Raw genomic sequence first — 57671 nt, forward strand, 5'->3', positions numbered from 1 at the left:
TTATTTCCTGAATATCTTTAGAAGACACAAGTGTTTCTATCTTGCTTAACGTCTTATAATCATAGATATCTACCATTGTGGCTGGGATAGTCCTATCAAAATTGAAAACCGAATAATGCTGTCCGTCTTTCATCGAGTGCAACACATCCATACTCTCGGTTCTAAACGCCCCGCTCCAAATTTCTTCTAGGCTTATTTTTTTTGTTTGGGCGATAAGGGAAAGTGAAATAAAAAGACAAACAAAAAGGGAGAATTTCAAGTAATTCATACGTGTATCGCTAACTTAATTAAAAGTAGGTTTTAACTTTCACATCTTTCAATTTTAGTAAAATAAAATTACACATTATAGATGTTTAACCAAAAAAACTACTTATTTTATAAAGAGTTGTCAAGTTTACTAAAAATTATGTAATTAAACGAAATTATTAACAGATAAATCGCCTCTTTTCCAAAGCCATTCCATATTCATATCAAGAGTGGTATCTTTGCACTTTAACACAAAGGGTGATGGGTAAAACGATATCTGGCTTTTCAAGACTGTCTAAATCCGAAAAAATTGATTGGATAGTCAATTCCTATTTTTCAAATGCTTCATATGCCATAGGTATTTTGAAACAGTATTGGAACACGGACGAACAACTGCAACAGCTTCATGATGAGTTTATTGAAAACACCATTACCAACTATTATTTACCGCTTGGGGTAGCCCCTAATTTTCTGATTAATGAGAAAATGTACACTATTCCGATGGCTATTGAAGAGAGTTCGGTGGTGGCGGCGGCAAGTAAAGCGGCTAAATTTTGGTTGGACAGAGGAGGCTTTAAGGCTGAAGTGATTTCGACCAAAAAAATTGGGCAGGTACATTTTATGTTTTATGGTGAATTTGAAGCACTGAAGCGTTTTTTTGAGATTGTAAAACCCAAACTTATTACTGATGCCAGACATATTACCGCCAATATGGAAAAACGTGGCGGAGGCATTTTGGATATTGAACTTCGCGATAAAACCGAAGATATCACAGGGTATTACCAACTGCACGCTTCTTTTGAAACCCTAGATGCCATGGGCGCCAATTTCATCAATTCCTGTTTGGAACAATTTGCTCAAACCTTTAAAAGTGAAGCATTGAGTTTTGAGGGTTTCAATCCTGAAGAACGCCAAATAGACGTAGTAATGAGTATTCTGTCTAATTATGTGCCGGATTGTGTAGTGAGGGCAGAAGTGAGTTGTCCAGTGGAAAATTTGAGCGAGAACGCATCCATTTCTGGCGAAGCTTTTGCCAAAAAGTTTGTACAGGCCGTCAATATTGCCGAAGTTGAACCTTATCGTGCCGTGACCCACAACAAAGGCATTATGAACGGCATTGACGCTGTGGTTTTAGCCACAGGAAATGATTTTAGGGCCATTGAGGCAGGCGTTCATGCTTATGCCTCCAGAAATGGGAAATACAGCAGTTTGTCCCATGCCGAAATCAAGGATGGTATTTTTAGATTTTGGATGGATATTCCTCTGGCTTTGGGCACCGTTGGTGGGCTTACAGGATTGCATCCACTGGTGAAATTGTCGTTAGAATTATTGCACCAACCTTCGGCAAAAGAATTGATGCAAATTGTTGCCGTAGCAGGATTGGCTCAAAATTTTGCGGCGTTACGCTCTTTGACTACTACAGGAATCCAACAAGGTCACATGAAAATGCATTTAATGAATATTTTGAATCAATTCGGCGCCAACGATAAAGAAAAACAAACTTTGACAGAGTATTTTAAAACTAATACGGTTACCCATGGAGCAGTGATGGAGGCTCTTAATAAGTTAAGGACGTAGATGGTTACGATTCCGCCAAACCAACAGCTAAATCTTAACCTGCCATCAAAAAAGAAACACGGTGTCTGTGGTTCTCGAAGACACCTTAAAATGAATTAATTTGGCTAAAGCCTTTGTTTACATATTAGAATGCTCTGACGGAAGCTATTACACAGGTAGCACTATTGATTTAGAAAAGCGCATCACCGAACACCAAAATGGTTATGGAGCAAATCATACTAAAAAAAGGCTTCCGGTCAAATTGGTCTATTTTGAAGAATTTCAAAGAATAGATGAGGCATTTCAAAAAGAAAAACAAATCCAAGGATGGAGCAGGAAAAAGAAAGAGGCTTTAATTGCTAGGAATTTTGATGAGTTACCCGGGCTTTCGTTGGCTTATAGGGATATTGTGTCTTCGAGAACCTCAGACACCGCAAGAACCTCAGACACCGCGAGAACCTTAGACACAAAAAAAACTGCCAGAATGGTGCCTGAGGCATTCAAAGGCACCACACCAAAAAAACAAATTTTTAAGAGCAATGGCAAGCTTTTGATCACAGGCGAGTATATAGTACTTGATGGTGCCAAAAGCCTAGCAGTACCAACAAAATATGGACAATCATTAACCGTTGAAAGCCATGAAGAACCCCTACTCTTTTGGAAAAGTTTTGACGAAAAGGGAAATGTCTGGTTTCGGGGTACTTTCGAAATAATGAAAGATGGCAAATTAATGGCCCTTCAAAATGACGAGACCTCTGAACGACTGCTTCAGATTTTAAATGCCGTTAAAACTTTAAATCCTCGATTTTTTGACGACCGCAACGGTTTTAATGTCGAAACACATTTGGATTTCCCAAGGCATTGGGGATTGGGAACCTCTTCAACGTTAATCAATAATATTGCGCAATGGACAAACATAGATGCCTATAAACTCTTAGAATTGACCTTTGGCGGTAGTGGTTATGATATTGCCTGTGCGCAGCACAATTCATCCATTACCTATCAATTAGTTGATGGAAAACCAGAAGTTCAATTAGCTGATTTCAATCCTCCATTTAAAGAATATCTTTATTTTGTTTACCTAAATAAAAAACAAAATAGCCGAGAGGGTATTGCGCATTACAAATCCTTAAACACAGATTTAAAGCCCGTTATTTCTGAAATAAATGACATCACTTCAAGAATGATTACCTGCAACGATTTGAATGCATTTCAACACTTGATTTCGAGTCACGAAGCTATTATTTCAAACTTAAATAAAATGGAAACCGTAAAGTCTATTTACTTCAATGACTTTAATGGAGCCATTAAGAGCCTCGGAGCTTGGGGCGGGGATTTTATTTTGGTCTGTTCTGAAAATGACCCTACGTCATATTTCAGGAAAAAAGGCTTTGAAACCATAATACCCTACAGCGATATGGTGAAGCCCCTCCCGTCCTCCCCATAGGGGAGGTGTTCCACTCAAACGTGTGCAACTAAAAAACCATATGGCTCTGGAATTTCCAGAGCCATATGGTTTTTCTTTTTATCTGAGTAAGGTTTCCTCCCCTTTAGGGAGGCTAGGTGGGGCACTATTGAATCTGCAACTTCGCTCGATTATCCTCAATATCTGCGGCATCTTTTAGTGCATTGTAGAGCTTCGAGTTTACAGCTCCAGATTTTTGTTGCTCAATCCTATTGGCTGCCGCTTGATAGTTATCCAACTCTACAGCCGATGTTTTCTTGGTCACCTCAACCATATACACACCCTTTTCGCCTTCAATGAGTCCAGAAGTCTCCCCTTCATCCAATGCAAAGGCGGCTCCAACAACTACTGGTTCTCTTCCAGCCCCTGAAATGGTTGGGTTTTTCATGTTTATTGCAGATGCAGTTCTAACCGATGTGTTTTCTGCAGAAGCCACATCATCTAAAGTAGAGGCTGACACGCGCTCTTTAATTAAAGCTGCCTTTCTCTCTTTTCTTATTTTTGGTAATACCGTTGCCGAAGCATCTTCAACAGACATTAAGCCTTCCTCGTTTACAGCCACCAATTGCGCAATAGCATAACCGTTTGAAGTCGTGAAACGCTTTACATCACCAACCTTAGTATCTTCTTCAAATGCCCAACGCACTATTGGTCTTTGAGTACCGATTCCTGGAATATTCTCATCCAAAGCCTTTACACCGTTTACTGGGCGAATGGTGTAATTATTTTCTTTAGCCACAGCTTCAAAATCACCCTCGCCAGCTTTGATTTCAAAATTGGAAGCATCCCTAAAAATGGCATTAATGGTTGTCTCCGATGGCTCAATTTTTCTGGCAATAGTACCAACTTTAACGGCCTTCTTCTTGTCGCTTTGGCCTTCAACCTCAATTACATGGAATCCAAAAATAGTCTTCACCACTCCAATATCACCAACCTTGCCTTCGAACTCAAAAGCGTTGAATTCCGGAACCATCTGTCCGTAAGGGTGCCAATCATAACGGCCTTCATTAGCAACACTTCCTTGGTCCGAAGAAAACTCAGTAACCAATTCTGGAAACTTGGATTTATCTCGCTTAATAACCGATAGTAAACTATCCGCCAACGCTTTTGCTTGGTCTTCAGTTCTCTTAACATCCGGGCCAGCACTTTGTGCTCCAATAAAAGGGACCAAAATATGTCTCACTTTAGCCGAATCTGGAAGATTTTTGGTTTCAATAAGCTTGGTTAACTTAAACATACCATTGTCCTTGTAAGGCCCAAAAACATCACCTTGTTTCAAATTGTAAATACTATCTGCCACTGAAGCTGGTAAACTTGATTTAAACACGAAACCATCATTGAATTTCTCATCCGAATCACCAATCAAATTAACATAACTTTCGTGCTCGGTAACCTCGGCAAAAGGCTTTATGGAATCCGTTCTTCCGTTATTGTATTCAACAGTTCCGTTTTTATATTTCTCCAAAATGGCTTTAATTGCATTTTCATCCTCAATTGTAGCCTCTTCCTTAAATTCAACATATTTGATATCGCGGGAAGCCTCTACTTCAAACTCACTTGAGTGCTCATTAATGTATGCCTTGATATCAGATTTACTAACACTGATAGTGCTGTCCACAATTGAAGAATATGGGATTTGAACATATTTGATGTCCACCAAATTACCCTCCATTTTATGGTCCAATTCACCTTCAGCAAGAGTACCAACTAAACCAGCTTTTACCAAGTTGAAATAGTTTTGCTCTAAAGCTCTATTAGCCAATTGCTTTTCATAGGTTACCCAATCGGAATAGGTAATTGGACGACCACCCAAAAAACCTGGTTGTGGTGCGATTTCCTTTAAGTTGGCAATGAATTCATTCATCTTATTTTCGTCAAACAAACCTGCCTCATTTTGAAATTCCGGATTGGCGGAGAGTGGCGTTTTCAACAAATCGCGCATTTGATCTTGCTCTACAGTTATGCCCAATTTTTCATATTGCGTTTTAAAAACAGCCTCGCGCAGTTCTTGGTTCCATACCCGGTTCATTACTTGTGTATTGGTAGCGTTTGGTCCCATTTGGCGTTGCAAAATTTCCACTTTTTGCAAAAAGTCATCGCGCTTTACTTCTATATCGTTAATGGTAGCCACTGTATCCTGAGATCTTGCGGAAAGAGCATCACTATTACGGAACAAATCCGCCAATACGAATGAAAATAAGGCCAATGCAATGACCAAAATCAGAATTAATGAACGCTGTCTAATTTTATTTAAAACTGCCATGGGGTTGTCTTTAAATTTTAACCTTTTATTGTTGGTTTTTTGTTATGCAAATTTGCCTTGACACCGGTAAAACAAAATCCCTAAAGGACTTTAACTTTGGGGGGTTGACAAAAATATCGTGCGCGAAAATACCATTTTCTGTTTAATAATAAAAGGGGAAATCAGGTTTAATTAGACTAAAAAGCGATGCTGGGGGTATTCGTTAATCCGACTCCATAATTTTGAGCTCCACTAGATCGATTTTGGTATTTGATACTTCCAAAACTGTAAACTGCAAAGATTCAATGTCAATTACCGCACCTTGCTCGGGGATTTCTTCGGTATGGTTCACGATAAAGCCCCCCAAAGTTTCGTATGCTTCGTCCTCAGGAAGATTGATTTTATAGGTTTCATTGAGGTAGTCCACTTCCAAACGGGCAGAAAACACATAGGTTTGCTCATCCACCTGATCTTCTTTCAGCACAGCTGTGTCGTGTTCGTCCTCAATTTCGCCAAACAATTCTTCCACAATATCCTCAACAGTCATAATGCCTGACGTGCCACCATATTCATCCAAAACCACAGCGATACTTTTGCGCTTTTTAATCAAAATATTCAGCACATCGCTAATTAGAACAGTGCCTGGCACAAACTCCACTGGCATCAAAATAGACTTGATGGTTTTAGGTTTTTTGAAGAGTTCAAAAGAATGGACATAGCCCAAAATATCATCAATGGAATCTTTGTACACCAAAATTTTAGAACAGCCTGTTTCAGTAAACAAAGCACTCAGAGATTTAATAGTATCGTTGATGTCTACTGCAATAATCTCAGTACGGGGCACCATCACCTCGCGGGCCTTTACCTCAGCAAACTCCAAAGCATTTTGAAATATCTGGATTTCGGAATCTACCTCGTCGTGTTCCTCCACCGACTCCATCTGCTCGCTTATATAATTGCCTAATTCTACTTTGCTAAATGCGATCTGGATATTATCGCCTTCGGTCTTAAAGAAATACTTTAGCACCATATCCGAAATCCAAATCACAAAATCTGAAACCCATGTGAACAATGCATAAAATATAAAAGCCGGAATAGCCAGTATTTTCACTAATGAATTGGCATAAATCTGGAAAAACACTTTGGGCAAAAACTCCGCAGTTATCAAGATGACAAAGGTTGAAATTATCGTTTGCGAAAGCAGGCTTAAATCCGTAAACATATAGTTAACAAAGGCCGAATCCGACGGCAACATGGATTGAAACCAATTGACCAAGACATCACCCATAAAAAACCCGTAAACCACCAATGCTATATTGTTCCCGATAAGCATTGTGGTAATGAATTTTGAAGGCTTGGCAGTCAATCTAGTTAGCACATTTGCCAAAATGCCTTCTTGTTTCTTTTCAATTTCAATATGGATTTTATTGGAGGACACATAAGCGATTTCCATACCCGAAAAAAACGCAGAAAGAATTAGTGATAATACAATAATAACAGCGGACAGCGTCATTTATTGATCTTTGTTATCGAACTTTTTATTGAATCTTCTTCGGAAAAAGAACATGAATATTGCCGTAGCCGCCAACAAAATAGAAGCATAGGCAATTTCGCCGTTATCCGAATATTTCGAAATGGCATCGTATAAAAACAGGATGGCAAATATCAAATAAGCGTATTGAAAAAACTTGGTGTATTTCATCATTTGGACATAAAATGTATGCAAAGATAGTCAAAATTGAAGTGTTTAACTGAATGAAAACCGGACGATTGTTTACTCATCCAAAGTGATAATCCCCGTGATTTCCAGCACCTCTGCATTTGTAAAATCTCTGTTAGAATCAAAACCATTACCGTGAATCAAATCCTGACCCGTTCGAAATGTAACGGGTTTGTTTGTGAACAGCCATTCCTTACCTTGATCAAAATACAGTTGTTGGGCAAAAAGCGTATCCTTACTATGCATAGCAATTTTAACGTTGCCCTGTAAATCTATCAAATCTGTTTTTAAGTACAATACAGCATAGTCTGAAATTATAACATTCCTTTCACCCCCCTCACCGAATAGCTCCAAAAATATTCCTTCCGTAAATTCCCTGTAAGGAAAATTGCGATTTGTAAAATCCAACATTTTATCGCTTTTCAGTATAACTTTTACCTTTCCAGAATCTGTATATTTCAAGTGAATATTTTCAGCCTCGCCAATAGGCTCGTTTTCCGAAATACCGATTTTCTGAACTTCTTTGAAGTTGTTTTTACATGAAAAAACCATAGTCATGGAAATTGCCATGACTATGGTTAAAATATTATTTATATTAAGTTTTCGCACTAAAGATTAGGCACTTGTACTGAAGCCCCTATCCAACAACCAATTTTAATAGTTTGTCCTGCATTACCAGCTGTAAAAATTTCAGCTCTTTGAGGTGCTTTTGCTTCATAATTTGCCGCAGACTGCGCCGCCGCTTTCTTTAAAGTTGGGTCTACACGAGAAGCTTTTCTAGCTTCTTGAGCTGCTAACCAGTACACTGCTCTTTTATTAAAGTTAGTATCCCCACAGTTTTTAGCACTAGAGGCGTACATTGTTGCAATAGATAAATGTGGACGACCATTAGATGGGTTCAACTTTAAGGCCTCTCTGAAGAAACCCCTAGCAGCTCCGTAATTCCCTTTTGATTTCAATTTCAAACCAATTCTGTAGTTCAATTTTGACTTCTTAAAGTCGTCTGTTTCCAAACTAATAGCTTGCTTGTAAAAGTCGATAGCTCCTCTTGTATCCCCATCTTTATCCTTCAATATTCCCAGGTAGAATGCAGAATTTGCAGATGGGCTGATTTCATGATAAGCATTTACCAACTTGAAGAATAGCGGATCATCGGTACACTCTTTTTCGGACATTTTTCCAGCAGCACGTTTTAACCAAACTGCATCAGCCCTATGGGCTTCAAAGTCTTTTGTGTAAAGAGGTATCAAATTTTCACAATTTGCTCTGTCTCCAAGCTTTCCATCAATACTACCAGAAATTTGGTCATACGCCTTTAAATAGCTTTCAAAATATCTCTTATAGCTTTTCTCTTTTTTGGATAGGGCAACTCCTTCTTGCCCATCTACACCTTCTTCTTTAGCTACTAGTTTGTTCAATTTTTCAGAGTAGTTCTGAACTTCGCCTTCCACTTTTTCAACTACGTCATCATATTTATTAAACAAATCCTTTGGTGGCTTCTTTCCAGCATCGTATAAATCTACCATCAAAGAAAAATAGGTGTATAAGCTTTTAGGGTTTGTAAAGGTGCTTTTATCCATATGGTAGGCATTATCAAAACACTCATAAAGCTCCTCGTCTGTTTTGCCTAAAATATCTCTATTATCATACATTAGCTGACATGCCTTGGCCATATATTCCCCTTTCGGCGTTTTGCTTGTGAAGTGCTCAGCTCGTTGTTCCCATAGCAAAAGCAAGTCTTCCATAAAGGCCTTTTTTTCTGCCCCAGAAGAATTTTCAATTTTATGGTCTAGAATTTTTTCACCATCAATATAAATGGCATTATTAAACTTAGGGCATTTATTTCTTACCGCCATCCAAGGCTCATATGCCTCATTGAAGTTTTTTGCCTTTGTATATTCGTGGAATACAGAAAGCTTAGTCATACACTCTTCATCCTGCGCAAATCCTAAGCCTAAGCCTGCAAATAAAAGTGTGAAAAATAATGTAATTCTTGTTTTCATGATAATTAAATTATGCTGTTAGTCATATTTTCGCTTTTGAAACCATCTATCGTTCAAAGATAAGCTAATCTGAAAATTTATAAAATTCTCTTGTATTAAATTACTGTTAGTCGTTCCTCGCCTACCAATTTCAAATCCTAGATTGGCGTTGGAGCCAAATTCCCCAACCGGAACACCTACTCCAAAAGATATGCCAAACTCGTTTATAGACTCTTTTCCCAAGTTATTTTCGATAACCAAGCCCGTTCTTTCAGTTCTGAAACCAGCCCTGTACACTATTCGCTTGAGATAACTAGAAAACGAATTGTACTTGGGAATATAAAACCCTCCAAACGAGAACGTAGATCCATCCTCGTAACTAGTTTCGGTTGCCACATCGTCGTATAAGGGGTTGGCAAAGTTACTGGTTTTCTGGAAAGCATACTCAGCACCCACAAACCACTTTAAGGGTTTTCCGATCCCTGCACCTATAGAAAATTTAGAGGGCAATACTAAATCTGTCTCCTGCAAACCGCTATCTTCCAGATCCACATCAACGGTAGCAGTAGTAAATTCTCTTCCGGCAGTACCTATACTTACCGTTGAAAACGAACGTAGGTTTTGGGACGTTAGTTTACTTTCGGGCGTATATGTAGCACCCGTTACCAGCTCCAAATTGTTTTTGAGCATCTTTTTATATGACAGCCCCAGATTTACATTTAAACCGCTTAAGTCCGAACGGTTGTTTTCGCGAGACTGCAGGTTCAATGGCACCCCATCACTATCGAAACGAAATTCGATAGCGCTATTTCTAATGTTTCCAAAGTTATAGTTAAGGTCGACACCGATGCTTAACTCATCCGTAACCGAGTAAGCCAAGCCTGCAAACACTTTATTTAAACCTCCTTCTCCATTTAAACGATTTTTGGTTTGGCCTTCATCGTTCAAGGTTTCCAGCTTATAGCCCACGGCTGTGTAAGGCAGAAGCCCAAAGCCAAAACCAAATTTCCCGATAGGTACGGCCATTGCCAAGTAATCTACCGATGCTGAGGATACATTGGCTTCGCCCGAGCTACTTTTTAAGGTTGACGAAGCATAGCTTCCTCCAATGGTATATTTAACAGGGCGGTTTTCATTATTAAAACTGGCCAAATTCGGTCCAGTGAAGGACGCAGGGTTTCTAAGATTCACATGGATACTATCGGTATAAATACTCAAACCTCCCATACTGCGGTTTTCCACCGTGCCCTTAAATTTTAAACTACCAATGCCATAAAACGAATAAGGTGAGGCAATGCCTTCTTGCGCAAAAGATGAAATACTAAATACAGCAATAAAAACTACTAAAAGTTTTTTTATCATTAGTTTGAATTGAATTCCAAAATATAATTTAAACCCTCCAACAGAAAATTTGAGTTGGCAAATATGCTACTTTTTAATTGTTCTGACAAGAAATTAGCATCCCCTCCTGTTAAAATAACTGTTAAATCCGAATATTTTTCGAGATACGCTTTTATAAAGCCATCTATTTCATTTACAACACCGTTTACCACTCCTGAATGTATTGAACTGCTGGTGGAAGTCCCAATAATATTGGATGAAGCTTCTGTCTCTAAAAACGGTAAATTTGCGGTAAAATTATTTAGTGATTTATAGCGCATTCTGATACCGGGTGAAATGGCGCCACCGAGATATTCATTTTTATCCATGATAAAATCATAAGTGATACACGTACCGGCATCTATAATCAGCACGTTACTATCCGGGTAATGTAATACGGATGCACTGACTAGAGCAATTCTATCGATACCCAAGGTTTTGGGGGTATCATATTTATTTTTGAAAGGCACTTTGGTGGTATGGGAAAGCTCTAAAAGATCTATAGTCTTTTTGATGGACTTAACTTGGGTCTTACTTAACCTGCCAACCGAGGAAACGATACCTTTTTTTAACTTCGAATACCTGCTGTTCAAAGCCATCACTTCGTCTACAACCTCTGCAAGTCTAGTGATTGTTTTAAAAACGATCTCGTCCTTTTCAAAAACCGCCAGCTTTACATAAGTATTCCCTACATCAATAACTAAATTCATCCCCATATGAAAAGCGTAAATCTACAAAACCACATTAATTAATATCTTAAAAAATTTATAATTGTTGCGATAAAAAATCGGGTACTTTTTATTATTTTTATTTTGGCAAATAATAAAAATGCATATATATTTGCATCCGCTTTGGCGAGGTACCTTAGCTCAGTTGGTAGAGCAAAGGACTGAAAATCCTTGTGTCCCTGGTTCGATTCCTGGAGGTACCACAAAAAAATCCCGAAACTTCAATGTTTACGGGATTTTTTGTTTTTGTCATTTATCTGAACTACTTTAGAGAATAAACAAGTAAGCCTAAAAAACAATGCCCAAACGCATTACCCTTAAACATATTGCCGATACGTTTGGCGTCTCCATTGCCACGGTGTCCAAAGCTTTGAGCGATAGCTATGAAATCAGTACCAGCACCAAGGAAAAAATTGTGGCTTATGCCAGGGAGCACAACTATAAGTCAAAAAGCATTGACCTCAGTTTATTAAGCAAAAAAACAAAAACCATTGGGGTTATTATCCCAAATATTATGAACAGTTTTTTTGCAAAGGTATTTGTTGGCATTGAGGCTACAGCTAATAAACATGGCTACCATTTGATTTCCTGTATTTCCAATGAATCTTATGAAAAAGAAGTAAAAACCTTGGAATTACTAAAAAGCGATACGCTTGACGGGATAATTATATCCTTGGCTGAAGAGACCCAAATAAAACAGCAATATTCCCATTTAAGAAATGCCATTAATGAAGGGGTACCAATGGTGATGTTTGATAGAGTTTCAGATAAAATCGATTGTGACAAAGTGATTGTAAACGACAAAGTGGGTGCTTTTGAAGCCACCGAACACTTGCTAAAAACAGGTTGCAAGCGCATAGCGTTGGTTTCAGTAATTGATAATTTAAGTGTGGGCAAACTAAGGGTGGAGGGCTATAAAACTGCCTTAGAAAAACACAACATTCCGGTTGAGGAAAAACTCATTATACGCTTGGGGAGATTTGAAGATTTTGATACTGCCTTAAAAATTGTGCTGTCGGATAAAACCATAGACGGTTTGTTATGCCTGGAAGAAAGCGCAGTTATAAATGCACTTCGCATTGTAAAACACATGAAATACCGGATTCCTGAAGAAATGTCCATTGCCTGTTTTACCAATGGCAAAATTTTACAACATTTGACCCCTTCCATTTCCGCCATTAGCCAACATGGTAAACATATAGGGGAAACCGCAGCAAGCATTTTGATAGATCGGATTGAAAACGAGGATCAGAACAAGCCTAGCATTACAAAAGTGGTGAAAACAAGTTTTATAGAGCGCGAAAGCACGAGAAAAGTTTAACGAGAATCCCCCGAAAAAACTTTCATAAAAAAGTGACGGCAGTTGCCAAAGCCACCTGCCGCCACTAAAAAATATTTTAAATATTGTTTTCCTAGCTTTTCCAAATACTTTCCATTTCCTCCAAGGTTTTGCCTTTGGTCTCAGGCACTTTTTTGAATACAAAATATATAGAAAGTATAGCGCCCAAAGTATATAGACTATAGGCAAAGGCCAAGCCCATTGAACCGAGTAACATAGGAAAGGTTAATGTTACAATAAAATTCGCAATCCATTGGGATAGTCCTGCAATTGCCAGTCCCAGACCCCTGATTTGATTTGGGAACATTTCACCGAGCATTACCCACATTACAGGCCCCCATGAGAAGTTAAACAGCATCACATAGGCATTAGCCGCTATTAGCGCAAGAATACCCATAGCGTCACTTAATTGTAATGTTTCCTCCCCCGTAGTTGGATTAATCTCGAGTGCGCCAGTAGAAAACGCATATACCACCAAAGCCAATGTAACACTCATTCCTATAGAACCAATCATTAGTATCGGCTTTCTACCTATTTTGTCAACCAAGAATAAGGATAACACAACGCCAGCAATACTCAAGGCACCAGAAATAACATTAATCAATAATGAATCGCCTTCATCAAACCCCACCGCTTGCCAGAGCACAGCACCGTAATAAAACACCACATTGATACCAACAAATTGTTGAAATGCGGCAAGTCCAATCCCTACCCATACAATCGGTTTTATACGTCCAAGGGTTTTATCATATAAGTCTGAAAATCGCGGTTTGTGATGGTCTGAAGATAATGAAGCATCTATCTCCTCAACTTTTCGCTCTCCCATTAGCGAACCATAAAGTTTACTAAGGACTTTCTGAGCTTTTTCCTTGTGTCTTTTCGCAACTAGATAACGAGGGCTTTCAGGAATAAATAATAACGAAACGAAGAAAATAGTAGCTGGAATTAATTCAACCCAAAACATCCAACGCCATGTTTCATAATCCCACCAAAACGGGTTTAGGGAAGACCCTGAAATATCGGCTAGTTTATAATTACTCAAAAACGAAAAAAACAAACCTGCGATAATCGCAATTTGCTGAGTGGTAGCCAAAGCACCCCTGTATTTTGCCGGGGCAATCTCGCTAATATATGCCGGTGCCATTACCGAAGCCGCACCCACACCTAAACCTCCAAGAATCCTATAAACTATAAACTCTACTGAGGACATAGAAATTCCAGAACCCCAAGCCGAGATGATAAACAAAATGGAGGCTACGATAAGCATGGATCTTCTACCATATAAGTCGGCCAATTTACCTGCAAAAAACGCACCCACAGCGCATCCTAACAACATGGATGCTACATTGAATCCACTGCCAATATTTTGCGCTTCGAAAGCAATTTCGAGTCCTTTTACAGTACCGTTTATAACACCACTATCAAATCCAAAAAGAAAACCTCCCAAAGTAGCAACTATGGTAAGTCCAATGACATATAATTTATTTACTTGTTCTTCTGTTTCCAAAATAATATGTTTTTAAATGTTTGTAATTTTTCTTCAGGGACTTTAAATGCGATAAACTAATGCATCAAGTGCTTAAATATACTGATTAATTATATTCTCAAATAATTCCTGCTTACCACTCTTTAATTCTAGTTCACCATTTTGCTGGGCTATTTTGTACAGGTCACTAAAATCCAATTTTCCTGTTTCAAAAGCCTTTCCGTCTCCAGAATCAAATGACGCATAACGCTGCTCTCTTAACTTGTCGTAGGCCGAAGATGATATGATTTTATCGGCAGTAATCAACGCTCTTGCAAAGGTATCCGCTCCACCAATATGTGCTAAAAAGATATCTTCCAAGTCAGTAGAATTCCTTCTGATTTTAGCATCAAAATTAACGCCACCGCCTTGTAAGCCACCTGCTTTTAAGAAGACCAGCATGGCCTCTGTGGTTTCTTGAATGTTATTCGGGAACTGATCGGTATCCCAGCCATTTTGGTAATCGCCGCGGTTGGCATCGATACTTCCTAACATACCCGCTTTCGCCGATACTTCTAATTCATGCTGAAAGGTATGTTGCGCTAACGTCGCATGGTTTACCTCGATATTCATTTTGAAATCCTTTTCCAATCCATAATTTTGAAGGAAACCAATTGCTGTAGCGGCATCAAAATCGTATTGGTGCTTCATAGGTTCCATAGGTTTTGGCTCTATAAAGAACGTACCCTTAAAGCCTTGCGCCCTGGCATAATCCCTCGCCATAGTTAAAAACTGCGCCATGTGATCGAGTTCGCGCCCCATATCCGTATTTAATAGGGACATGTAGCCTTCACGACCGCCCCAAAACACGTAGTTCTCACCGTCCAATTTAATGGTAGCGTCCAAAGCCAGTTTCACCTGTGCTCCTGCTCTGGCTACTACGTTAAATTCAGGATTAGTAGATGCACCGTTCATATATCTTGGGTTTGAAAAACAGTTGGCTGTTCCCCAAAGCAGTTTAGTACCAGATTCAACCTTTTTCCCTTTAATATAGTCCGTAATGGTTTCCAGCCTCTGTTCCGACTCCGATAATGTTGCCCCTTCCGCTACCAAATCGAAATCGTGAAAACAGAAATAATCAAAACCCATTTTACTGATGAACTCAAAGGCGGCATCGGCTTTATCCTTTGCAGCCTGAATGGGGTCATTAGATTGGTCCCATTCAAAATTTTGGGTTCCAGGCCCAAATGGGTCTGCCCCTTGTCCACAGAAGGTATGCCAATACGCTATGGCAAACCTAAAATGCTCGCGCATGGCTTTACCAGCAACCACTTGCTCTGGGTTGTAGTACTTAAATGCTAATGGGTTGTCGGAATCTTTGCCTTCGAATTTAATCTCGCCGATTCCTTTAAAGTATTCTTTGTCTCCTAAAATTGCCATTTTATTAATGTTTATGCGTTGATATGTTTATTTGTTCTGTACTTGCGTTAGGGATTGAGATCCCGATAGCTATCGGGATTGAAGCTCTTTTTGTGTTGTTGCACCTATGCAACACAAAAAAGCGACTGCCGAAAGCCCGACCCATAGGGTAACGCCCTAATTATTCAAAATCAATTCCAATTGCTTTTTCCAGTTTTGATATGCTGTTTCGTAGGGTTTTTTGTTGCCCAAGGGTTTGTAGGTCATCACATGGTCGTTTGCCGAGATGTGTTCGCCAAATTTTTTGAAATCGCCATCGGTCAAACCTACCGCTCGGGCCGCACCCACGGCACCCGTGGTATTATAAATTTCAATATCGTGTCCGATTAAAGTAGCCACGGTTTTTGAAAATATTTCTGAACGGAACAGGTTGTCATTGCCTGCCCTTATGACTTTGATTTCGGCATTATCAGCTTTTAAAATATCCATGCCATAGACAAAGGAGAAGGCAATGCCCTCCAGTGCCGCACGACATAAATGACCTTCGCTATGCGTGTTTAAGTTCAAATTACAAATGTGGGTTCCCAGTATTTTGTTGTTGAACATACGCTCTGCTCCATTACCATACGGAATTACGCAAACACCCTCTGACCCAACGGGGATAACATCTGCCTTGGCATTCATTTCCTCATAAGAATTGGAAGCCAAGTTATCCTTGAGCCAACGGTATTGAATCCCTGCACCGTTGATACAAAGCAGTTTTCCTAAAGTCTTAGAATTTTCGCCATAATTGACATGGGCAAAGTGGTTAATCCTCGACGGCTCTTGGGACTTTAGCACATCGGTTACGGCGTACACCACTCCAGATGTACCACCGGTTGCCGCTACTTCGCCATGATTGAATACATTTAGCGACAGAGCATTGTTGGGCTGGTCACCCGCTCTGTAAACAATAGGAATACCCTCTGGTAATCCTGTGGCTTTTGCTCCAGAACTGTTGACACGACATTGATCGCTAAAATTTTCAACTATTTCTGGTGTTAAACTCTTGTCAATGCCGTAGTATTCCAATAGCCAGTCAGCAACGGTGTCGGCTTTATAATCCCAAAGTATACCTTCAGAAAGCCCATTTTTAGTGGTATTGATATCACCGGATAGCCTAAGAGCAATAAAGTCCCCTGGCAACATATACTTGTGAATTTTAGCATAAACATCCGGTTCATTATCTAGAACCCACTTTAATTTGGATGCCGTAAAATTGCCGGGGGAGTTCAATAATTTTTGCATACAAGCACCCTCTCCTAAAGCTTCAAAAGCAGTATCTCCAATATCCACGGCACGACTATCGCACCAGATGATGGAGTTTCTCAACGGTTCACCGTCAGCATCAACCACGACCAACCCGTGCATCTGATAAGAAATACCTATTCCTGCAATTTTGGAAGCATCGATACCACTCTCTTTTACGGCCCGTTTCGTGCCAATACACACATAATTCCACCACAAATTTGGGTCTTGTTCCGCCCAGTTTTGTTGTGGCGCCACAATTTCCATTTCGTTTACCGGTTCATTGAGAGTAATGACGCTTGCCCCTGTTTCGGCATTCACAATGGCTACTTTTACCGAAGAGCTCCCCAAATCATATCCTATGTAGTACACTTATTTTAGTTTGTTAGTTAGAGGGATGAAAGTTAAACATTCACCCTAAATTTTAAGGAAATTACAAGATATACTTTTTTCGTTTCTACGAAAAATTTAAGTGATACTAAATATTTCTAAATTCTGTTAAGTCCAGTTAATTTTATCGACATAACCACTAGATGCTTATATTTACAGCTAAAATTTTAAAATGCAAAAGACATATTACGATCCCGCAGACCTCCGAAAATTTGGGAACATCACTGAATGGAGCGAGGAACTAGGCACTAAATTTTTTGAATATTACGGCAAAGTGTTCGAGGAAGGCGCACTTACCGCCAGAGAAAAATCATTGATTGCCTTAGCGGTTGCGCATACCGAGCAATGCCCCTATTGTATCGATGCCTATACCAAGGACGGTTTGCAACGCGGTGTTACCAAAGCAGAAATGATGGAAGCCATACATGTTGGTGCCGCCATAAAAAGTGGTGCAACGTTGGTGCATGGGGTACAGATGATGAATAAGGTGAATAAGTTGGATGGGTAGAAGCCCCTCCTAGCCTCCCCAAGGGGGAGGAACTTTACTCAAACACAAAAATAGTAGTTTTCAAAATGAATGGGGTTATTGAGTAAGTTTTGGGCGTTACCACAAGGGCCGGGCTTTCGGCAGTCGCTCCCTCCTGCGTCGGGGAGCTTCAACAAATGCCTCAATCCCTAACGCAACCCACCCCTAGCCCCTCCAAGGAGGGGAACTCCACTCTTTCCCTACAGGTTTGGAGTTTAGAGTTTAGAGTTTAGAGTTTAGAAGGTTGAAAAGTACTTTGATATAAAAAATAAGTTGGCAAAAAAGTTAACACCCGAGTTCCGATGCAGTCGGAATCATCAATCTGCAGAAATATTGAGCGAAGGAATGCAGATGCGAAACGAAGTTTCAAGCACGGAATTCCGAGAGCGAATGGCAGGCAGGAATTTCCTCAGATTGATATGATTTTTTGGTTTGTTTTGTATCAAGACAAAATGAACAGAGATAATATGACAAAACTAAAAACACTATCGCTACATAAACGCGAAAGCGCTTTGGCCAATAGCAAACGGCAAATGGAAATTCTATCAAACGGTATTTTCCAAAATGGGGAATTACCAAAGTTTGCCTCAAAAATCGCTGAAACCAATCAATTTCCGCTCAAGGCGCAAAAACTGGAAATCCTGCAAATCAACCTAGGCTATATGTGCAACCAAGTGTGCACCCATTGCCATGTAGATGCCGGCCCCGACAGAAAAGAAATCATGACCAAAGACACCATGCAACAATGTTTGGAAGTGGTTAAAAACACTGGCGCGCACACCTTGGATTTAACAGGCGGCGCACCCGAGATGAACCCCAATTTCCGATGGTTTGTGGAGGAAGCATCAAAAGCGGGTATCAAAGATTTTATTGTACGTTCTAACTTGACGATTATTCGAGCCAATAAAAAATATCACGACTTACCTAAATTCTTTAAAAAACATAATGTGCATGTCGTTAGTTCTATGCCCCATTGGACACGGGGAAAAACGGATAAACAACGTGGTGACGGGGTGTTTGATGCTTCCATTGAAGCACTAAAAATGTTGAATACTGTTGGCTATGGTATGCCGGACAGCAGTTTACGTTTGGATTTGGTGTACAATCCCTCCGGTGCGTTTTTACCTGGGGATCAAACCTCCATGGAAAAGGACTTTAAAAAAGCGCTTTTAGAGGATTTCGATATCCATTTTCATAACCTTTTCGCCATAACAAATTTACCAATTTCAAGGTTTTTGGATTACCTTATCGCTTCTGAAAACTACGAGGATTATATGTACCAATTGGTTGAGGCCTATAACCCCATGGCCGTGGCAAATGTAATGTGCACCAACACACTTTCTGTAAGTTGGGATGGCTATTTGTACGACTGTGATTTTAACCAAATGCTGGAATTGCCTGTAAATAGCAAGGTGAAACACATTTCAGACTATAGTGAAGACCTTTTAGAAGGTAGAAATATTGTAATTTCGCAACATTGTTATGGATGCACTGCTGGTGCCGGAAGTAGTTGCCAGGGTACAGTTGCATAAATTCTTCAGATGAAAAACATAATACTACTTTTTTGTATTTGTAGTGCTTTTGCAGGGTTTTCCCAAAAGAAATTGGATAAGCTTTTGAAGCAACAAAACACAGAATCCATCCCCTATATTTCAGTGGACTCTTTGTATCAAACACAAAACGAGGTCATTCTATTGGATTCGAGGGAAGAAAAAGAATTCAAAACCAGTCATTTAAAAGATGCCATATGTGTAGGCTACGACCATTTCAATCTGGAAAACACAATAAACCAACTGCCCGATAAAAACGTTAAAATAGTGGTGTACTGTTCTTTAGGCATCCGCTCCGAAGATATTGCCGAAAAACTAAAAAAGGCAGGATACACTAATGTTTTAAATTTATATGGCGGTATTTTTGAATGGAAAAACAATGACCTGGAAGTCCTAAATTCAAAAGAAATCCCCACGGATTCGATTCATACATTTTCGGCATCATGGAGCAAATGGCTCAAAAAAGGCATAAAGGTATATGACTAAAAATCTCGTTATCGTTTTTGTAAAAAACATTAAGCTTGGCAAAGTAAAAACCCGATTGGCCAAAACCATTGGCAATCAAGGTGCTTTTGAAGTTTATAAAGAATTAGTGGATATTACCGAAAAGGCGACATCCGAGGTTGAAGCAGATAAGCGCATTTATTTTTCGGATGCCGTTTTGGACACCAAATGGGTCGGTTTCGAAAAGTTTGTACAACAGGGTGAAGACCTCGGAGTTAGAATGAAAAATGCGTTTACCAAAGGTTTCGAACATGGCTACCAAAGAATTGTTTTGATAGGTTCTGATTTACCCGATATCGATGCCTCTCATATCTACAATGGGTTAAAAGCTTTAGAGCATTCTGAAACTGTATTTGGTCCAGCAATAGACGGAGGTTATTATTTGATTGGGCTCTCTAAAATCCATGATTGCGTATTCGAAAACAAACCTTGGAGCCAGTCTATTTTACTTCAAGAAACTTTAAACGAATTAAAGTCAAAAAGCATTACATTTAGTATTTTAGGTACCTTGAATGACATTGACACATTTGAAGACCTCATCACTTCTGATTTTTACAAATCGAACGTGGAACTTCAAGAAAAAATCAAACAATTGAATGATTAAGTTTATACACGAAACGGTAGATTACCTAAAGGAAAAAGGCTTTGACAACCCAGAAATAGGCATCATTTTAGGCACGGGGCTTGGGCAGTTAATTAATGACATTGAAATCTTAAAAGAAGCCAGTTATAACCATATCCCCAACTTCCCAACGGCTACTGTAGAATTTCATAAGGGGAAATTAATTTTTGGTAAGCTTGCCGGAAAAAAAGTTGTCGTCATGCAGGGGCGTTTTCATTTATACGAAGGCTACAGCTTGCAAGATGTTACCTATCCAGTTCGGATTATGGAACAATTGGGCATTAAAACTCTTTTAGTTTCGAATGCCGCAGGTGCTATCAATTTGAATTTTAAAAAAGGGGAATTAATGTTGATAGAAGATCATATCAATCTTCAAGGAAGCTCACCTTTGGCTTTTAAAGGAGTATCCCAATTCGGGGAACGCTTTGTGGATATGAGCGCGCCTTATGATGTCGGCATCAATGCCAAGTTTAAAAGCATTGCAAAATCCAAGGGCATCAAATTGCACGAAGGCGTCTACGTTAGCGTTGTTGGCCCCCAACTGGAAACCCGTGCCGAATATAGAATGTTGAAAATTATGGGTGCCGATGCCGTTGGAATGAGCACGGTACCTGAAATCATAGTCGCTAATCATTTAAAATTGAAAGTGGCCGCCGTGTCAGTTTTAACGGATGAATGCGACCCAGATAATTTGGAACCCGTAAATATTGAGGAAATCATAGCGATGGCTGCCAAAGCGGAGCCCGATATGGTGAACCTCTTCAAAGAATTAATAGAATTTTTATAGTAAACAGTTGGCAGTAGCAGTATGCAGTCCACTGCATTCTGAACACTGCATACTGAATACTGAATACTGAATACTGAATACTGAAAAATGAGCAGATACCTAGACACGACCCACGACGTATACAAAGAAGCCGCTTTAACCCCTGATGTAGGCTTATGTTGCACCACTAATCCTATTTGGGAGTTGCCCGGGCTGAAAATTCCGAAAATTATGCAAGAGATGAATTATGGCTGTGGCTCAACCGTGCATGCCAGAGATTTGACCAATAACCCTAAAATGCTTTATGTTGGCGTTGGTGGCGGTATGGAATTACTGCAGTTTTCCTATTTCAATCGCCAAAAGGGAGGTGTAATTGGTGTGGATGTTGTAAATGAGATGCTGGAGGCCTCGAAAAAGAATTTCATAGAAGCCGAAAAGCAAAACGATTGGTTTAAAAGTGAATTTGTAGAGCTTAAAAAAGGGGATGCCCTAAACTTACCAGTTGAAGACAACAGCATTGATGTGGCCGCCCAGAACTGTCTGTTCAATATTTTTAAAGCCGAAGACTTAAAAAAGGCCATCGCCGAAATGTATCGTGTCCTAAAACCACATGGTCGATTAGTAATGAGCGATCCCACCTGCGAGCATCCAATGAATGACAACCTTCGCAACGACGACAGATTACGAGCCCTTTGCCTAAGCGGTAGCTTGCCTATTGCCGAGTACATAAAAATGCTAACAGATGCCGGTTTTGGCACGATTGAAATTAGGGCAAGAAAACCGTATAGAATATTAAGCCCAAACCATTACGATACCGACGAATTGATTTATATTGAATCTATTGAAGTAGCCGCTATTAAAGACCCTATGCCCGATGACGGCCCCTGCATTTTTACCGGGAAAGCTGCCATTTATTATGGCGATGAGGAATTTGTGGACGATAAAAAGGGCCATATTTTATTGAAAAACCAACCTTTAGCAATTTGTGACAAAACGGCCAAAGCTTTAACCGATTTAAGTAGGAATGACATTTTTATCAGTGAATCTACCTATCACTATGATGGTGGGGGCTGTTGTTAATTTTTTAATTCAATTAATATTCTTGTGATTGGACAAATATATTGAGCTCATAAAAAATTCCTATTCTGGGTATTGGAACTATCTAAAAAATGAGATACTATTTCAAAACCACTGGGACAATTATTTTTATGGTTTAATCGGTATTTCCCTGTTGATTTGGTTTTTGGAACTATGGTTTCCTTGGCGGAAGGACCAACCCATTTTCCGGAAGGATTTTTGGCTGGACACCTTTTATATGTTCTTCAATTTCTTTTTGCTAAATCTTATCATTTTAATTGCCCTTTCCAATATTGCTTCCGAACTGTTAAACGATGCCTTGTCAGGTATTGGACTAACGCTTTCCGACTTTCAATTGTTTGATTCCGATGATCTTCCAAAATGGTTGGGTCTGTTAATTTTCTTTTTGGTCAGTGATTTTGTGCAGTGGAATACACATCGACTACTACATCGAATTCCTTTTCTTTGGAACTTTCATAAAGTACACCATTCCGTAAAGGAAATGGGGTTCGCGGCACATCTGCGATACCATTGGATGGAGCCCGTGGTTTATAAATCCCTATTATATATTCCTTTGGCACTCATCGCCAACTACAGCGCCCAAGATGTGTCCTTAGTTTATTTTTTTGCTATTGCTGTTGGTCATTTAAACCATGCCAACCTGGGGTGGGACTACGGTGTGCTCAAGTACATTTTTAATAATCCGAAAATGCATATTTGGCACCATGCCAAAGATTTACCAAAACATGTTAGGTTTGGCGTCAACTACGGACTAACCCTGAGTATTTGGGATTATATTTTTAAAACCGATTACGTCCCATACAACGGCAGGGATATTGAACTGGGCTTTAGAGGTGACGAATCCTTTCCCAAGGATTTTATAAAACAAGAACTGTACCCACTAATGTCTCAAAATGAAGAGGCAAATTAATCTGGAAATCTGAGCTTCAAATGAAATACCTACTAATTTTTATTTTTCTTGGCCTTATGATGTCTTGTTCCGGGAGTAAAAAAACGGTCGCTAAGGCACCTTCAACTTCCGCTCCAAAACCCTCTATAAGCTCAGACACTTTACAGTCACCCTCTACGGATACCGCTGAAATTATAGATTCGTTGGAGGTTAATGCGTCCGAAAATCAAACCGAAATTATTAAGGAATCTGGTCAAAAAGACGGCACGGTTTCTACAAATTTTAGTCATTCTACTTTTAATGATTTACTTCAAAAACATGTTTCGGCACATGAAAATGTGAATTATAAGGGCTTCAAATCCGATTGGAAAAGCCTGAACAATTATATCAAAGAACTCGACAAAAACTTGCCAAACAACAACACTCCCAAACAAGAAAAACTCGTCTATTGGATCAATGCCTACAACGCCATGACCATTGATTTAATCCTTCGGCACTACCCCATAAAAAGCATAAAAGATATTAAAAACCCTTGGAAACAGCGCTATTGGAAGCTGGGTGAAAAATGGTATAATCTGGATGAAATTGAACATCAAATCTTAAGAAAGATGAACGAACCGCGTATTCATTTTGCTATTGTTTGTGCGTCTTATTCGTGTCCGAAACTTCAAAATGAAGCGTTTACCGCATCTAATTTAGAAGCACAATTAGCGAAAGTGACATCTGAGTTTTTAAATGATCCCGAAAGAAATTTTATTTCGGAAGATCAATTAGAGCTTTCCAAAATCTTTCAATGGTTTGCTAAGGATTTTAAGCAGAATGGTTCTTTGATTGACTTTCTGAATCAATATTCTGAAGTGACCATATCAGAAGGAGCGAAAATTCGTTATAAAGATTATAATTGGGATTTGAATGATTAAAATATCCATCATCATACCTGTTTTAAATGAAGCCAACAACATCAAAAATGTATTGTATCATCTCATTGAGAATGCTATTAATGTGGCTAATTTAGAAATTATTGTGGTTGACGGCGGTAGCACGGATGGCACTAAAAACGAGGTTCTCGATACATCGCGCCAACAGCACTACACTCGAACTGACATCCGATTAATCCATTCCGAAAAAGGACGCCCCAAACAAATGAATACCGGAGCAAAACATGCTACGGGCAATGTACTTTACTTTTTGCATGCCGATTCCTATCCCCCAAAATATTTTGACCAATTTATTGTTGAAGCAGTTGAAAAAGACAAGCCAGCAGGCTGTTTTAGAATGCGTTTCGATAGCGACCATTGGTGGTTAAAACTGGCAGGATGGTTGACCGCCCTGCCCTTTCGTGCATGCCGAGGCGGTGATCAAAGTCAATTCATTACCCGTAAACTATTTTATGATATTGGTGGCTACGATGAAAACTTCACCATTTACGAAGACAACGATTTAATTAAAAAACTGTATCAAAAAAAGCAGTTTGTTGTCATACCTAAATGGTTAACAACTTCGGCAAGATGCTATCGAAAACATGGCATTTGGAAAACCCAATATCATTTTTGGCGTATCCATTTGAAAAATAGGATGGGTGCCTCGGCACAGGAACTGATTTGTTACTACAAAGAAAATTTGGTCAACGCCTAAGAACGGTTTCTTCCCATTTCATCGGGATACAAATCTTTCACCACATCGCTTTGAAAAACCTCTTTCGTGTCAATATTTATGGCTGAAAGCGGGCCAAAAAAGGCAGCCCCCGTATCGATATTCCAGACGTTTATGGCGTTCATTGGCTCGTAGCGTTTGTAGTTGATAGTCGGTGTGTGCCCAATGTAGATTTCCTTGTAATGCGTTAGGCGCTTTGGATATAGTTCGGAATTCTTTTCAATGCGTTTATCCATTGTGAGTGCCATTTCCCAAAGGGTACGGTCAAAATACAAAGTGGTTTTGAACACTTCTTTTTCCACACCGTGCATTGAAGTAAAACCTGCATGAAGAAACAATCGGTTTTCTTCATCCAAATGGAACATTTTTAGATTTTCAAAAAATGCTAAATGCTTTGCTTTTTGGGCATCATTAAAACCTTCATAGCTTTCCATGGTTTCCTTTCCGCCATGCATATACCATACTTTATTGACATCGCCATCGCGCAACCACTCCTCGCACCAAACGTCGTGGTTGCCTTTGATGAAGATACATTCGAACTTTTCGGATAGTTCAATTAAAAACTGAACCACCTGCGCAGATTCGCTCCAGCCATCCACGTAATCGCCCATAAAAATTAGGTGGTCTTCCTCCTTGATTTGCAGTTTATTTAAAAGTTGAACTAACGCTTTTAGGCCGCCGTGAATGTCTCCTATTGCAAATATCCTCATGCTGTTTCATTTTTTCACAAAGCTAGTAGATTCTAAAAAATATACATTCATACGTAAATCAAATTAAGATTAAAAAAAAGAATTTATAGAGCATATATTCCATTATTCTGCAGACTTTAAGTATATTTAGTTGCAAATAACTAAACCACCAAAATCAATAATTCATTGGAAATCAAAAAAGTACTCGTTGCCAATCGTGGGGAAATCGCTATTAGAATTTTTAGGGCCTGCACAGAAATCAATTTAAGAACTATTGGTATTTACACTTATGAAGACCGATATTCCCTGCACAGGTACAAATCGGACGAATCCTACCAAATCGGTGAAGACAATGAACCTCTAAAACCTTATTTGGATATAAATGCCATAATAAAAATCGCTCTTGACAACGGTGCAGATGCCATTCATCCTGGATATGGATTTTTATCCGAAAATGCTGATTTCGCAAAAGCTTGTAAAGACAACGGCATTATTTTTATTGGCCCAAATGTATCTGTTCTAAAGGCTTTGGGCGATAAAATCATGGCAAAACAAGTTGCTGTTGATAATAATATTCCGATCATTAGGAGCAACGAAAAACCTTTAAAAAATATAGAGGTTGCCATTTCTGAAGCAGAAAAAATTGGTTATCCTATCATGTTAAAAGCGTCGTCTGGTGGTGGCGGTCGTGGGATGCGGGTCATCAGGGAAGAAGAAGAACTGAGAAAGGCTTATAATGAGAGTAAACGAGAGGCATTGAATGCCTTTGGCGACGATACTGTGTTTTTAGAAAAATTTGTTGAAAACCCAAAGCACATTGAAATACAGATAGTTGCAGACAGTCATGGAAACATGGTGCATCTATTTGAACGGGATTGTTCCGTACAAAGGCGATACCAAAAAGTGATTGAGTTTGCACCCTCCTATGGTTTGAAGGACGAAACCAAACAAGCATTGTACGACTATGCCATAAAAATTTGCAAAGCAGTAAACTACAACAACATTGGAACTGTAGAGTTTTTGGTAGAGGATGATGACATATACTTCATTGAAGTCAACCCAAGGGTACAGGTAGAGCATACTGTCACAGAAGTTATTACCAACATTGATTTGATAAAAACGCAACTATTTATTGCCGGGGGCTACAAACTATCAGATGAGCAAATAAAAATACCAAACCAAGAATCTTTAAAAATTAATGGATTTGCCCTTCAATGTCGTGTAACTACAGAAGACCCCCAAAACGATTTTAAACCCGACTATGGAACAGTTTCTGCCTACAGAAGCGCATCGGGGTTTGGTATTCGATTAGATGCTGGAAGTATTTATCAGGGCGCGAAAATATCGCCCTTTTTCGATTCTATGCTGGTAAAAGTTACCGCGCATGGCCGGACACTTGATGGCGCCAGCAGAAAAATTCGTCGCGCATTAGCCGAATTCAGGATCCGAGGTGTAAAAACAAACATGCCCTTTCTTGACAATATTCTGAAGCACAGCACCTTTAGACAAGGCTTGGTAACGGTTAATTTTATAAAATCAAACCCGGATTTATTCGTCTTTAAAGCACCAAGAAACAGAGCAACAAAACTGATTACGTATTTAGGCGATGTTATTGTTAACGGCAATCCTGACGTTAAAAAGAAGGACCCTAACAAAACGTTCGTCAGACCCAATATACCCAAATTTGATACCAATGCCCAATACCCGGAAGGCACCAAAGACTTATTGAACAAAATGGGACCCGATAAGTTTGCACAATGGTTATTAAATGAAAAGAAAATTCATTTTACAGATACCACTATGCGCGATGCCCACCAGAGTTTATTGGCTACAAGAATGCGTACCTTCGACATGCTGAAAGTAGCTGAAGGCTATGCCAAAAATCACCCGGATATTTTCAGTATGGAAGTTTGGGGCGGTGCTACATTTGATGTTTGCCTGCGCTTTCTTCAAGAGAATCCATGGGAAAGACTGCGATTGCTGCGCAAAGCTATGCCCAATCTACTGCTACAGATGCTCATAAGAGGCTCCAACGGTGTTGGCTACAAGGCATACTCAGATAATATTATAGGTGAATTCGTAGAAAAATCCTGGGAAAACGGTGTTGATGTTTTCAGGATTTTCGATTCGCTCAACTGGATGAAATCCTTAGGCCCTTGTATAGAACATGTGAGAACACGCACGAAAGGTTTGGCCGAGGGTTCCATTTGCTACACTAATGATATCCTCAATCCTGAAAACAAAAAATACAACTTAAACTATTATGTAAATCTTGCCAAAGAAATCGAAGGTGCAGGTGCCCATATTTTAGGTGTAAAAGATATGGCAGGCCTATTAAAGCCCTATGCCGCTTACGAGCTTATTTCAGCATTAAAATCCGAATTAAAAATCCCCATCCACCTTCATACGCATGACACTTCGTCCATTCAGGCGGCAACATACTTAAAAGCTATTGAAGCTGGTGTTGACGTAGTAGATGTAGCCCTTGGCGGTTTATCCGGTTTAACATCTCAACCCAATTTTAATTCGCTGGTAGAGATGATGAAATTCCACGAAAGGGCAAGCGACATAAACATAGATTCCCTTAACGAATACTCTAATTATTGGGAGGTGGTCAGAGAATATTACTATCCTTTTGAGTCTGGATTAAAAGCAGGGTCCGGAGAGGTTTACAAGCACGAAATCCCAGGGGGCCAATATTCGAATTTGAAACCGCAGGCACAAGGTTTAGGACTGGAGGCCCGTTTTCATGAAATCACCAAAATGTACGGAGAGGTAAACAAACTTTTTGGCGATATAATCAAGGTTACCCCCAGCTCTAAAGTGGTTGGTGATATGGCCCAGTATTTAGTAAGTAATAATTTATCTATTCAAGATGTCATCGAGCGTGGCGACAGCATTTCATTTCCGCAATCGGTAGTGGATCTGTTTAAAGGCGAATTAGGACAGCCAGTAGGCGGATTCCCTAAAAAGCTTCAAAAACTGGTGCTGAAGGATCAGAAACCTTATACTGATAGACCCAATGCACACATACCCCCTGTAGATATTGAAAAGGAATATCAAGCCTTCAAAAAAATATTTGAACACGATTTAAGTAGAAATATAGACTTTACGGATTTCTTATCCTATCAGCTTTATCCGAAGGTGTTTACGGATGCTTACAATAAGCATTTAAAATATGACAATCTTATGAACCTGCCCACCAAAAATTTCTTTTACGGCATGGACATAGGCGAGGAAATTATTGTCCATTTAGATAAAGGAAAGACCTTGTTGGTAACCCTGGACTCCATTGGCAAACCTAATGATGACGGTATGGTTACGGTTTATTTTAAAGTGAATGGACAAGGCAGGAGTGTACAAATTAAGGACACTTCAATCAAGATAGATAAAGTTGAAAATGTAAAAGTCAATAAGGACGACGAGCATCAAATTGGGGCTCCTCTGCAAGGGATGCTATCCACTATTCTGGTAAAACGCGGTGAAAAAGTTGTAAAAAACCAGCCTTTGTTTATCATCGAAGCTATGAAAATGGAAACCACAATTACGGCCACAACAGATGCCACGGTTAAAAAGATTGTTTTAAAAACTGGTATTATGGTAAATTCTGATGATTTGGTGATCGTTTTGGAATAGTTTGTTTTAAAAATATTGACCAATACCAAACACTAAACCTTTGGTAGCATTTTCGCTGATACCATAGCCATAATCTATCCGGAATATGGCGTTGTATATTTTTTTATGAATAAAACGCAGGCCCAATCCTGGATATACCTTAACGTTATCGGCCTTACTAAAATCACCAAAATCACCCCCGGGATTGCGCCATGAACCGGCATCCACAAAAACATTGCCCTGAAGTACAAACCAGTTTTTCTCATACAGGGTATGTCGATATTCGGTATTCAGTACGACGACCCCGGTACCCCTATCGATGGTGTTCCCAACGCCCCTAACATTCAAATTATTATCAACAGAAAATGGCGCAAAAGGCGTTTCGTCATTTGAAGATAGCCCCATTCGTAGTCTATTGGCCCAATTGCCCCTTTCCCCAATTCTTTTAAAATAGAAAAAATCATTCCATCCGATAAAAAAATCTGGCAACATAGCATCCTGAGAGGTAACGTATTGGAGGTTTAAAATACTTCGAAACCCGTCAACGTACTGGTAAAAATAATCGAGGTTATTGAACTCGTAAATGCCTTTTAAGAGCCATTTATGCACCTTCAATTCGGGCCTGTTATTCACATTATCTCCTCTAAATTGGTAATCCTCAGTAAAATAATTCACACCCAACTCAAAACGATTATTGAAATTTAAGCGATACAGTCCTAAAATTTCATAACTCTCATTATTGTATTTATATTGATCGTCTTCGGTTCTGTCATCAAAAAACACAGGTTCCAGAGTGGTCAAATCTTGATAATTCACAGCGAGTCCAAAATGCCTCGAAAACAAAAATGGTGCCCTAAAATTTATGGCGTAAGAATCGTAAACATCCTTCTGGTAAAAACCTCCAAAAATGATATTTCGACCAAAGGTATTGAATTCGTAAAGCCCAATGCGATAAGCAAATTCATCATTATCCGTGGTATAAAAATTGACCGAAGGAATCAAGGTGAAATTTTCCTCGATGTTATAAAACACGTTGTATTTGCCATCTTCAGCTAGAAATACTTGATACGACGCATGGGATATGGAAGGCAGTCGCTTTAAAAGTTTTATATCGGCGTCAATCCGAAGGGAATCCAATACGTCACCAGCTTTTATGGAAGCGACTTTTTTTATAAAAGACGTCTTCAATTTTTCGTTGCCCTGCACCTTTACATCGGCAACAAGAGCGTTTTGAGCCTTCAAACAGAAAGAAACACCTAAAAGAAAACCAAAAAACAGGGTTTTGTTCATCATTCGGCCACAAATGGGGTCATAATCACCTCGTTTACCCAATTATCCAAACTGACGTCCATCAATGTAAATACATAAGTTTCACCTTTTTCAAGATTTGGTGGGGTACCTTGGGTAACATTCAAAACTACGTTATTTAAATTATAATATTGGAATTTATTTTCTTGGGTATAGGTTCCGGATAGAAATTGAAGGTCTTCAGTCGCCACAACTTGGAAGAAAATGGCATTGTTTTCGACGGAATTAATGTCCCAAGAAAATTCGGGCATCAGTGACTCTTCCTGATTAATGGCTACAACATCACTCCAAATGGTTGGCTGCGAAAACACCTTTGAGCGAATGGGTGTAGAAATTTCAATAGTGTCATCCAATTCAAAAGTTACGACAAACCATTTACTCTGGGAGCGGACTTTAAATATTTGCATCGCCCCTTGAAATAATGGTTCCGAATTCAAATTCACCAATTGATATTTGGAAAAATCTTTCCCATCCTCAGAAAAGGATTCGTAAAGCCTAAAATCTGCTGACCCCATTTCGGGATAGAAATACACATTAATCAAATCGGGCGCCTCGCTATCACTTGCGGAGCAGGCGATGACTTCATTTTGGATAAAGGTTTTATCGCTAATGAATTCGGATAAAATATGTTCGTTATTAAACAGGATGGATTCCGAATCATCGGACACGCACGACATTAAAAAACTAAGAAATAATAATATAATTAAACTTCTCATCAGCTTGACTTAAAATAGTACTTTATAACGGCTTCCGTCGGTTTGTTTTGAGGAGTAAACCGTGTATCATTTGCCCCACCTGAATTGGCATGATTAATAAACCATTTCCAAACAAAACCACCTGAAAACCAGTCTTCTTTCCAAAAGGTTTTAAACAGGGCCTTAGTGGCATTGGCCTGAGCCTCTAAATTTACAGCCCCCATATTTCTATCACTTTTCCAGGGCTCTCTACCAGTAAAATCCACACTTCTGTATCCAAATTCGGTAAATAAAATAGGCCTACCAACTTCTGACGACAACTTTTTAATGACCTCTACGTGGGGGTTCCATCCCTGCAAACATTCCTCCACTGTTGGCGTCTTATTAGCACTTACGTGGAAATAGGCGTCAATCCCAATAAAATCCATAGCACCCCAAAACGGTGTGCGTTTAAATTCATCCCAATTGGCCGCATACGTTAACTTTCCCTTGTACATTTTTCTTATTTCCAAAACCAGCTGATGCCAATACTCTGGTCTGTGTTTAATAAATCGCTCCAGTTCGGTACCGATACAAAATATTTCAACTTTTAACTCCTCCGCTAACTGGGCATACTCTAAAATGAATTTTGAATACGACGCTTCCAAAGTGGTCCAATCGGCTTCATTGTTCATTTCGATAAATCCAGTGAATTCCCCATGCCACACCCAAATCTGAGGTTTCAGCATGATTTTAATATTCTTTTTTCTCAATTCACCCACATATTGCCGAGCTCCCTCTGCTGTCTCTCCAAACCATTGCCTGTGGGTATTGTAAACAATATTCGGGTGTTTCAAATCCCGAATAAACCCAAAAGGCATAATGGCCGCATAATTTGCCTTAACATCGATTATGGGTTTAACATGTGTCTCATACACCTCGGCATTGGCCGCCACAAAACTTACTCCATTAATTTTGTCGCTTTGCGCTACACAAGCTTGCAGGCTGACACATAAAATGAAAAAAAGGAGTTTAAATAATCGCATTTGAAAAGCAATATAAAAACTCCTAAGTTACTATTTTTAAGTCTTATTATTTAAAACAACGCCCTTATACCGATGTTGAAGGTTTGGCCAAGACCTGTACCCGTACCTCTTACAAAGTTGGTATACAACGTTTCAACATTAAGCACATCCGTTAATTGATATTTTAGCCCACCACCAAGAGCCGTGAAATCCTGAGAAAAATCATTTTCATTGTTAATAGCGATAAGCTGGGAATGTTGTACCAAAACCAAAATAGTGAACTTTGAACTTGGGAAATAACTCAAAAAGACTCCTGGTGTCAATCGAAAACTGTTGTTGGCAAAGCTCCCTTCCGTTTGAAATCCATTGGTGTCTCGCCCAACTTTTTTACCGAAATTATATTCTGTATTCAGCTCAGAAAACAACTGCCAATCGCCACCTGCAAAACTGTAATCATAAAAGAATCTATTTTGGAAAATGAACCCTTTTTGGTCTAGAAACACACCATTTCCGTCGTTTATTGGCAAAAAATCTTCAACCTCATTATCTACCAAAGGAATATGAAAAGCGGTTTGAATGGTAAAGTTGCCAACGTTTTTTAGAGGATTGAACTTAATCGCAGGCGCAATAGAAGTAAACCCCGAGCGGGCAGTTCCTCTTTCGCCATCAAATTTCAATACATCTAAGGCATTTCTTCCTGCTATAACATTTGAACGAAATTCTAAAATAAGGCCAAGGTTGAATTTTCTGCTTTCAGAAACCCCTGTAAAAATGTCTACAGTTGAAGTAAAAAATGTATTTCTTGCGATATCTTGCTTTTCATCCCCATTTGGCCCACCAAACAAATTCTTGGTTTCGGTATATAAATTGTTAAACCATTTGATATCCCATTGCCCCTTTTTTAATAGGATAGACGGGGTATAGGTTTGAATGACGCTACGCTTTTCTTCTTGGTCATCTTCCTGGGAATATCCGTTAAACGAAATTGTTATTAATATTAATAATGCTATTATCTTTTTCATTGTTTTAATTTTTGGTTTATTGGTTTTTCTCAGACCTGTCAGCTATCTATTGTTTATTAATTGTCCAGTTGTAGGGGAAGTAACTCAGCTTCCATTTGCCTTCCAGTTTTTCGGTTCTATATTGATTGATAAAATCGATTTCGTCCGTATCTTTTGTTTTGAAATCCTCTTTATACCATTCCATTATTTGGGAAACTTGTACCCGATTTTTTTTGGAATTCACTCTGATAAAATCTCCATTAATGGCTTTTTTTGTTTGGGTTTCCAATTGAGTATCCAAAGTGTCGGGCATGTAAGCCTTGTTAATTAAAGGTGGGCACCCAACGGCACCGCAAACCAACACAAAATGAAACCTTGGCTCCGCAAAATTACCTCTTAGCAATTTATGTTCTATGTCGTTTAGGGTGATGTTTTTTCCTCCAACACTGTGTTTCGTTTTATCAAAAAATCCAGCATTATCCAATGGTGATTTAGTAGGGTATTTATCGATCAGCCCCTTAATTACAGATAAATTATAAGCGTTAATCCAAAAGGCTTGATAGTTTTTGGCATTGTCTTTTGAAACAGAAATACCCTCTGCAATTTTTAAAACTTCATTCAACTGTGAAGGGTCTTTATGGATATTATCATAAGCTACGCTTCCGTTTGCTACATTGGCTTTAAAAAAAGCATCTGCCTTATTAAAAAATGTTTTTAAGTCCTGTGCGGTAGCTGAAAAACTAACTGTGAAGATGACTATTATAGCTATATATTTTTTCATTTTTATCGATTTGAATTTTAATTTTCTGAAACCTAAGTCTGACGTATTTTAAGAAACTTTCAAAAAAAATAAGAAATTTTTAGCGTCTTAAAACTGTAAAACTCCTTACAAAAATAGGTCAATTTAAACTTGTTCTAAATTAGGGGCTTGCATTTAAGTTCTTATCTTTAGGTGCGACCTAATGTCACAGCAACCACAAAATTATGGATCACATTGTTATCATAGGAAACGGAATTTCGGGAGTGACTGCCGCAAGGCACATTCGAAAGTTATCCGATAAAAAAATTACCATTGTTTCCGCAGAAACTGATTATTTCTTTTCGCGAACCGCACTGATGTATGTGTATATGGGACACATGAAATTTGAACATACCCAACCTTACGAAAATTGGTTTTGGGAGAAAAACCGAATCAACCTTAAAAAAGGCTATGTAAAGGAGATTGAAACCGATAAAAAAACCTTGGTTTTTGCTGAAGGTGATACACTTCAATACGATAAATTGATTATTGCTACCGGAAGCAAACCCAATAAATTTGGTTGGCCGGGACAGGATTTGGATGGCGTAATGGGCATGTACCACAAACAGGATTTAGAAAATCTTGAAAAGTATGCGCCCAATAACAAAGTTTGTAAACGTGCCGTTATTGTGGGTGGCGGACTGATTGGCATCGAATTGGCTGAAATGCTCAATTCTAGAAGTATCCCCGTTACTTTTTTAGTTAGAGAAAGTAGCTTTTGGAATGGTGTTTTGCCTGAAGGTGAAAGTGAAATGATTAACCGACATATTAAAAACCACCACATCGATTTGCGATTATCTTCTAATTTAAAAGAGATTAAAGCTGATGAAAATGGAAAGGTAAAATCTGTAGTGATTGAGGAAACCGGCGAGGAAATCTCATGCGATGTGGTTGGATTGACTGCTGGGGTTTCCCCGAATATTAATTTTCTCAAGGATTCCCCAATCGAAACTGGAAGAGGTATAAAAGTGAATCGCTTTTTGGAGACCAACATAAAAGATATTTATGCCATTGGGGATTGTGCAGAACAGCATGAGGCCATTGGCCAACGTCGCCCTATCGAAGCGGTTTGGTACACGGGGCGCATGATGGGCGAAACGGTAGCCCAAACCATTTGTGGCAATCGTATTGAATATAAGCCTGGGCATTGGTTTAACTCTGCCAAATTTTTGGATATTGAATACCAGACTTACGGATGGGTGTTTAGCGAGCGCAATAAGCGAGATTATGAAACTCATTTCCATTGGATACACAAAGATGATACAAAATGCATTACTGTTGCATATCATAAAAACACCAATCAATTTTTAGGCATTAACACCTTTGGCATCCGAATGCGCCATGAGGTTTTTGATAGATGGCTTACGGAAAAACGTGATGTCGATTATGTTATGAATCATTTATCCCAAGCCAATTTTGACCCAGAATTTTATAGCCGTTACGAAACCGAAATCCTTTCGGCATTCTCTAAAACTTTACAAATCGTATAATCATGAGCAACAAAATAAACCATAGCATGTCTTTGGCAACACCGGATGCCCTTGATATTACAAACACCCAAAAAGTAGCCTTGGCATTAGGAATTATTGGGCTTTTCATTTTGGCGTTGGCGCTTTTCAATGTTGACTTTCCTAATCAAGGGTTGTTTTTAAGCCTAGCTTTAGGACTCATCACTGGAGGTACTATTTTGTATTCCAGAGAAGCCTACCTAAAAAAATTGGAGGGTATCAAAAACGATGGGGTTTGGCTTAAATCTATTTCATCCAGAGGGGTTTGGGGCTGGATTGTTGGTGTAATCCTTACTGCGTTTTACATTATACTTTATTTCTTCCCGAAGTACTTGGGGCTTGGAACCGACGGAGCGGAAAACACAGGTTTAATAAGCCTTTTTGACCCTTTAAGCAAACTATTAAGTGGACGACCTGCCAGCCAATGGTTTGTGTACGGTACGCTCTACACCATTGCCATTTTGGCCTTCGGTTATAAATTTATTTTGAAATATCGACACAATCGTTACCAGCAGTTACGTACGGTTTCGGTGATGTTTTTTCAATTGGGCTTTGCCTTTTTGATTCCGGAATTTATGTATGTGATGAACAGCGATTTGCCGTATTACGATTTAAAAAGTATCTGGCCACTCAACTACTATATTTTTGATGAGTGGTCCGTAAAGGCATTTCTGTCCAACGGAACTATTGGTTTAGCATTGCTGCTTTTTGGCATCATTTCCATATTCGTCATCACTCCAATTTTAACTTATAAATTTGGAAAACGTTGGTACTGCTCCTGGGTTTGTGGTTGTGGTGGATTAGCCGAAACTGCAGGTGATTCGTTTCGACAGTTATCCTCAAAAAAACTTTCCGCGTGGCGATTGGAGCGTTGGCTCATTCATACCGTACTGGTGTTTTCCGTTGTTATGACCACCGCGATGGTGTATACTTATCTCGGCTACAGTAGTAATGACTTCTGGTTGACCCGAGGGGTTTTTATCAGCCTTGTTATTGCATTTTTAACTTTGATTTTTGTTGGTGTAATGGTCTTCAAAAGAAAAGAATTGGGCAAAGATGCCAAAATGGGTGCCATTGGCTTTTTCGTAACCATTGCACTCTTACTTATCATGCATTTTACAAGTACCACAGACCATTTATTTTTCATTAAAGGAGGTACGTTACGCTCTGCATATGGCCTTTATATTGGTTCCTTATTTTCAGGGGTAATAGGTACTGGTTTTTATCCCATTTTAGGGAGTAGAGCTTGGTGCAGATTTGGTTGCCCAATGGCGGCCATTCTCGGGTTTCAGCAACGTTTATTTTCCAAGTTTAGAATTACGACCAATGGCGGACAGTGTATTTCCTGTGGAAATTGCTCAACGTATTGCGAAATGGGTATCGATGTTCGCGCCTATGCTCAAAAGGGCGAAAATATTGTGCGCTCCAGCTGTGTGGGCTGCGGGATTTGCTCGGCAGTTTGCCCGCGTGGCGTATTAAAACTTGAAAACGATAGCATGAAAGGACGTATCAATCCAAACGAAATTTTGTTGGGGAATGATGTCGATTTAATGGAATTGGTTAATCAAAAGTAATATGCGATTTTTAGTTGCAGTATTCAGTCTACTTTTTCTTACCTCAACTCTTTCGGCACAAAAAAGATATCAAAGGCACTACTATAAAAATGGGGTTTTGAAATCTGAAGGCTGGATGGAAAATAATTTGAAAATCAAGTATTGGACCTTCTACTATTCAAACGGCAATACAAAAAAAGAGGGGCATTTTAAAAATGGTAAACCTGTAAAATATTGGTACTTTTACCGCGAAAATGGCACTAAGGAGAGCGAGGGCCACTTCATGAATGGTAAAAAAAATAATTGGTGGTTGTTTTATGACGCTATGGAAAAATTAAAACATAAATGTCAATTAAAGAACAATCTCAAAAACGGCTATTGCCTGATGTATCAAAACGAAAGATTAGTGTCCGCCCGACGTTTTAAGGACGGAAAACAACTTAAGGAATGGACGGATTTCCGATCTTTCAAAAGAGACAATAATCTTAACGATTTAAAATGACCAAAACCAGTGCTGAGTGTCATACTGAGCTTGTCGAAGTACGTAGCCAAAGTATAAACGTTATCATACCTGCCTATAATGAAGCAGATTCTATTGCGAATGTAGTTGCGGATATTCCCGATATTGTAGATGAAATCATCGTGGTAAGCAACAACTCCAGCGACACTACCGAAATTAATGCAGAAAAAGCGGGTGCTACGGTGTTACGGGAAACCCAAAGAGGCTACGGCTACGCCTGTTTAAAAGGTATGGACTATGTTGCCAAGAAAGCAGAACAACCGGACATTATCGTTTTTATAGATGGGGATTATAGTGATTATCCCGAAGAACTGACCAAAATTGTCGCGCCTATCCTAAATGATAACATTGATTTTGTAATTGGCGCCCGAGTTAAACGACTACGTGAAAAGGGTTCTATGACCGGGCCTCAAATATTTGGAAATTGGCTGGCCACATTTTTGATGAAACTATTTTTTGGTGCTAAGTTCACCGATTTAGGCCCATTTAGAGCCATCAAATATGACAAACTGCTCGGTTTAAAAATGGAAGACAAAACCTATGGCTGGACTGTAGAAATGCAACTCAAGGCCTTAAAGCAAAAATTATCATATACCGAAGTGCCTGTAAAGTACCGAAACCGAATTGGTTACTCAAAAGTTTCAGGAACCGTAAAAGGTAGTATATTTGCTGGCATAAAAATACTTAGTTGGATTTTCAAATACAGCTTTAAATAATGTATGTAGAAGCCGTCATTATTGTTATTTATACCATCGCGCTAGTGATGATATTTTTATATGCCCTGGCGCAACTGAATTTACTGTTCAACTATCTCACTGCAAAAAAGAAGGAAACGGATTGTCCAAAATTCGATTTATCCAATCCCGATGAAGTCCCGCTCGTTACCATTCAACTTCCCGTTTTCAACGAAATGTATGTGATGGAACGGTTGTTGGACAATATTGCTAAAATAGACTACCCGCAGGACAAGCTTGAAGTCCAAGTGTTGGACGATTCAACAGACGAAACGGTTGAAAGCACGGCGGCACATATCGCGACACTTCAAAAAACTGGATTGGATATCAAACATATCACCAGAACCAATAGACAAGGTTTTAAAGCAGGTGCTCTAAAGGAAGGTTTGGAAATTGCCAAAGGTGAATTCATTGCTATTTTTGATTCCGATTTTTTACCAAATGAAGATTGGATCAAACGTACCGTTCCTTATTTTAAAGATGAATCCATTGGGGTGGTACAAACCCGCTGGGGGCACATCAATCGTAACTATTCACTATTGACCAAAATTCAGGCTTTTGCCCTGGACGCCCATTTCACTTTGGAACAGACCGGTAGAAATTCAAAAGGGCATTTTATCAATTTTAACGGTACGGCTGGTATTTGGCGAAAGGAGTGCATCATTGATGCCGGTAATTGGCAGGGCGATACGCTTACTGAAGATTTGGACCTGAGCTATAGGGCACAATTGAAAAAGTGGAAATTCAAGTATTTGGAAGATGTGGAAACGCCTGCGGAATTGCCTATAGTGATTAGTGCAGCACGCTCGCAGCAATTCCGATGGAACAAGGGCGGTGCAGAAAACTTCAGAAAAATGCTTTGGAAAGTTTTGAAGAATGAAAACATATCCGCAAAAACCAAAGTACATGGGCTGTTGCATTTGCTTAATAGTACGATGTTCTTGAACATACTAATAGTGGCCATCCTAAGTATCCCAATGCTTTATATCAAAAACGAATACACTCATTTGAAACCTTATTTTTATGTAATGAGTTTCTTCGTGATTAGTACTATCATCTTCTTTATTTGCTACTGGATGATGTATAGAAAAATCTATGGTACTGGCATTAAAAATTTTATGAATTACATTGGGACATTTTTCCTATTTTTCTCCATAGCTATGGGCTTTTCGTTGCATAATTCCATTGCGGTTTTAGAAGGGCACTGGGGTAAAAAGAGCGAATTTGTGCGCACCCCAAAATTCAATATCAAAAAGTACAAAGACAACTGGAAGAACAACAAATACCTTAAAAAGAATGTATCCGTACATGTAATTTTTGAAGGTCTTTTGATGCTGTATTTTGGCTTTGGAATGTATAGCGCTTTCATTGTGGGTGACCAAGGTGGTGACTTTGGACTGTTCCCTTTCCACCTAATGCTATTCTTTGGTTTTGGCTATGTCTTTTTTAAGTCTCTGGCTTCAAAGGTTTAATACCCAGAAACCTGTCCATCCTTTCTGCTTTCCGAAGCGCCGTGATACACCTTATGCTCATCGTTCCACATAATAGCCTGATAACCGCCGTATCCGCCCAATCCAAAACCTACCTTATGTCGTTTCCACATCAATCCCCGAATGGTCTCATAAGGTATCCCAGATTCAACACGGATCGTCCCCGTGCCCTCTGCCGTTTCACCGGTTGGTTCTGAACTTCCTGAATGGTCCCACCTGGGCGCATCACCAGCCTCTTGCACATTCATCCCAAAATCAATAATATTCATAATAATTTGTGTATGCCCTTGGGGCTGAAAATCGCCGCCCATCACCCCAAAGCTTAAAAAAGGCTTACCGTCCCTGGTGACGAATGCAGGTATGATGGTATGGAATGGACGTTTCCCCGGTTCGTAAGTGTTAAAATGACCCCGGTTCAAATTAAAAAGTTCACCCCGATCCTGCAACATAAAACCTAATTTTGGAGGCACCATTCCTGAACCCATACCCCGATAATTACTTTGAATAAAAGAAACCATATTGCCTTCTTTATCCGCGGTAGTAAGATAAATAGTTTCACCAGCACTGATTTCGCCGGCCTCGTATTTCGATGCCCTTTCAGTAATTAGTTTTCGCCGTTCATCAGCATAATCATCAGAAATCAATTGGGAAACAGGGACTTTTGCAAAATCCATGTCGGCATAATATTTCGCTCGATCCTCAAAAGCCAGTTTTTTCGCCTCGGTGAACAAATGCAAGTGCTCGGCACTTCCAAATTCAATGTTTGAAAAATCATAACCTTCCAATATCTGCAACATTTGAAGCGCCGCAATGCCCTGTCCATTGGGAGGCAACTCCCAAACATCGTAACCTCGATAATTTACGGATACAGGATCTACCCATTCACTTTTATGGCTAGCCAAATCTTCCTTCGACAAAAAGCCGCCTTGATCTTTTATAAAATCCGCTATGATCTTAGCAATTTCTCCTTTATAAAAAGCATCCCTGCCGCCCTTGGCTATCCTTTTATAAGTATCAGCCAAATAAGGGTTTTTAAAAATTTCACCTTCTTTTGGAATCTTACCATCACTCATATAGGTGTCCTCAATATTGGGAAACCCAGAATTTTTAAAATAGCGCACAGTACGATTAAAACTTAACCCAATAAGCTCCGTAAAAGGAAACCCACTTTCTGCATATCCAATGGCCGGAGTCAAAATAACTTTCATAGGAAGCGACCCAAACCTGTTGTGCAACTCAAACCACCCATCTACTGCACCGGGCACACTAACAGGAAGTGGGCCAGTTGAAGGAATTTTGGTTAACCCTTTTTCTTCAAAATACTCAAGCGTTAAACTTTTCGGGGACCGGCCACTTGCATTTAGCCCGTAAAGTTTTTGGGTTTTGGCATCCCAAAGAATCACAAATAAATCGCCACCAATACCACAACCGGTAGGCTCCATAAGGCCAAGGGCTGCATTGGCCCCAATAGCGGCGTCAATGGCATTGCCACCTTTTTTTAAAATATCAATCCCGACTTGAGTAGCTAGCGGGTGACTAGTGGCCACCATGCCATTTTGGGCAATAACCTCAGAACGTGTAGCGAATAATTGCCCTGTAAGTCGGTCTTGGCCAAATGCCGAAAATGTCAAAAACAAAAACCATACGGATAACTTAAAATTTTTCATAGCACAGAATTTAATAGGAATATGAAGCCCAACGAAGTTACTCGATTTATTTTGTTCTGTCAAGTGGTTTACTCAAACTAACAAATAGCGTTATATTTAACCTGTGCTTTTAAATCTGACATTCTTTAAAAAAAATATGGCGCCAGTATTAGCGGTGCTTGGAAGCATCATACTTTACTGGAATTTTGCCTATGGTTTAGAGCGAACGGAATACGTAAAGCTCATTGCGCTCTACGCCGGACTATTTTTGCTCTTCTTCCAGTTGATAAAGCACTTAAAACGCAACATAAAATTACTGACTTATTTGGCCTTTGGGTTTCGGGCCGTTTTTATTTTGGCCATACCCAACCTCTCACAAGATTTTTATCGTTTTATTTGGGATGGGCGGATGATTCTCGAAGGTTTCAATCCTTATTTATTTACTGTTGAATCTTTTATCAGCAAAGGGGAATTGCCCGTGGCACAGGCACTAGAACTCCGCGAGGGCATGGGCGCACTAAACGCAGGCCATTTTACCAACTACCCACCCATAAACCAATTGTGTTTTATTATTGCCGGGATATTTGCAGGAAAGAGCATTCTTGGTTCGGCAGTCGTATTGCGATTATTGATAATTGTTGCTGATTTTGGCACGCTCCACTTTGGAAAAAGGCTATTGAAAAAATTAAAAATCCCTGTTTACAATATCTTTTGGTATATCCTTAATCCGTTTATTATTATTGAACTTACAGGAAATCTTCACTTTGAAGGCGTTATGATTTTCTTTTTAATATGGAGCCTTTATTTACTTTACATAGGAAAATGGCAATGGAGTGCTGTAGTTTTGGCGCTTTCTATTTCGGTAAAATTGGTACCGCTGATTTTCTTACCGTTGTTTTTTCAGTGGTTTGTGAAGCGCAACGTCATTGCGAACACAGTGAAGCAATCTGTTTCAACAAAAGAGATTACTTCGTCGCAAACTCCTCGCAATGACGTTATCAAAAGAATATCGCAATTAATAGTTTTTTATGCCATAATAATAGGTACCACAATCCTACTCTTCCTTCCTTTCTACTCTCGAGAATTCATCAATAATTATTCTGAAACCGTCGCTCTTTGGTTTCAAAATTTTGAATTCAATGCCAGTATGTATTATATCGCTAGGACGATTGGATATACATTTAGAGGGTACAACGAAATTGCCGTCATTGGAAAAATCATTCCTATAGTCGTGATTGTAGCGACGCTTATTCTCACTTTTTTCAGAAGAAATAAAACTATGGCGGAGTTGATTACAGCAATGCTTCTGGTACTTTCAATATACTATTTTACAGCTACTACCGTGCACCCTTGGTACATCGCCACGCTTTTAATCTTATCGGTATTCACAAAATACAAGTTTCCATTAGTGTGGAGTTTTGTAATTATTTTGAGCTATTTGGCTTATCTCAATTTGAATAAAGCCGATAAATCCGAAAATCTTTGGGTGATAGCTATTGAATATGTAGTGGTTTATGCCGTATTTTTGTTTGAACTCTTTAAAAGAAACCCTGTTGAAAATTAATTTCAGAAAAATACTCAGACGCCTAGTTCGTACTATCATTGCCCTCATCGTAATTTATTTAGCCTCTCTGGTGTTTTTATATTTTAAGCAGGAACGCTTCTTTTTCAATCCAAAAATATTAAGCAAGGACTATAGGTTTGAATTTAAAGAACCTTTTGAGGAACTTAACATTGAGGTAGAAGACAATATTTTTCTAAACGCCGTCCTGTTTAAAGCTGAGGCATCAAAAGGGGTTATTTTATATTTCCACGGTAATGCCGGAGCCATTCACGAATGGGGAAAGCGGGCCCATTTGTTTCTTGAAAACCAATACGATATTTTGTTTGTGGACTATCGTGGCTACGGTAAAAGCGATGGAGGTTATTGTAATAGTGACGAATTTTTATCAGACGCCCAAAAGGTGTACGACTTCACCAAAACGCGCTACGAAGAAAATGATATCACCGTATTAGGCTTTTCCTTGGGCACGGGTGCGGCTAGCTATGTGGCCTCCCGAAATAAACCAAAAATGCTCATTTTAAATGCCCCGTATTATTCTTGGAAAACTTTGGTTTCTGAGGAAATTGCACCGCCGGTTCCTGAATTTTTAATCAAGTACGATATTCCCAATTATAAATTTGTGCAACAAGTAAAATGCCCTATTCATATATTTCATGGTACCCGCGATTTTTTGGTTAACCCAAAAACCAATTCAAAAAAACTACTGGCGCTAAAACCCGACATTACGCTTCATTTTATTACGGATGCCGGACACAACGGCCTGCACATCACCAAGGAATATTACGACCTCCTAAAAGTCGTGCTTTAAATGTGGGCATAAAAAGAGGCTTCTTCTCAGAAGCCCATTTCTTTATACGCTCAAAGCAGGTAAAACCTATAACTTTTCTAAATTAGTTATCGTATTGATTTCCTCTTCGTCATCCATATTGTTTTCGTCCTTGGTTACCTTAATATCCCTAGTAAAGGTCACTTTAAATTTAGTGCCAACAAAGGTATCGGCGTTCAAGTCAAAAAGGCTAAGCGCCGGCTCAGCTATGCTCTGAAAAGTTAAGGTTCTTTCTTCACCGTTTTTATCCGTGGTTACAAAATTGTACCCGTAATCTTCTTTCCCATCGTAGGTAGCATAAACGATTAAACCCTCCTGCTCCAACATATGTGCCGAAGTATTGGCTTTAGACTTCTCAGCAGTAAAGCTCATAAAAGAAAAGGCAATTAACAATAAACTGCCCAAAGCAAGTATTCTAGTTTTTGTTTTCATTGTAATGAATTTATATCTTTAAATCTATCGTTTCAAAAAACATGCCACTACAAGAAGTTCAAAAAGGAATTTCCGTAGCGGTCAAATAAATATACGTTTTATTCTTATACAAAAGATGTTTTCACATCAACTTTCGATAAACTCGCCCATAACAAAAAGACGAACTTCCAATCATTACCATCTATATAAAATGGTAAAGAGGCTACAAGGGCTTTAAACTCTCTACGCGATAGATCGGGTCCTGGTCATCACCATCCTCAACAAAGGTAATCTTGAAATCCTTGTCCCTTAAACTTTTGTCGTTTTTTAGGTCGAATTGTTTTAAAACGCGAGGGTGTACTTCTTCAAAAGCCAATTCCTCTCCGTTTTCAAACCAAAACGTGTAATAACCGTTTTTGTAATACTTAAAAGCGGCGATTCTCATAATAATAGTGAAAAAAATGTGTTAATCGTTATCGTCTGAATCTTCATCAGCAATTTCGGGATCTTGAACGGCTTCGGGGTCGTCATTCTCATAATCCTCATAATCGTCCTCGTCATAGTTCTCCATGGTTACGGCCAGTTTGGTACTTACTTTTACCAAATATTTGGTGTCCGCAGTGGTTACTTCCACGGCCTCAATAATCTCGTTATGCTGGTTTCTGAAGGAAATAATATGGTCATCATCATAACCGTCCGGATATTTTTCAACAAGAAGTGCCAATATCTCGGGGGTCAGTTTTTTAAAATCGACAATAACCCGTTTTAAATTATCGTTTTTTGGTTTCATGGTTGGTTAAATTTTGATTTGGTCTCAGTTTTATATGTCCAAAAGATACACAAAAATTGAAATCGCAACAACAATCCCATAGTTTCGCGGTATACTTTAGATGGTGAATTTAACATATTTTTGAAACAATTAAAACTATATATAATGTTAAGCTTGTGTAAAGCCAACAAAAATTCAATGCCACCAAGTTCGAAATATGTTTGGGTCAGTATGCACAAAAACAGGGGCATGTTGTGGACCATGGGTCACAGAATCGGAATTAAGCTTTAAAATCCGGTGGCTCAATCGATAAGCCGCTTTTGAATATAACTCCCTAATTTTCAAAAGCCCGGACATAGAAACAGGTTTCAATATGTTCAGCTAAAAGTGGCCCAAATGTAGATTATTTTTTGACACGGCAAACGATTTTCAATTATTTTGAAAATTATTTTTTGGGCGTTACCCTGACGCCTATGGGTCAGGGTCGGGCTTTCACTACTCAATCCCTCCTGCGTCGGGGATTTCAAACAGGCCGTTCAATCCCTAACGCGGATTTAGAATATTATAAGTCTATTTGGGGTGTTATCGATGTTAATCTTGACAAGATAAAGATTATCCAATCTTAAAAAAACATTAAATTAAAGACTACCTTGTGTCATTCCATCCCGATAGTTATCGGGATTGTTTCGGAATCTACAACATCCGCAACGTATTCAACTCCTGAGTCGTCAAATGCTTCCAATGTCCTCGGGGAAGGTCTTTTTTGGTCAAATGGCCAATGGCCACACAATCTATGCTTAAAATATCGTAATTGAAATGTTCAAAAATAGTACGGATAATCGTGTTTCCGATATTCTTGATTTTTAGGCCCACCTCCCTTTTTGGAGCCCCGTCAATATAACTGATTTCTTCAACCTCGATAAGTTTGCCGTCCAATTTAAATCCGTTTTGAATCTTTTTTAAATCCTCAAGTTTCAGGTTTTTGTCCAATTCAATATGAAACAAACGGGCAATCCCGTTTTTGGAATTGGTGAATTTTTGCATCACTTTATCGTCATTGGTAAACAACAATAACCCTTTGGAGTTGCGCCCCAATCGCCCAATGGGCTTAATTCTGGAGCTGGTAGCATTGGCCACCAAATCCATCACGGTTCTACCTTTGTCATCACTTGTGGTTGTGGCAAAACCTTTGGGTTTGTTCAAGAGTACATAGGCTTTTTGCTCCGGGGTAATCCGTGCCCCATCGTAACGCACCTCATCACCCGGCTTTACCTTATAACCCATTTCAGTCACCACTTTCCCATTTACCGAAACCAATCCCGTAGCAATATGCACATCCGCCTCACGACGTGAACATACCCCAGCATTGGCCACATATTTGTTCAATCGGATTTCGTCTGGGTTTCCAGATTTTTTTGGAGCCACCGAAGTTTTTTTAGCAGATATATTTTTGTTCGAATTTTTGCCAAAATCCCTTTTACCTTGCCCTCGTCCACTCGGCTTCCCTTTGCCTTTGCCCACTTGTTGCCTTTTCATTACTTAAAATTTTGTGCAAAGATATGTTTATACCTTTTGATAATTGAGGTTGCCCACTAAAATTTACACTTTTTTGCCCAAGTACATCAAGCTTCGACAAAGTATGGATACCAAAACGAAGGTGTTGATTGCTTTCTTCAAAAGATTTCAGGAACTTGCTTATGAAAATTATTACTATTGTAATGTTAAGTGATATAAGAGTTGTTCCACTGTTTGGGATTGTAGCTATATTTTTGTTGGCACTAATCTTTAAAATACATCTATGAAATTAGCAAGAATCCTGAATTACACTTTTTTATCTATTCTTTGTATTAGTTTCTTAATTCTAATTTTCGGCCTATTAACAAATGGCTTGTGGATTTTTAGCGTGGAAAATGAAACAACCTCAAAAGCTTTTTACACAATCAATACTTTCGCTGGTCTGATTTCAGGATTTTTAGGATTGCTAATATTTATGTCTGGTGTTTTTGGGGATCAAAAATTTAGTAAATATGAATTTAAACTTAACGTTTTAGGATTTTTAGTTTTCATAATACTAGGATTAGTAATCATAATGCTAATTTTATAAACAAAAGCCTATTATAACCATTTGTTTGATATGGTACACCCAAATTTCCTAAATACGATTCAAAATCACACCAACATCAATCAACAAAATACTAAAAACTCCCGCCAGAATAATGAATTTCAATATGTTGTGCAATACCAAATATTGAATTTTGGTTTTTGATTTCCAAAGTAGCAACAGAAAAATGAGCAACAGAAAAATGCTTAAATAGAAGAACAGGTACATGTGGCCCACTTCAAAACGGAACAATAAGAGATAGGCCGGAACAAGCGTGAGTGTCGCCAAAATGGTCAGCATTATTTTGGAAGCTTTTTCGCCATAGGCTACTGGAATTGTGCTATAATTTTGGGCAATATCGCCCTTGATGTTTTCCAAATCCTTGGTCAGCTCTCGCATAGAAATCATTAGGAACAGGAAAATAGCATGTACAAAAATGACGGTTTCAAAATTTTTGTAATACATAAAAATGGCAAAAAACGGTGTGATGGTTAAAATGGCCGAAGTGAGGTTGCCTACAAAGGGCAATTTTTTCAACTTATGGGAATACAACCAAATGGCAAAAATATACACCGAAAAGAATACCACCGCCTTAAACGACACATAACTCGCCATGATGACGGCCAAAAAATTGAGCACAAAATAAAATGATAGTTTGGTATTTTGGCTGACCAATCGGTCCAATCTGGATTTGATGGGCCGGTTGATTAAATCCTTCTCGGAATCGTAAAAATTGTTGATGATATAACCTCCTGCTATGGTAGCCGCTGAAGCCAATACGAGCATCAAGAGATTTAGGTCAAACACTACAGCCTTTAAAGGTTTGTCGTAAGCCAAAATGTAAATAGCCGTAAGGTATTGGGCAATTACTACGATGAGGATATTGTAACCCCGAACGACGGAAAACATGCTGAAAAACTTAAGCAAGATATGTTTTTGTCTTCTGGAAAGCATTGAAGTAGTTAAGGCTGAGATCCTGAAACAAGTTCAGGATGACAACAAATAATTTGAAATAAAGATAGTAAGAAAGTTAGAAGTTATAAACTACTTCCAATTTGTAATTGGCCAGAGCTTTTTTGGCTTTTTCGATATCTTCGGTAAAACCAAGGATATAGCCTCCACCACCGGAACCACAAAGTTTTAAGTAATACTCATTGGTTTCGATGCCTTTTTTCCAAAGCTCATGAAACTGCTGTGGAATCATAGGCTTAAAATGATTCAACACGATTTTGGATAACTGCTTTGTGTTCTTGAACAGGGATTTGATATCACCTTTAAGGAAATCGTCCACACAGGCATCGGTATGCTTGATAAACTGGTTTTTCAACATACTACGGAAGCCTTCCTGTTTCATATTTTCCATGAAAAGACCTACCATAGGGGCAGTTTCGCCAATAATACCGCTATCCAATAAAAATACGGCACCTTTGCCATCGCTTTTTTGGGCTGGAATACCAGTGGCTTCAATATTATCCTTCGAATTGATTAAAATTGGAATACTCAAATAGCTGTTCAACGGATCCAAACCTGAAGATTTTCCATGGAAAAATGATTCCATGGCAGAGAAAATGGACTTCAGCTTAAGCAATTTTTCTCTAGTTAGATTTTCAAGAACGGTAATTTTATCAAAAGCATATTTGTCATAAATGGCCGCTACCAAAGCACCGCTACTACCCACGCCATAACCCTGGGGAATGGAGGAGTCAAAATACATACCAGAATTTACATCCTCTAAAAGCCTTTCGCTATCAAAACGCACCAAATTAGAATCCAAATCTTGGAGGTATGTTGCAAAACGCTTTAAACTCTCGTTGGATTTCAGTGCTGATTCAGCCGGACTTTCATCCTTCTTTAACGCACCGTTGTAAAAGCTGTAGGGAATGGATAAGCCTTTGGAATCCTTAATGATACCGTACTCTCCGAAGAGTAAAATTTTAGAGTAAAAGAGAGGTCCTTTCATAAAATGTTCATAGTTTGGAACAATTTGTTTAACAAAAATACAATTTTTTTAAACAAAATTGACGCTATTTTATAATTTATTAGCCCCCAAACCAATAACGTCGCAAATATACTGTCCATTCTGACAATATGCAACTAATTCAGTTTTAATGAATTCCAATACCGATGAAAGTTCATTTTCAGGGTAAAGGACGTGTACATTTGCCCCAGCATCCAAAGTGAAACAAATTTTTGAGCCGGTTTGTTTTCTGTAGGCCCAAATTTTATTGATAATCTCCAACGTATTGGGTTTCATCAAGATAAAATAGGGCATGCTTGTCATCATCATCGCGTGCAAGGTCAATGCTTCGCTTTCAACTATTTCGATAAATCTGTCCAAATCCCCCTCCTTCAAAATCGAAACCATTTCAGAAAGATTAGCATCGGCCTGCTTAAAACGCTCTTGTGCAAAAGGGTGACCGTGCATTAAATTATGGCCAACGGTACTGCTGACTTGTTTTTCACCCTTGTCAACCAGCAAAATTGTGTCTTGATAGTTTTTGAAACTGTGATGAACTTCGTATGGATATTTTACCCCGAACAAATCCGAACTACCTTCAATGGCTTCATGCGCTCCCCATACTACCAAATCGCCTTCCAAACTTCTGCAGGCACTTCCTGAGCCCAGTCGGGCTAGGAAGGACGCTTTTTTGGTGAAGTTGCTATCATTATGAGACCCTTCGACTGCGCTCAGGGTGACATTAGAGTCTACTAATTCCTTTTCAATACTCATTAAACACAACGCCAAGGCACTCATGCCAGATGCCGAGGAGGCAATTCCAGAGCTGTGCGGGAATGTATTCGAGGTTTCTATTTTAAAATGATAACCCTTTAAAAATGGCAAATAGGCTTCAACCCTTTTGAAGAATGTTTCTATTTTTGGTTTGAAATCGTCCTTTTTCTCAGCATTCAAAAACACTTCAAAAGAAAAGCCTTCATTATTCTGCTTTTTTGAAAAACCAACAGTAGTTATGGTTTTACAATTACTTAGGGTAAAACTTATCGATGGGTTTTCTGGTATCTGGTTTTTCCTTTTACCCCAATACTTTATCAATGCAATATTGCTTGGCGATTCCCAAGTAAACTGTCCACTTTCAATATTTTTGCCATAAGGCTTTGGAATAAAATCTTGCTCTGTCATCCGTTAAATTTCAGTTGACAAAGATAATAGTTTTACCATTGTTTTATAGTTTCTGGCGGTAGCCGTCACTTTTAATTTCCGCTCGAAGAAGTTATTGCTCATCTTTGCTTTGCCGTAACCTGCCGAACAATAGAAATATACCGCTTTATCCGTTATCAAAAACTCCTCATTGGGATAGGACAACTTTGAAACTTCCTCAACTACGGTTTCATCTGCCTTGGCATACAGCATCATAAAATAACTATTTTCTTTTTTGTCCAGCGGAAAGGGGCTGTTGTCAAAAATTTGTTGCAATTCCTTAGGTTTCATCACCAAAACAGGTACCTCAAAGCCAAAATGGGATTGAATGGCCACATGAATTTTATCCTCTATTTTTGTCTTGTTCTTTTTTTCGGATTGAAAAATAACATTGCCACTTTGTATGTACGTTTGCACATGCTCCAAACCTGATTTAGATAGTAGTTCGCGAAGTTCCGCCATAGGGATCTTCTTTTGGCCACTGACGTTGATGCCTCTTAGTAGGGCGATGTAGGTCTGCATTTAGTAATGTTGGCTTTGATTAATTATTCTCAAAACAAAAACTGTCTTTTCAAAAACAGCATAATGTATCGCATAATTGAAATAATTTAATGGCACAATCCTTACATTTTTATATTTGATTTGAAAAGCTTGAGGCATTTTGATTACCAGTTCAATCTGAGCCAGGAAATCATCTAAAAATTCCTCTTCTTTGCCTAAAAACTTAAAATAACAAATTGCTTTATCTAATTCTCTATCAGCTTCATCTGTAATTTCATAGTTCTCGACCATATCGTTTCAAAACGTCTTTTAAAGGTGTTGTTTTCAATGTTCCTTTTTCCATTCTATCCAGCATATCATCCATCATCTTTTTATATTCTTCAGAAGGTTCGCTATAGCGCAATGCGGTATCTTCCAAAGTATATTCCAAGTAATTTTTTAAGGACCGTTTTTGAAGTTTGGCCTGTTTTTCTAAAATTTCGATGGCTTTATCGTCCAGTTCTATTAACTTTTTGGTTTTTCCCATGATATATAAATTATATATATCAAAGATATAAAAAATATATCAAATTCTATCCGGAAAATCAGAAATGATGCCATCCACTCCATAGGCATGCATGCGCTCAATATCAGCCCTATCATTCACGGTATAGGTCATTACTTGAAACCCCAAAGACTGCATTAATTGCACATTTTCTTTGGTCAACATGGTGTAATCAGGATGGATAGACACGGCATTAATTGCCTGGGCAAAATCGATGGTATCTTCCAAATTTGTATCGGTTAGCACTCCTGTCATAAAAGGCTCTCCAGAATGAAATACATCTTGCAACAGTTCCTTTTGAAAACTGGAAACGATAAAATCCCGCCATTTCCATCCATGGTTATCGACATAGTAATCCATGAATTCAACAATGGCTTCACCTGTATTTTGACCCTTCAATTCCAAATTTAAAAGTGGTCGCAAATCACCCATAAGCTGCATGACCTCATGCAAAGTAGGAATGGCATATTGCCCCATTACTTTCAGCTTTTTTAATTCTGAAAGTGACTTTTTAGAGATTTCACCGGTGCCGTCAGTTATCCTGTCCAAAGTAAAATCATGGAAAACGACCAATTCGCCTGAAGCACATTTATGGATATCGATTTCGACCCCATGAACGCCCAAATCGATAGCTTTTTGGATCGATTCCAAAGTATTTTCAGCCACATGACCTTTTGCACCTCTATGCCCTATTTTAAATGGTTCCATAATTATTTTTTCATTGGTCTCATTAAACCTTCCTGCGCTACGGAAGCAATCAACTTTCCGCTTCTTGTAAAAATATGCCCTCTGGCCAAACCTCTGGCATTGGAAGTATTTGGCGAATCCATGGAATACAATAGCCAATCCGCAAAATCAAAATCCCTAAAAAACCACATGGAATGGTCTAAACTAGCCGTCTGCGTATTGCCCCAATGCGCTTTACTGGCGTGCGGGTTTAGTGTGGCCGTTAAAATATTGTAATCCGAAATGTAGGTCAGGATTTGCTGTTTAGTTCCCAAATCCAATCCATTTACTTCGCCTTTTAACTTGAACCAGACCTGATGTTTTGGCGGTAAATCTTTCGGCTGTAATGGGTTGGCAAATGCCGTAGGTTTAAATTCTATGGGGCGCTTTATTTCTAAGAATGATTTTAACCCTTTTGGCAATGCATCGCTAAATTCAACCCGCACATCCGTCCAACTCAACAGATCTTCTGGAGGTTTTACATTTGAATCCATTTTAATCTGATGCTCATAACCTTCCTCCATTTTGTGAAAGGAGGCTGCCAGGATAAAAATTGTCCGCTCATTTTGAGAAGCCGTAACCCGTCTTACCGAAAAACTACCTCCATCCCTTATAATACCGACGGTGTATGTTATAGGCACCTTTAAATCACCCGCTTCCAAAAAATAGGCGTGAAGCGAATGCAATATTCTTTCTTTTGAAACGGTTCGGCTTGCTGCATTTACGGCCTGTGCCAACACCTGTCCGCCAAATACCACAGGGCTTCCAACTGTTTCACTTATACCGTTAAACGCAGTATCGCTAACTTTTTCTAAAACCAGAAGGTTTAATAAATCATCTACAGTAGTCATATTTCACGGCTATTTGAAACTTTAAAATTATTAAATAATATATGCCCAACATCAATTTTTACCAATAGTTTATGATTTTAAATTTTTGAAACGCATTTAAAGTGATTACATTGGACAGTTCGGAATTCTATCAATGAATCAGATTAAAACATTTATCATTTGTGCTTTTGTATTTACCTCCTGCGACACGGGAAAACTCAAGGTTTTAGCAGACTTACCAAGCAGTTTAAAAGAATGCTCGGCAATAGAAACAGTAGCACGTTCCCGTTTGCTGTGGACGATTGAAGATTCAGGCAACAAGAACAATATTTATGGTATTGACCTAAAAGGAAAAATCATGAAGGATATTGACATCAAAGGATCGAGCAACATCGATTGGGAGGATTTAACCTCGGACAAAAAGGGCAATATTTACATAGGTGATTTTGGGAATAACAGCCGCAATCGGGACGATTTTACGATTTACAAAGTTTCGGATTTATCTTCGGACAAAACAAAAGGGGAGCGCATTAGTTTCACTTTACCCAAATCCGTGAAACCCAAAGATTTTGAGGCTTTTTTCCTTTGGAATGATTTCTTCTACCTCTTCAGTAAGGATAATAAATCTTCCATACTTTTTAAAGTCCCAAATAGGGTTGGCAAACACACTGCCATCAAGATTTCTAAGCTGAAAGAGAAGTACTTGAAAATCACTTCTGCGGACATCAGTGATGATGGAAAAACTGTGATATTATTGACTCATGACAAACTTTGGAAAATCACTAATTTTAAATCCGATGATTTTTTTTCGGGCGATATTGAAGCACTACTATTTGACCATAGTTCCCAAAAGGAAGGCATTTGTTTTAAGGACAATTCTTCGATTTATATCACGGACGAAAAGACCAAAGGTAGCGGAGGAAATTTATACAGTTTCAGCCTAGACTAAACAGTGGAACCGGCATGTGTTTGGATAACGTGAAGTATATCTTCCTTTTGAAGGACACCCGATTGCCTCCATTTTGGTTCACCATTTACAAAAAGAAGCATTGTAGGCACACTTCTCACTTGATATTTAACTGCTAGATTGTGGTTCTTATCAATATCAATCTTTACGATTTTTACAGCATCAGCTACTTCATCTTTCACCTCTTTTAATATGGGTATCAAAGCTTGGCAAGGCCCACACCAAGTAGCGAAAAAATCTACTAAAACTACTTTTTCAGAATTTATAATGTCGTTGAAATTGCTTTTCATTTTTTATTTCTTTTACGACATTTTAGACGTAAAAACTAGGTAAACATTACTGTATAAAAATGAGACCCTGAAACAAGACTTCGACTACGCTCAGTCTGACAGTTTAGGGTGACACCGTATGTCAAAACCCAAAGCCCATTCTAAAAGCAAATAACAAACCATCATCACTGTTAAAAGCTGAAACATTTAAGGTAATCATATCGGCTGCATTGGCGAAAATACCGCCGCCGAAGGAGTTATTCCATTTATCAGAATCTTCTCCATCCAACCATACTCGTCCGTAATCCACACCGCCATAAACTCCAATGTTTAATGGCAATAACCCTGTCTTTACTTTTCGAAGATTCAATCTTATATCCGTACTTTGGGCAAATGCCGAATTACCGATAAAGCGCTCGTCCCTATAACCTCTTAAGCCATTGTTTCTTCCTAAACTGGCGGCCTGATAGAATTCAAAATCGTCTCCTAAATTAAAATGCCCTTTCAACCTTGTGGCCAAAACCAATTGCCCACTAGGTATCAATTTATAATCGAACGCCAACTCAGGAATGATGTAACCAAACCCTTTCGAGGTGCTTACGTTGTTCCTGTATCCAGCATGAAGCGCAAACAACATCCCTAAAGTTGGGAACGCCGCGTTATCCGAATTGGCATATTCATACTTGGCGTCTGCGCCATAAAAATCCTGCTGGTCAAAAGTTGAATCTGGCAAAATCATTGGCATCGCAATAAATCGACCTGAGGTTTTATCCACTTCGTTGGATTCGTAGGACACCGCAATATTAAAACTACCTCCCAATTGCCCTCGCCAAGTCAATGCCGGGGACACCTTAAAAGTCCTAAGTTTTACGCGGTTATAATTTAAGTTGAACATATCGCTGTCCTCAGCATTTGGATTGGTCGTCTCATTTCCAAAACCAAAGAAATTGATGGCATAATTAGGACTTGTGAATTTGGCTCCCAACTCCAAGTTCCAAGAGCCAAAAACATTGGCAAATTCGCCGTGATACCCCAAGTCAAAACCATTGGTCGCGAAATAATATGCCGCAGAAAGACTGTGCTGGGAGCTGAATGGATTACGTTCAAAACCGTAGTTAGTATAAGTATGTACAAAACCAACTTTAAGGCCATCATCTGGATTTGCGCCTATGGTTGGTAAAAATTGATTGGAGCTGTTTTTCAACTTTTTATAGTCGTATACGTTCGTTTCATAATCGTCGGTCAATTTCTTGCCCCCTTTATTGGTCATAAAAGTATTTTCCTTGGATTTATGGTCATATACTTTTAGGCGCTTTCCGTTGGTTATATTGTACACATCATTATTCTGGCCGCCAATTAATCTTACTTTTATCAAGTTATCACCGTTGCCAAATACTTCAAATCGATCATCATCATCCAAGCCATAAATCCAAATTTCTTTGGTATCGTCAAAAATATAAGTGCGACTATGGAACACATCTGCCTTTTTCCCTTTTTTAATGCGATAGGCCACCACCTTAGTCTCTCCATTTGGAAGCCGTTCAATATCAAACCAATCATCTTTATTGGTACCTTTTATCACACCGTACTTATTCACGTGGGCATAATAGGTGTCTGATATTTTTTTAAGATTAGCCCGTCGTCCTATCAATTTTCGTTTGATATCTTTAATCGTATTTTGATCTACTTCCGGTGGAAAGAATTTAAAAGCTTCATCAATAACCTCGTCGGTTATATTTTCAACAATTCGTTTTGCTTGGGCATCCCATACCTCCTTTCCCGATTGATTTATCAAAGCCATATCCAAGGGATAAGGCTCCAAATTGAACCATTTTGGACTCTTTAACTCCTCCTTATAGCTTCGCAATAATCTTAAAGCCGGAACTATTTTAGTCGCGACTCCAAGCAATGCGCCGTCCGCCATTATGGAGTAAGCTTGGTCGCGATCCCTTGGTACTGGACGGTACACTTTTTTGCCATCAATTTTGAATTCTGCCCAACGCCATTGGTCCTCATGACGGTCCCAATCGCCAATAAGCATATCAAACAGTCGAGCTCGGATATAAGCTTCTTCATCCAGGACAAAATCCTCATCCTTATTCAGCTTTTTTAAGACATCATCCGTACTTATCAATTTATTTGAAAAACCGAAACTTGCCTTATCGCCATGTCCCGAATCGGTGCGTTCTTCAATCATATAAAGTGCATCACCAAACTCATCAGCAAAATGCCCCAATGCATTCTGTTTTGGCACATAATACAATACTGGATTTGTGTGATACACGTCCACGGCATCTGCTAAAGTTCCCACCGTAAATGGCGCATAGGGGTGAGAACCCGTAAAGACATCCAAAAGTAAATTTTCGGTGTACGTATCATCAAATTGACCCTCAATATATTGGTCTTTAAATGCTACAGCTTGTATATATTGAATCGCGTTTTTCCGAAGCGCGCGCATCACGAATTGCCTTCCTTTTTTATCTTCCAATCGCAAGGACATGGATTGATGCCCACCACCTTTTCTAATCACTTTTAAACCCCCAAACAAGGTGTCTAAATCCACCGTTGGTGCTTTTACTTTTGTGCTGAAATCCTTCCGGTAGCGGTCTCCCCAAAAGAATTGATACAGCCCACCTTTGGTTGTTTCCTCTTCTGTGTAAATTGATGCTGTCTTGCTTTCTGGATATGATGAAGGGTATGTTGTAAATACTTTTTTATCATCTGGTTTTAGCACTTGGGTTTGAAATACAACTTTATTATCAGTATAAAACCGCACATGGGACGAACCATCTTTAAAAACGTCTAATCTGGCGTAGCCCATGGCACCGTAAGAAAATTGTCCACCACCAACATTACGCGTAGGGTTTGCTTTAGAACCCGAACCACTTACGATTTGAGGTAGATTATCTTCAACGATGTATTGTAAATTATGGTCGTGGCCCGACACAAAAATAGTCTTGTCATTTTCCTGAGCCAAGGTAACCAGATGTTTCTTGAATTCGTTATAGCGTTTGTTTTGGTCGTCAACAGTGGTGACACCTCCAGTTTTCCGAATAAAATTCTTCAAGGTTCCCAAAACTGGGAGAGGCGTCAGATGGTTTCCGAAGGAATACTGCCCTCCATGGGACCCATTTGTAAACATTGGATGATGCACCGCAACAATCGTGGTTTTGCCTCTTGCCTTTTTGATCTCGCCCTCCAATTCATCAAAAAATTTGGTTCTTGTTTTTATTTCGCAATCGTCATTAATGGTTGGTTGGTTGTCCCAATTGGTCATGTACCACTCGGAATCCACCAGAATTAAAACGATGTTCTTGGTAATGTTTACCCTTTCAATCGGGCAACCATTTTCAGGCAGAAATGTATTCTTCCCTAAGGCATATTCAATGTACTTTTCTTGACGCTTCAACCCTTTGAGGCCGTTACTGTACCAATCGTGATTACCGGGAATAAAAACGGTTTCACCTTTAAAATTCTCGACAGCATGAATTTGGGCATTCAATTGCTTTTCGGCGGAAGCCCTATCCTCATCATCTTTTTTTGGTAATCCTTTCGGATAAATATTATCGCCTAAAAATATAGCAGTACTATTTTCTGATGCTTTGTCCAATTCAGC

Annotated in this window: 54 protein-coding genes and 1 tRNA gene (2 of these 55 running past the window's edge); 23 read left to right on the forward strand and 32 right to left on the reverse strand. The window is 39.0% G+C overall.

What is annotated here, in order from left to right; all coding sequences use genetic code 11:
- Window positions 1-268, reverse strand: partial view of a S9 family peptidase gene (locus ACFSR8_RS11980; protein ID WP_380292334.1) — the 5' end (the start) only. The gene continues 1967 nt to the left of window position 1, outside the view; only the first 268 of its 2235 coding nucleotides appear in the window; its start codon is at window positions 266-268; its stop codon lies off the left edge, out of view.
- Window positions 269-456: 188 nt separating this feature from the next.
- Here ACFSR8_RS11980 and ACFSR8_RS11985 point away from each other — a divergent pair, with 188 nt between their 5' ends.
- On the forward strand, window positions 457-1824 hold the full coding sequence (locus ACFSR8_RS11985; RefSeq protein WP_380292476.1) for a hydroxymethylglutaryl-CoA reductase, degradative: 1368 nt from the start codon (window positions 457-459) through the stop codon (window positions 1822-1824).
- Between the two features lie 100 nt (window positions 1825-1924).
- The gene (locus ACFSR8_RS11990; protein WP_380292336.1) at window positions 1925-3250 is read left to right on the forward strand and encodes a GYDIA family GHMP kinase; all 1326 of its coding nucleotides are present in this window, start codon (window positions 1925-1927) and stop codon (window positions 3248-3250) included.
- A gap of 124 nt (window positions 3251-3374) precedes the next feature.
- Here the strand turns inward: ACFSR8_RS11990 and ACFSR8_RS11995 are convergent, their stop codons facing one another.
- The 7 genes from ACFSR8_RS11995 to ACFSR8_RS12025 all read right to left on the reverse strand — a co-directional run bounded on the left by ACFSR8_RS11995 (window position 3375) and on the right by ACFSR8_RS12025 (window position 11302).
- Window positions 3375-5531 (reverse strand): peptidylprolyl isomerase, encoded by a 2157-nt coding sequence (locus tag ACFSR8_RS11995; protein WP_380292341.1) that lies wholly within the window; start codon window positions 5529-5531, stop codon window positions 3375-3377.
- Between the two features lie 202 nt (window positions 5532-5733).
- Window positions 5734-7023, reverse strand: a complete 1290-nt coding sequence (locus ACFSR8_RS12000) for a hemolysin family protein (RefSeq protein ID WP_380292343.1) — start codon at window positions 7021-7023, stop codon at window positions 5734-5736.
- On the reverse strand, window positions 7024-7215 hold the full coding sequence (locus ACFSR8_RS12005) for a hypothetical protein (RefSeq protein ID WP_380292345.1): 192 nt from the start codon (window positions 7213-7215) through the stop codon (window positions 7024-7026).
- 69 nt (window positions 7216-7284) lie between these two features.
- Window positions 7285-7839 carry an LPS export ABC transporter periplasmic protein LptC gene (gene lptC / locus ACFSR8_RS12010; RefSeq protein WP_380292347.1) on the reverse strand — a complete coding sequence of 185 codons (555 nt, stop codon included), beginning with the start codon at window positions 7837-7839 and terminating at the stop codon, window positions 7285-7287.
- Window positions 7839-9233 carry a hypothetical protein gene (locus ACFSR8_RS12015; protein WP_380292349.1) on the reverse strand — a complete coding sequence of 465 codons (1395 nt, stop codon included), beginning with the start codon at window positions 9231-9233 and terminating at the stop codon, window positions 7839-7841. The genes lptC and ACFSR8_RS12015 overlap by 1 nt, the downstream gene beginning before the upstream one ends.
- Before the next feature lie 18 nt (window positions 9234-9251).
- Window positions 9252-10574 (reverse strand): outer membrane protein transport protein, encoded by a 1323-nt coding sequence (locus tag ACFSR8_RS12020; RefSeq protein ID WP_380292351.1) that lies wholly within the window; start codon window positions 10572-10574, stop codon window positions 9252-9254.
- Complete coding sequence (locus tag ACFSR8_RS12025) at window positions 10574-11302, reverse strand: type III pantothenate kinase (protein ID WP_380292353.1); 729 nt, start codon at window positions 11300-11302, stop codon at window positions 10574-10576. The genes ACFSR8_RS12020 and ACFSR8_RS12025 overlap by 1 nt, the downstream gene beginning before the upstream one ends.
- Before the next feature lie 148 nt (window positions 11303-11450).
- Here ACFSR8_RS12025 and ACFSR8_RS12030 point away from each other — a divergent pair.
- Window positions 11451-11523: transfer RNA gene (locus ACFSR8_RS12030), tRNA-Phe, on the forward strand.
- A gap of 95 nt (window positions 11524-11618) precedes the next feature.
- Window positions 11619-12641 (forward strand): LacI family DNA-binding transcriptional regulator, encoded by a 1023-nt coding sequence (locus tag ACFSR8_RS12035; protein WP_380292355.1) that lies wholly within the window; start codon window positions 11619-11621, stop codon window positions 12639-12641.
- A 91-nt stretch (window positions 12642-12732) separates the two neighbouring features.
- Here ACFSR8_RS12035 and ACFSR8_RS12040 read toward each other — a convergent pair whose 3' ends face one another.
- The 3 genes from ACFSR8_RS12040 to ACFSR8_RS12050 all read right to left on the reverse strand — a co-directional run bounded on the left by ACFSR8_RS12040 (window position 12733) and on the right by ACFSR8_RS12050 (window position 17202).
- Window positions 12733-14166 (reverse strand): sugar porter family MFS transporter, encoded by a 1434-nt coding sequence (locus ACFSR8_RS12040; RefSeq protein ID WP_380292357.1) that lies wholly within the window; start codon window positions 14164-14166, stop codon window positions 12733-12735.
- 72 nt (window positions 14167-14238) lie between these two features.
- Entirely contained in the window at window positions 14239-15564 is a 1326-nt protein-coding gene (xylA, locus tag ACFSR8_RS12045; protein WP_380292359.1) for a xylose isomerase, read from the reverse strand.
- A gap of 156 nt (window positions 15565-15720) precedes the next feature.
- Entirely contained in the window at window positions 15721-17202 is a 1482-nt protein-coding gene (locus tag ACFSR8_RS12050; protein ID WP_380292361.1) for a xylulokinase, read from the reverse strand.
- Between the two features lie 190 nt (window positions 17203-17392).
- Between ACFSR8_RS12050 and ACFSR8_RS12055 the strand changes: the two genes are divergently transcribed.
- The 9 genes from ACFSR8_RS12055 to ACFSR8_RS12095 all read left to right on the forward strand — a co-directional run bounded on the left by ACFSR8_RS12055 (window position 17393) and on the right by ACFSR8_RS12095 (window position 24810).
- Entirely contained in the window at window positions 17393-17728 is a 336-nt protein-coding gene (locus ACFSR8_RS12055; protein ID WP_186558132.1) for an arsenosugar biosynthesis-associated peroxidase-like protein, read from the forward strand.
- A 485-nt stretch (window positions 17729-18213) separates the two neighbouring features.
- Complete coding sequence (gene arsS, locus ACFSR8_RS12060) at window positions 18214-19278, forward strand: arsenosugar biosynthesis radical SAM (seleno)protein ArsS (protein WP_380292478.1); 1065 nt, start codon at window positions 18214-18216, stop codon at window positions 19276-19278.
- A 9-nt stretch (window positions 19279-19287) separates the two neighbouring features.
- Window positions 19288-19782: a rhodanese-like domain-containing protein gene (locus ACFSR8_RS12065; protein ID WP_380292363.1), complete on the forward strand. Its 495-nt coding sequence runs from the start codon at window positions 19288-19290 to the stop codon at window positions 19780-19782.
- Window positions 19775-20404 (forward strand): TIGR04282 family arsenosugar biosynthesis glycosyltransferase, encoded by a 630-nt coding sequence (locus ACFSR8_RS12070; protein ID WP_380292365.1) that lies wholly within the window; start codon window positions 19775-19777, stop codon window positions 20402-20404. The genes ACFSR8_RS12065 and ACFSR8_RS12070 overlap by 8 nt, the downstream gene beginning before the upstream one ends.
- A complete protein-coding gene (locus ACFSR8_RS12075; protein WP_380292367.1) occupies window positions 20397-21209 on the forward strand; it encodes a purine-nucleoside phosphorylase in 813 nt (270 codons plus the stop codon). The genes ACFSR8_RS12070 and ACFSR8_RS12075 overlap by 8 nt, the downstream gene beginning before the upstream one ends.
- Window positions 21210-21296: 87 nt before the next feature.
- On the forward strand, window positions 21297-22268 hold the full coding sequence (gene arsM / locus ACFSR8_RS12080) for an arsenosugar biosynthesis arsenite methyltransferase ArsM (protein ID WP_380292369.1): 972 nt from the start codon (window positions 21297-21299) through the stop codon (window positions 22266-22268).
- A gap of 28 nt (window positions 22269-22296) precedes the next feature.
- The gene (locus tag ACFSR8_RS12085) at window positions 22297-23196 is read left to right on the forward strand and encodes a sterol desaturase family protein (protein ID WP_380292371.1); all 900 of its coding nucleotides are present in this window, start codon (window positions 22297-22299) and stop codon (window positions 23194-23196) included.
- A gap of 20 nt (window positions 23197-23216) precedes the next feature.
- Window positions 23217-24095, forward strand: coding sequence for a DUF547 domain-containing protein (locus ACFSR8_RS12090; protein WP_380292373.1), 879 nt, complete (start codon window positions 23217-23219; stop codon window positions 24093-24095).
- Complete coding sequence (locus ACFSR8_RS12095) at window positions 24088-24810, forward strand: TIGR04283 family arsenosugar biosynthesis glycosyltransferase (protein WP_380292375.1); 723 nt, start codon at window positions 24088-24090, stop codon at window positions 24808-24810. The genes ACFSR8_RS12090 and ACFSR8_RS12095 overlap by 8 nt, the downstream gene beginning before the upstream one ends.
- Here the strand turns inward: ACFSR8_RS12095 and ACFSR8_RS12100 are convergent.
- Window positions 24807-25538: a metallophosphoesterase family protein gene (locus ACFSR8_RS12100; RefSeq protein ID WP_380292377.1), complete on the reverse strand. Its 732-nt coding sequence runs from the start codon at window positions 25536-25538 to the stop codon at window positions 24807-24809. The two genes, ACFSR8_RS12095 and ACFSR8_RS12100, sit on opposite strands and share 4 nt — an antisense overlap.
- Window positions 25539-25703: 165 nt before the next feature.
- On the opposite strand from ACFSR8_RS12100, the gene ACFSR8_RS12105 reads away from it, so the two are divergent.
- Window positions 25704-29153 carry a pyruvate carboxylase gene (locus tag ACFSR8_RS12105; protein ID WP_380292378.1) on the forward strand — a complete coding sequence of 1150 codons (3450 nt, stop codon included), beginning with the start codon at window positions 25704-25706 and terminating at the stop codon, window positions 29151-29153.
- 6 nt (window positions 29154-29159) lie between these two features.
- On the opposite strand, the gene ACFSR8_RS12110 is transcribed toward ACFSR8_RS12105, so the two are convergent.
- From ACFSR8_RS12110 to ACFSR8_RS12130, 5 genes are read right to left on the reverse strand one after another with little or no spacing between them, the layout of a single operon-like run.
- Entirely contained in the window at window positions 29160-30422 is a 1263-nt protein-coding gene (locus ACFSR8_RS12110; protein ID WP_380292480.1) for a POTRA domain-containing protein, read from the reverse strand.
- A complete protein-coding gene (locus ACFSR8_RS12115) occupies window positions 30422-31156 on the reverse strand; it encodes a hypothetical protein (protein WP_380292380.1) in 735 nt (244 codons plus the stop codon). The genes ACFSR8_RS12110 and ACFSR8_RS12115 overlap by 1 nt, the downstream gene beginning before the upstream one ends.
- A complete protein-coding gene (locus tag ACFSR8_RS12120) occupies window positions 31156-32160 on the reverse strand; it encodes a glycoside hydrolase family 113 (RefSeq protein WP_380292382.1) in 1005 nt (334 codons plus the stop codon). The genes ACFSR8_RS12115 and ACFSR8_RS12120 overlap by 1 nt, the downstream gene beginning before the upstream one ends.
- A 50-nt stretch (window positions 32161-32210) precedes the next feature.
- Window positions 32211-33161 carry a hypothetical protein gene (locus ACFSR8_RS12125; RefSeq protein WP_380292384.1) on the reverse strand — a complete coding sequence of 317 codons (951 nt, stop codon included), beginning with the start codon at window positions 33159-33161 and terminating at the stop codon, window positions 32211-32213.
- Window positions 33162-33207: 46 nt separating this feature from the next.
- A complete protein-coding gene (locus ACFSR8_RS12130; RefSeq protein ID WP_380292386.1) occupies window positions 33208-33921 on the reverse strand; it encodes a DUF547 domain-containing protein in 714 nt (237 codons plus the stop codon).
- A gap of 203 nt (window positions 33922-34124) precedes the next feature.
- Here ACFSR8_RS12130 and ACFSR8_RS12135 point away from each other — a divergent pair, with 203 nt between their 5' ends.
- The 5 genes from ACFSR8_RS12135 to ACFSR8_RS12155 are packed head-to-tail and all read left to right on the forward strand — an operon-like array spanning window position 34125 to window position 39726.
- Window positions 34125-35429, forward strand: a complete 1305-nt coding sequence (locus ACFSR8_RS12135; RefSeq protein WP_380292388.1) for an NAD(P)/FAD-dependent oxidoreductase — start codon at window positions 34125-34127, stop codon at window positions 35427-35429.
- Between the two features lie 2 nt (window positions 35430-35431).
- Window positions 35432-37021, forward strand: coding sequence for a 4Fe-4S binding protein (locus ACFSR8_RS12140; RefSeq protein ID WP_380292390.1), 1590 nt, complete (start codon window positions 35432-35434; stop codon window positions 37019-37021).
- Between the two features lies 1 nt (window position 37022).
- Window positions 37023-37502, forward strand: a complete 480-nt coding sequence (locus ACFSR8_RS12145) for a toxin-antitoxin system YwqK family antitoxin (protein WP_380292392.1) — start codon at window positions 37023-37025, stop codon at window positions 37500-37502.
- Window positions 37499-38236: a glycosyltransferase family 2 protein gene (locus ACFSR8_RS12150; RefSeq protein ID WP_380292394.1), complete on the forward strand. Its 738-nt coding sequence runs from the start codon at window positions 37499-37501 to the stop codon at window positions 38234-38236. The genes ACFSR8_RS12145 and ACFSR8_RS12150 overlap by 4 nt, the downstream gene beginning before the upstream one ends.
- Window positions 38236-39726 carry a cellulose synthase family protein gene (locus tag ACFSR8_RS12155; protein WP_380292396.1) on the forward strand — a complete coding sequence of 497 codons (1491 nt, stop codon included), beginning with the start codon at window positions 38236-38238 and terminating at the stop codon, window positions 39724-39726. Before ACFSR8_RS12150 ends, ACFSR8_RS12155 begins: the two co-directional genes overlap by 1 nt.
- Here ACFSR8_RS12155 and ggt read toward each other — a convergent pair.
- Window positions 39723-41411, reverse strand: coding sequence for a gamma-glutamyltransferase (gene ggt / locus ACFSR8_RS12160; RefSeq protein WP_380292398.1), 1689 nt, complete (start codon window positions 41409-41411; stop codon window positions 39723-39725). The two genes, ACFSR8_RS12155 and ggt, sit on opposite strands and share 4 nt — an antisense overlap.
- Before the next feature lie 136 nt (window positions 41412-41547).
- Between ggt and ACFSR8_RS12165 the strand changes: the two genes are divergently transcribed.
- Both ACFSR8_RS12165 and ACFSR8_RS12170 read left to right on the forward strand, forming a co-directional pair.
- Complete coding sequence (locus ACFSR8_RS12165; protein ID WP_380292400.1) at window positions 41548-42954, forward strand: mannosyltransferase; 1407 nt, start codon at window positions 41548-41550, stop codon at window positions 42952-42954.
- On the forward strand, window positions 42944-43762 hold the full coding sequence (locus ACFSR8_RS12170; RefSeq protein WP_380292402.1) for an alpha/beta hydrolase: 819 nt from the start codon (window positions 42944-42946) through the stop codon (window positions 43760-43762). Before ACFSR8_RS12165 ends, ACFSR8_RS12170 begins: the two co-directional genes overlap by 11 nt.
- A 66-nt stretch (window positions 43763-43828) precedes the next feature.
- On the opposite strand, the gene ACFSR8_RS12175 is transcribed toward ACFSR8_RS12170, so the two are convergent.
- The 4 genes from ACFSR8_RS12175 to ACFSR8_RS12190 form a co-directional block, all read right to left on the reverse strand.
- Window positions 43829-44212, reverse strand: coding sequence for a hypothetical protein (locus tag ACFSR8_RS12175; protein WP_380292404.1), 384 nt, complete (start codon window positions 44210-44212; stop codon window positions 43829-43831).
- 202 nt (window positions 44213-44414) lie between these two features.
- Window positions 44415-44636 carry a hypothetical protein gene (locus ACFSR8_RS12180; RefSeq protein WP_380292406.1) on the reverse strand — a complete coding sequence of 74 codons (222 nt, stop codon included), beginning with the start codon at window positions 44634-44636 and terminating at the stop codon, window positions 44415-44417.
- Between the two features lie 21 nt (window positions 44637-44657).
- A complete protein-coding gene (locus ACFSR8_RS12185) occupies window positions 44658-44981 on the reverse strand; it encodes a hypothetical protein (RefSeq protein WP_380292408.1) in 324 nt (107 codons plus the stop codon).
- Window positions 44982-45653: 672 nt separating this feature from the next.
- Window positions 45654-46496 carry a pseudouridine synthase gene (locus ACFSR8_RS12190; RefSeq protein ID WP_380292410.1) on the reverse strand — a complete coding sequence of 281 codons (843 nt, stop codon included), beginning with the start codon at window positions 46494-46496 and terminating at the stop codon, window positions 45654-45656.
- A 262-nt stretch (window positions 46497-46758) separates the two neighbouring features.
- On the opposite strand from ACFSR8_RS12190, the gene ACFSR8_RS12195 reads away from it, so the two are divergent.
- Entirely contained in the window at window positions 46759-47064 is a 306-nt protein-coding gene (locus tag ACFSR8_RS12195; RefSeq protein WP_380292412.1) for a hypothetical protein, read from the forward strand.
- 48 nt (window positions 47065-47112) lie between these two features.
- Here the strand turns inward: ACFSR8_RS12195 and ACFSR8_RS12200 are convergent, their stop codons facing one another.
- The 8 genes from ACFSR8_RS12200 to ACFSR8_RS12235 form a co-directional block, all read right to left on the reverse strand.
- The gene (locus ACFSR8_RS12200; RefSeq protein WP_380292414.1) at window positions 47113-48015 is read right to left on the reverse strand and encodes a geranylgeranylglycerol-phosphate geranylgeranyltransferase; all 903 of its coding nucleotides are present in this window, start codon (window positions 48013-48015) and stop codon (window positions 47113-47115) included.
- Window positions 48016-48091: 76 nt separating this feature from the next.
- A complete protein-coding gene (locus tag ACFSR8_RS12205) occupies window positions 48092-49021 on the reverse strand; it encodes a mevalonate kinase family protein (protein WP_380292416.1) in 930 nt (309 codons plus the stop codon).
- Between the two features lie 69 nt (window positions 49022-49090).
- On the reverse strand, window positions 49091-50200 hold the full coding sequence (locus tag ACFSR8_RS12210) for a diphosphomevalonate/mevalonate 3,5-bisphosphate decarboxylase family protein (protein WP_380292418.1): 1110 nt from the start codon (window positions 50198-50200) through the stop codon (window positions 49091-49093).
- 3 nt (window positions 50201-50203) lie between these two features.
- Complete coding sequence (locus ACFSR8_RS12215; protein WP_380292420.1) at window positions 50204-50740, reverse strand: DUF1697 domain-containing protein; 537 nt, start codon at window positions 50738-50740, stop codon at window positions 50204-50206.
- Window positions 50741-51010, reverse strand: coding sequence for a type II toxin-antitoxin system RelE/ParE family toxin (locus tag ACFSR8_RS12220; RefSeq protein WP_380292422.1), 270 nt, complete (start codon window positions 51008-51010; stop codon window positions 50741-50743).
- Entirely contained in the window at window positions 50994-51245 is a 252-nt protein-coding gene (locus tag ACFSR8_RS12225) for a hypothetical protein (RefSeq protein WP_380292424.1), read from the reverse strand. Before ACFSR8_RS12225 ends, ACFSR8_RS12220 begins: the two co-directional genes overlap by 17 nt.
- A gap of 39 nt (window positions 51246-51284) precedes the next feature.
- Complete coding sequence (locus ACFSR8_RS12230) at window positions 51285-51971, reverse strand: glycerophosphodiester phosphodiesterase (protein WP_380292426.1); 687 nt, start codon at window positions 51969-51971, stop codon at window positions 51285-51287.
- A 2-nt stretch (window positions 51972-51973) separates the two neighbouring features.
- On the reverse strand, window positions 51974-52840 hold the full coding sequence (locus ACFSR8_RS12235; RefSeq protein ID WP_380292428.1) for an acyl-CoA thioesterase: 867 nt from the start codon (window positions 52838-52840) through the stop codon (window positions 51974-51976).
- A gap of 133 nt (window positions 52841-52973) precedes the next feature.
- On the opposite strand from ACFSR8_RS12235, the gene ACFSR8_RS12240 reads away from it, so the two are divergent.
- On the forward strand, window positions 52974-53768 hold the full coding sequence (locus ACFSR8_RS12240) for a hypothetical protein (protein ID WP_380292430.1): 795 nt from the start codon (window positions 52974-52976) through the stop codon (window positions 53766-53768).
- Here ACFSR8_RS12240 and trxA read toward each other — a convergent pair.
- Both trxA and ACFSR8_RS12250 read right to left on the reverse strand, forming a co-directional pair.
- On the reverse strand, window positions 53765-54076 hold the full coding sequence (trxA, locus tag ACFSR8_RS12245) for a thioredoxin (protein ID WP_380292432.1): 312 nt from the start codon (window positions 54074-54076) through the stop codon (window positions 53765-53767). The two genes, ACFSR8_RS12240 and trxA, sit on opposite strands and share 4 nt — an antisense overlap.
- Window positions 54077-54197: 121 nt before the next feature.
- Window positions 54198-57671: the 3' portion of a metallophosphoesterase gene (locus ACFSR8_RS12250; RefSeq protein WP_380292434.1), read on the reverse strand. Its footprint extends 198 nt past the window's final position; 3474 of the gene's 3672 nt are visible here — the last part of the coding sequence; its start codon lies beyond the right edge, outside the window — the gene reads right to left on this strand; the stop codon is at window positions 54198-54200.

Origin of the sequence: Hyunsoonleella rubra (genome assembly GCF_042684665.1) — a bacterium.
Lineage (GTDB): Bacteria > Bacteroidota > Bacteroidia > Flavobacteriales > Flavobacteriaceae > Jejuia > Jejuia rubra.

Bases quoted from the DNA above. Each gene is read 5' to 3' on its own strand.
- ACFSR8_RS12125 (WP_380292384.1), bottom strand. From the start codon at position 33,161: ATGAAAAAGATAATAGCATTATTAATATTAATAACAATTTCGTTTAAC.
- ACFSR8_RS12120 (WP_380292382.1), bottom strand. From the start codon at position 32,160: ATGCGATTATTTAAACTCCTTTTTTTCATTTTATGTGTCAGCCTGCAA.
- ACFSR8_RS12130 (WP_380292386.1), bottom strand. From the start codon at position 33,921: ATGAAAAAATATATAGCTATAATAGTCATCTTCACAGTTAGTTTTTCA.
- ACFSR8_RS12195 (WP_380292412.1), top strand. From the start codon at position 46,759: ATGAAATTAGCAAGAATCCTGAATTACACTTTTTTATCTATTCTTTGT.
- ACFSR8_RS12185 (WP_380292408.1), bottom strand. From the start codon at position 44,981: ATGAAACCAAAAAACGATAATTTAAAACGGGTTATTGTCGATTTTAAA.
- ACFSR8_RS12225 (WP_380292424.1), bottom strand. From the start codon at position 51,245: ATGGGAAAAACCAAAAAGTTAATAGAACTGGACGATAAAGCCATCGAA.
- ACFSR8_RS12070 (WP_380292365.1), top strand. From the start codon at position 19,775: ATGACTAAAAATCTCGTTATCGTTTTTGTAAAAAACATTAAGCTTGGC.
- ACFSR8_RS12215 (WP_380292420.1), bottom strand. From the start codon at position 50,740: ATGCAGACCTACATCGCCCTACTAAGAGGCATCAACGTCAGTGGCCAA.
- ACFSR8_RS12055 (WP_186558132.1), top strand. From the start codon at position 17,393: ATGCAAAAGACATATTACGATCCCGCAGACCTCCGAAAATTTGGGAAC.
- ACFSR8_RS12025 (WP_380292353.1), bottom strand. From the start codon at position 11,302: ATGAATTTAGTTATTGATGTAGGGAATACTTATGTAAAGCTGGCGGTT.
- ACFSR8_RS12115 (WP_380292380.1), bottom strand. From the start codon at position 31,156: ATGAGAAGTTTAATTATATTATTATTTCTTAGTTTTTTAATGTCGTGC.
- ggt (WP_380292398.1), bottom strand. From the start codon at position 41,411: ATGAAAAATTTTAAGTTATCCGTATGGTTTTTGTTTTTGACATTTTCG.
- ACFSR8_RS12175 (WP_380292404.1), bottom strand. From the start codon at position 44,212: ATGAAAACAAAAACTAGAATACTTGCTTTGGGCAGTTTATTGTTAATT.
- ACFSR8_RS12140 (WP_380292390.1), top strand. From the start codon at position 35,432: ATGAGCAACAAAATAAACCATAGCATGTCTTTGGCAACACCGGATGCC.
- ACFSR8_RS12210 (WP_380292418.1), bottom strand. From the start codon at position 50,200: ATGACAGAGCAAGATTTTATTCCAAAGCCTTATGGCAAAAATATTGAA.
- ACFSR8_RS12150 (WP_380292394.1), top strand. From the start codon at position 37,499: ATGACCAAAACCAGTGCTGAGTGTCATACTGAGCTTGTCGAAGTACGT.
- ACFSR8_RS12145 (WP_380292392.1), top strand. From the start codon at position 37,023: ATGCGATTTTTAGTTGCAGTATTCAGTCTACTTTTTCTTACCTCAACT.
- ACFSR8_RS12000 (WP_380292343.1), bottom strand. From the start codon at position 7,023: ATGACGCTGTCCGCTGTTATTATTGTATTATCACTAATTCTTTCTGCG.
- ACFSR8_RS12065 (WP_380292363.1), top strand. From the start codon at position 19,288: ATGAAAAACATAATACTACTTTTTTGTATTTGTAGTGCTTTTGCAGGG.
- ACFSR8_RS12135 (WP_380292388.1), top strand. From the start codon at position 34,125: ATGGATCACATTGTTATCATAGGAAACGGAATTTCGGGAGTGACTGCC.
- ACFSR8_RS11995 (WP_380292341.1), bottom strand. From the start codon at position 5,531: ATGGCAGTTTTAAATAAAATTAGACAGCGTTCATTAATTCTGATTTTG.
- ACFSR8_RS12035 (WP_380292355.1), top strand. From the start codon at position 11,619: ATGCCCAAACGCATTACCCTTAAACATATTGCCGATACGTTTGGCGTC.
- ACFSR8_RS12190 (WP_380292410.1), bottom strand. From the start codon at position 46,496: ATGAAAAGGCAACAAGTGGGCAAAGGCAAAGGGAAGCCGAGTGGACGA.
- arsS (WP_380292478.1), top strand. From the start codon at position 18,214: ATGACAAAACTAAAAACACTATCGCTACATAAACGCGAAAGCGCTTTG.
- ACFSR8_RS12240 (WP_380292430.1), top strand. From the start codon at position 52,974: ATGAATCAGATTAAAACATTTATCATTTGTGCTTTTGTATTTACCTCC.
- ACFSR8_RS12005 (WP_380292345.1), bottom strand. From the start codon at position 7,215: ATGATGAAATACACCAAGTTTTTTCAATACGCTTATTTGATATTTGCC.
- ACFSR8_RS12155 (WP_380292396.1), top strand. From the start codon at position 38,236: ATGTATGTAGAAGCCGTCATTATTGTTATTTATACCATCGCGCTAGTG.
- xylA (WP_380292359.1), bottom strand. From the start codon at position 15,564: ATGGCAATTTTAGGAGACAAAGAATACTTTAAAGGAATCGGCGAGATT.
- ACFSR8_RS12235 (WP_380292428.1), bottom strand. From the start codon at position 52,840: ATGACTACTGTAGATGATTTATTAAACCTTCTGGTTTTAGAAAAAGTT.
- ACFSR8_RS12200 (WP_380292414.1), bottom strand. From the start codon at position 48,015: ATGCTTTCCAGAAGACAAAAACATATCTTGCTTAAGTTTTTCAGCATG.
- ACFSR8_RS12165 (WP_380292400.1), top strand. From the start codon at position 41,548: ATGGCGCCAGTATTAGCGGTGCTTGGAAGCATCATACTTTACTGGAAT.
- ACFSR8_RS12075 (WP_380292367.1), top strand. From the start codon at position 20,397: ATGATTAAGTTTATACACGAAACGGTAGATTACCTAAAGGAAAAAGGC.
- ACFSR8_RS12020 (WP_380292351.1), bottom strand. From the start codon at position 10,574: ATGATAAAAAAACTTTTAGTAGTTTTTATTGCTGTATTTAGTATTTCA.
- ACFSR8_RS12015 (WP_380292349.1), bottom strand. From the start codon at position 9,233: ATGAAAACAAGAATTACATTATTTTTCACACTTTTATTTGCAGGCTTA.
- ACFSR8_RS12180 (WP_380292406.1), bottom strand. From the start codon at position 44,636: ATGAGAATCGCCGCTTTTAAGTATTACAAAAACGGTTATTACACGTTT.
- ACFSR8_RS12220 (WP_380292422.1), bottom strand. From the start codon at position 51,010: ATGGTCGAGAACTATGAAATTACAGATGAAGCTGATAGAGAATTAGAT.
- ACFSR8_RS12230 (WP_380292426.1), bottom strand. From the start codon at position 51,971: ATGGAACCATTTAAAATAGGGCATAGAGGTGCAAAAGGTCATGTGGCT.
- trxA (WP_380292432.1), bottom strand. From the start codon at position 54,076: ATGAAAAGCAATTTCAACGACATTATAAATTCTGAAAAAGTAGTTTTA.
- arsM (WP_380292369.1), top strand. From the start codon at position 21,297: ATGAGCAGATACCTAGACACGACCCACGACGTATACAAAGAAGCCGCT.
- ACFSR8_RS12090 (WP_380292373.1), top strand. From the start codon at position 23,217: ATGAAATACCTACTAATTTTTATTTTTCTTGGCCTTATGATGTCTTGT.
- ACFSR8_RS12110 (WP_380292480.1), bottom strand. From the start codon at position 30,422: ATGAACAAAACCCTGTTTTTTGGTTTTCTTTTAGGTGTTTCTTTCTGT.
- ACFSR8_RS12100 (WP_380292377.1), bottom strand. From the start codon at position 25,538: ATGAGGATATTTGCAATAGGAGACATTCACGGCGGCCTAAAAGCGTTA.
- ACFSR8_RS12205 (WP_380292416.1), bottom strand. From the start codon at position 49,021: ATGAAAGGACCTCTCTTTTACTCTAAAATTTTACTCTTCGGAGAGTAC.
- ACFSR8_RS12095 (WP_380292375.1), top strand. From the start codon at position 24,088: ATGATTAAAATATCCATCATCATACCTGTTTTAAATGAAGCCAACAAC.